Here is a 55,321-nt window from a genome sequence, read left to right as displayed (position 1 = left end):
ACACGAGGGCCCCCACCCCGTACACGAGGGCCCGGCCACGTACACAAGCGTCCCCGGCCCCGTACACGAGCGGCCCCCGCCCCGTACCTGAGCAAGCACCCCGCCTCCGTACGCGAACGGCCCCCGCCCCCTCCGACGCAGCGGAGGGGACAGGGGCCGGATGCACGCGGTGCCCGCGGCGGCCGTCAGGTTCAGACGGCGGCCGGGTCCTCCTCGACGAGGAGGTTGCGGGTGCGGTTCGGGTCCAGCGGGATGCCGGGGCCCATGGTGGTGGTCAGGGTCGCCTTCTTGATGTAGCGGCCCTTCGCGGCGGACGGCTTGAGGCGGTTGATCTCCTCAAGGGCGGCCGCGTAGTTCTCCACCAGCTTGGTCTCGTCGAAGGAGACCTTGCCGATGATGAAGTGGAGGTTGGAGTGCTTGTCCACGCGGAACTCGATCTTGCCGCCCTTGATCTCGGTGACGGCCTTGGCGACGTCCATGGTGACGGTGCCGGTCTTCGGGTTCGGCATGAGACCACGCGGGCCGAGGACGCGGCCGAGGCGGCCGACCTTGCCCATGAGGTCCGGGGTGGCGACGACCGCGTCGAACTCGTTCAGGCGCTGGCCCTTGGAGATCTCGTCGATCAGTTCGTCCGAGCCGACGATGTCGGCGCCGGCGGCCTCCGCGGCCGCAGCACGGTCACCGGTCGCGAAGACCAGGACCCGGGCGGTCTTGCCGGTGCCGTGCGGGAGGTTCACGGTGCCACGGACCATCTGGTCCGCCTTGCGCGGGTCGACACCCAGGCGGAAGGCGACCTCGACGGTGCCGTCGAACTTGGTGGCGGCGGTGTCCTTGGCGATACGGACGGCCTCCAGAGGCGCGTACGTACGCGTCTTGTCGACCTGGGCGTCCGCGCTGCGGAGAGCCTTGCTGCGCTTCACTTCTTCTCCTGCGTTGTTCAGGGGTGGAGTCGTGGTACGGGCCGGCGCTGGCCCTGCCACTGGGGTACGGGGCTGATGCTCAGCCTCCGACCGGGGAACGTCAGCCCTCGACGGTGATGCCCATGGAACGGGCGGTGCCGGCGATGATCTTCTCGGCGGCGTCGAGGTCGTTGGCGTTCAGGTCGGGGAGCTTCGTGGTGGCGATCTCGCGGACCTGGTCGCGCGTCAGCTTGGCGACCTTGGTCTTGTGCGGCTCGCCGGAGCCCTTGTCCACACCCGCGGCCTTGAGGATCAGCTTGGCGGCCGGCGGAGTCTTGGTGATGAAGGTGAAGGAACGGTCCTCGTAGACCGTGATCTCCACCGGCACGACCATGCCACGCTGCGACTCGGTCGCGGCGTTGTAGGCCTTGCAGAACTCCATGATGTTGACGCCGTGCTGACCCAGCGCGGGGCCGACCGGCGGGGCCGGGTTGGCCGCGCCGGCCTGGATCTGGAGCTTGATAAGCCCCGTGACCTTCTTCTTCTTGGGAGGCATAGCTCTCTCCGGGTCCTAGTGAGAGTTTTCCAGCCACCGTCCGGTCATCCGGATGGAGGCATACCGCACAACGATAACGGGTATGGCTGTACGGCCAAAAACCGACAGGTCAGGCACGGCCCGGAGGCCGACCTGACCTGTCGGAAGACTGCTCAGATCCGTCAGTTCTTCTGGATCTGGTCGAAGCTCAGCTCGACCGGGGTCTCGCGACCGAAGATCTCCACCAGGCCCTTGACCTTCTTCGAGTCGGCGTTGATCTCGTTGATGGTGGCCTGGAGGGTGGCGAAGGGGCCGTCGGTGACGGTGACCGAGTCGCCGACCTCGAAGTCCAGCACCTGCACCTCGACCTTGCGGGCGGGCGCGGGCTTGCCCTCGGCCTCGGCGGCCTCGCGGGCGGCCTTCTCCTCGGCCTCCGGGGCGAGCATCTTGACGATCTCGTCCAGGGTCAGCGGGTACGGGTCGTAGGCGTTGCCCACGAAGCCGGTGACGCCCGGGGTGTTGCGGACGACGCCCCAGGACTCGTTGGTGAGGTCCATGCGGACGAGGACGTAACCGGGCAGCTTGTTCTGCCGGACGTTCTTCCGCTCGCCGTTCTTGATCTGGACGATCTCTTCCTCGGGGACCTCGGCCTGGTAGATGAAGTCCTCGACGTTGAGCGAGACGGCGCGCTGCTCCAGGTTGGCCTTCACGCGCTTCTCGTAGCCCGCGTAGGTGTGGATCACGTACCACTCGCCGGGCAGCCCGCGCAGCTCGTCGCGGAGCGCGGCGACCGGGTCGACCGGCGCCTCGGGCGCGGCGTCGGGCTCCGCATCCGCCTCCTCCTCGGCCAGCGCGGCGTCCTCGGCATCGGCGGCGCCCTCGGCGTCCACCGCGACCTCGACGTCCTGCGCGACCGCGACCGGCTGCGCCTCCAGGGCCTCGTCCTCGACCAGGGCCTCGCCCTCGGCCGCGACCAGGGACTCTTCCTCGACCAAGGCCTCTTCCTCGGCCGCGACCAGGGACTCTTCCTCGGTCGGCGCCTCGTCCTCGACGTGCAGCGCCTCTTCCTCGGCGGCCTCGCCGGCGGCGGCGTCCGCAGCTTCCGCCTGGTCCTCGTCGGCCGCCTTGACGATGTCGAGCTCGTCCTGGGCGGACTCGTTCAGGTTCGGGTCAGACACGGTGGCTGCTTCTTCCTGGATACAGATGGGGTGGAACATGCGAAAAGGGGCGCCCGACGGGGCGCCCTCCGCGGGAATCAGCCGAAGACGTACTTGACTGCTTCCTGGAAGCCGAGGTCGATCACGGTCACCAGACCGATCATGACGACGACGAAGATGATCACAACGGTGGTGTAGGTCGACAGCTGGCTGCGGGTGGGCCAGACGACCTTGCGCAGCTCGGCGATGATCTGCCGGTAGAAGAGCGCGAGACGGCCCAGCGGGCCTTTCTTGCCGCGCTTGCCGCCCTTGCGGTTCTTCTTGGGGGCCTCGTCCTCGGCATCAGGCATGTCGATGGAGCCTACGGCGTCCGTCATGTCTCTCACCTGATTCCGGGTCGGCCGTGCCGCGCCCGGGTTGAGCCGCACGGCGGTGCAATGACATACATACCTGCGCACACATCCTGGCGGTGTGTGGAGCAGGGCCGGAGGGACTTGAACCCCCAACCGCCGGTTTTGGAGACCGGTGCTCTACCAATTGAGCTACGACCCTCTGTCGTTCTCCACCAACGTACCGCATCGGGAGCGGTGGTCGGTGCGAGCCAACGAGCAGTGAGTGTACGTGGTCAGCGGCCTCCCGTCGAACAGAAAGCGGCGGCGCCCCCGCCCCGGCCGGCCCCGCCGCACGGCCGTACACATCCCGCCCGTACCGCGAAACCCGTGTACGGGGGTCCCGCGGGGTCTGGGACGATGGGCCGCATGAGCGCTGCTACTCCTCCCTCCGAGCGCCGGGTCTCCGCCCGAGTCGGCGCGATCTCCGAGTCCGCGACCCTCGCCGTGGACGCCAAGGCCAAGGCCCTGAAGGCCGCCGGGCGTCCGGTGATCGGCTTCGGCGCCGGCGAGCCCGACTTCCCGACGCCGGACTACATCGTCGAGGCCGCGATCGAGGCCTGCCGCAACCCGAAGTACCACCGCTACACCCCGGCCGGCGGCCTGCCCGAGCTGAAGAAGGCCATCGCCGAGAAGACGCTGCGGGACTCCGGCTACCAGGTCGACCCGGCCGAGGTGCTGGTGACCAACGGCGGCAAGCAGGCGATCTACGAGGCGTTCGCCGCGATCCTGGACCCGGGTGACGAGGTCATCGTGCCCGCCCCGTACTGGACGACCTACCCGGAGTCCATCCGGCTGGCCGGCGGTGTCCCGGTGGAGGTGGTGGCCGACGAGACCACCGGCTACCGGGTGTCCGTGGAGCAGCTGGAGGCGGCCCGCACCGAGAACACCAAGGTCGTGCTCTTCGTCTCCCCGTCCAACCCCACCGGCGCGGTCTACAGCCGCGAGGACGCCGAGGCGATCGGCCGCTGGGCCGTCGAGCACGGCCTGTGGGTGCTGACCGACGAGATCTACGAGCACCTGGTGTACGGGGACGCGGAGTTCACCTCGCTGCCCGCGCTCCTGCCCGAGCTGCGCGACAAGTGCGTCGTGGTCAACGGCGTGGCGAAGACCTATGCGATGACCGGTTGGCGGGTGGGCTGGATCATCGGCCCGAAGGACGTGGTGAAGGCGGCGACCAACCTCCAGTCGCACGCCACCTCCAACGTCTCCAACGTGGCTCAGGTGGCCGCGCTGGCCGCGGTCTCCGGCAGCCTGGACGCGGTCGCCGAGATGCGGACCGCCTTCGACCGCCGCCGCCAGACCATCGTGCGGATGCTCAACGAGATCGACGGCGTGCTCTGCCCGACGCCCGAGGGCGCCTTCTACGCGTACCCCTCGGTGAAGGCCCTGCTGGGCAAGGAGATCCGCGGCAAGCGCCCGCAGACCACGGTGGAGCTGGCCGAGCTGATCCTCACCGAGGTCGAGGTGGCGGTCGTCCCGGGTGAGGCGTTCGGCACCCCGGGTTATCTGCGGCTGTCCTACGCGCTGGGCGACGAGGACCTGGTCGAGGGCATCTCGCGGGTGCAGAAGCTGCTGGCCGAGGCGCGCGACTGACCTTCGTACGCGGCGGATGAGCGGGCCCGGGGAGCACTTCCCCGGGCCCGCTCTCGCGTTCTGGCAAGCACCCGATCAGGGCCCGGGTGGGGAAAGGGGCTGCCCTCGGCGCGCCGCCTTTGGCAGGATCTTGGGATGGAGCACCCTCACCCCCCGCGCGATCTGCGTCTGCTGCCGAAGGCCCATCTGCATCTGCACTTCACCGGCTCGATGCGCCCCGGCACCCTGCTGGAGCTGGCCGACAAATACGGCATCCATCTGCCCGACGCGCTGAGGGGAGGCGAGCCGCCGAAGCTGCGGGCGACCGACGAGCGGGGCTGGTTCCGCTTCCAGCGGCTGTACGACGCGGCGCGCTCCTGCCTGCGTGAGCCGGAGGACATCGTGCGCCTGGTGCGCGAGGCGGCCGAGGAGGACGTCCGGGACGGCTCGGGGTGGCTGGAGATCCAGGTCGACCCCACCTCGTACGCCCCGCGACTCGGCGGGCTGATCCCGGCGCTGGAGATCATCCTGGACGCGGTGGACTCCGCCTCCCGGGAGACCGGGCTCGGGATGCGGGTGATCGTCGCGGCGAACCGGATGAAGCACCCGCTGGACGCCCGCACCCTGGCCCGGCTCGCGGTGCGGTTCGCGGACCGTGGGGTGATCGGCTTCGGGCTCTCCAACGACGAGCGGCGCGGGATGGCCCGGGACTTCGACCGGGCGTTCGCCATCGCCCGGGAGGGCGGGCTGCTGGCCGCCCCGCACGGCGGAGAGCTGACCGGCCCGGCCTCGGTACGGGACTGCCTGGACGACCTGGGCGCGGCGCGGATCGGGCACGGTGTACGGGCGGCGGAGGACCCGCGGCTGCTGCGCCGGCTGGCCGAGCGGGGCGTGACCTGCGAGGTGTGCCCGGCGTCCAATGTGGCGCTGGGGGTGTACGAGAAGCCGGAGCAGGTGCCGCTGCGGACGCTGTACGAGGCGGGGGTGCCGATGGCGCTCGGGGCGGACGACCCGCTGCTCTTCGGCTCCCGGTTGGCCGCCCAGTACGAGATCGCCCGGGCCCACCACGGCTTCACCGACGAGGAGCTGGCCGAGCTGGCCCGCCAGTCGGTACGCGGCTCGGCGGCGCCGGAGGAGGTCAAGGCCAAGCTGCTGGCCGGCGTGGACGACTGGCTGGGGTCCTAGCCCTCCGGGTCCTCCGCATCCGGGCCGATGCCGGCCAGCAGGGTGCGGGTCAGGGAGGCGGCGAAGTCGTCCAGCTCCTGCGGGGGACGGCCCTCGGGGGTCGCCTCGTAGGCGAACGCCCGGTGCACACAGGCGCCGAGGAGCAGTGCGGCGGCGGCCGAGGGGTCGGCGTCGGGGCGCAGCCGGCCGGCCTCCCGCTCGGCGGTGAGGTAGCGGGTCAGCGCCTCGACGGGCTGGTGGGGGCCGGCGTCCAGCTCCCGCAGGGCGGCGTCGTGCCGCTCCTTGAGCCGGGTCTCGGCGTAGAGCGAGGCGCCGAGGCGCCGAGGCGCCGATCGGGAAGCTCTCCGCGTAAGAAGAGGGCGGCGTGCCGGGCGATGTCGGTGAGGTTCTCCCCGACGGTGCGCCCGCCGGGGTCGGCGGTGAGCCGTTCCAGCAGCGGGCCGAGCCGGGGCAGCCGCTCCCGCAGCACGGCGACGAACAGTTCCTCAAGGGTGAGTGAGCACTCACCCACCCATCCATCTCCGGGCAGTAAGGCGGGATCCGATGCGACTCACGGTGTTCGGGGCGACCGGCGGAATCGGCCGTGAGCTCGTCGGCCAGGCGCTGGCGGCCGGCCATCAGGTGACGGCGGTGGTGCGTGACCCGTCCCGGCTGACCGTCACCGGGGAGCACCTGGAGGTGTTCACGACGCCCCGGGTGGACGACCCGGACGCGCTGCGGCCCGCGGTGGCCGGCCGGGACGCGGTGCTCTCCGCGCTCGGCCCGCGGACCCGCGCCCAGGTGGGGGTGGCCGCGTCCCTGACCGCGGCGGTGCTGCGGGCCATGGAGGCGGAGGGCGTCTCGCGGTTCCCGGCGGTGAGCGCGGCGCCGCTGGGCCCCGTACCGGAGCGGGAGACCCTGGTGCTGCGTCTCCTCACCCCGATCGTCTCCCGGGTGCTGCGGGCGCACTACGACGATCTGCGGGCGATGGAGGAGCAGCTGCGGCGCAGCTCCACGGAGTGGACGGCGGTGCGGCCGCCCCGGCTGCTCGACCGCGCGGGGACCGGCCGCTACCGCACGGCGGTGGGCGCCTCACTGCGGGGCGGGGCCGCCATCGCCCGGGCGGATGCGGCGCACGCGATGCTGGCGATGGTCGCGGACCCCGAGACGGTACGGCAGCCGGTGGCCGTGGCCTACTGAGCCTCAGAGGCTGACGCCGACCGCCACCGGTTCGTTGACCAGGGTCACCCCGAAGGCGTCCCGGACGCCCTCGACCACCTCGCGGGCGAGCGCGAGCAGGTCCTCGGTGGTGGCCTCGCCCCGGTTGGTGAGCGCGAGGGTGTGCTTGGTGGAGATCCGGGCCGGGCCGGAGCCGTACCCCTTGGTGAAGCCGGCCTTGTCGATCAGCCAGGCGGCCGAGGTCTTGGTCAGCCCCTCGCCGGCGGGGTAGGCGGGCGGGGCGGTGTCCTCGCCGAGCCGCTCGCGGGCCCGGTCGAGGAAGGCGCCGTACGCCTCGTCGGTGAGGATCGGGTTGGTGAAGAAGGACCCGGCGGACCAGGTGTCGTGGTCCTCGGCGTCCAGCACCATGCCCTTGCCGGCGCGCAGCGCGAGCACCGTCCTGCGGGCGTCGGCGGCGGGCACCCGGTCGCCCACGCCCACCCCGAGGGCGCGGGCCGTCTCGGCGTACCGGAGCGGGGCGCTCATCCCGCCGGCGTCCTCCAGCTCGAAGCGGACGCGCAGCACCACATAGCGGCTGGGGTCGGCCTTGAAGCGGCTGTGCCGGTAGGAGAACGCGCACTCGGCGTTCGGGACGACCACGGTCTCCCGGGTGCGCCGGTCGTAGGCGACGACCTCGGTGATGGTGGCGGAGACCTCCTGGCCGTACGCCCCGACGTTCTGGATCGGGGTGGCGCCGGCCGAGCCGGGGATACCGGCCAGGCACTCGATCCCGGCGAGTCCCGCCTCGACGGTACGGGCGACGGCCTCCGACCAGTTCTCGCCGGCGGCCAGCTCCAGCCGGGTGCCGTCCAGTGTGAAGCCGCTGGTGGCGATGCGCAGGGCGGTGCCCTCGAAGCCCTTGTCGCCGATGACCAGGTTGGATCCGCCGCCGATGATCAGCAACGGGGTGCCGCTCTGGTCCGCCTCGCGGACGGCGGCGATCACCTCGTCGTCGGTGGTCGCCGTCGCGAGCCGGGTGGCGGGCCCGCCGAGCCGGAAGGTCGTCAGGGGCGCGAGGGGGGCGTCGTGGAGTACGTGCACGGGTGCAAGGTTACGTGGGACGCGGGCGAGGCCAGCCGTCCGGCGGCCCGCACCGCCGGCAGCGCACACGGCCTCCGCCGGACGTGCGTACGGCCTCCGCCGACGTGCGGAGGGCCTGGAGCGCGGCCCGCACCGCGCGGAGCGCGTACGGCACCGCTGGACGTACGGACAGGCCTGAGCGCGGCCCGCACCGCCGGACGTGCGTACGGCCTCCGCCGGACGTACCGACGGCCTCGGAAACGCAGCCCACACCGCCGGGAGCACGTATGGCCACCGCCAGCGCGCCGACGGCCTCGGAAGCGCGGCCCGCACCTCCGGAGCGCGGCCCGCACCGCCCGGGCGCGTACGGCCTCCGCCCGGGTGGAGGCCCGGGCGGTGGCCGTGTGGCGGCTCACGCCAGGCGGACCACCGCGCGGGCCATGCCCAGCACCTTCTGCCCGGCGCTGAGCGCGGTCAGGTCCACCCGGACCCTGTTCTCCTCCAGCTTGGCGGCGACCTTGGCGCTGACCTCGATCAGCGCGCCGGTGTCGTCGTTGGGCACCACGACCGGCCTGGTGAACCGTACGCCGTACTCGACCACCGCGCCCGGGTCGCCGACCCAGTCGGTGACCACCCGGGCGGCCTCGGCCATGGTGAACATGCCGTGCGCGATGACGTCCGGCAGCCCGACCTCCACGGCGAACTTCTCGTTCCAGTGGATCGGGTTGAAGTCGCCGGAGGCGCCCGCGTACCGCACCAGCGTGGCGCGGGTCACCGGGAAGCTCTGCGCCGGCAGCTCGGTGCCGACCTCGACCTCGTCGTACGCGATCTTCGCGGTCATCGGCTCAGGCCTCCTCGTCGGCGGCGCGGGCCACCAGCTTGATCCAGGCCGTCACCACGTGCTCCCCGGCCTCGTCGTGCACCTCACCCCGGATGTCCAGGATGTCGTTGCCCGCCATCGACTTGATCTTCTCGATGGTGGAGGTGACGGCGAGCCGGTCCCCGGCCCGTACCGGGCGGGTGTACGCGAACCGCTGGTCGCCGTGGACGACCCGGTTGTAGTCCAGCCCGAGCTGCGGGTCCCCGATCACCTGCTCGGCGGCGCGGAAGGTGATGGCGAACACGAAGGTCGGCGGGGCGATCACCTCCGGGTGGCCGAGCGCCTTCGCGGCCTCCGCGTCGAGGTAGACGGGATTCGCGTCGCCGATCGCCTCGGCGAATTCGCGGATCTTCTCCCGCCCCACCTCGTAGGGGGCGGTGGGCGGATAGCTCCGCCCCACGAAGGACTGGTCGAGCGCCATGGACGCGTTACCTCCTGAAGCGATCGTGCAGCGATCAATGTCACCGGGAAACGACACGAGGCCGCCCCCGGATGGGGAGCGGCCTCGTGTACGAGCCTGATTCAGCGAGTCTCGCGGTGCGCGGTGTGCGAGTTGCAGCGAGGGCAGTGCTTCTTCATCTCAAGACGGTCCGGGTTGTTGCGCCGGTTCTTCTTGGTGATGTAGTTCCGCTCCTTGCACTCCACGCAGGCCAGCGTGATCTTCGGGCGGACGTCGGTGGCAGCCACGTGAGTGCTCCTTGACGGACGGATGGACGGATGAACGCAAGAAAGAGTAGCCGATCGAAGGACCGACCCTGCAATCGGCTACACTTAGTAAGTAGCGGTGACCGGACTTGAACCGGTGACACAGCGATTATGAGCCGCTTGCTCTACCGACTGAGCTACACCGCTTCGATGCTGGCTCCCCTCACCCGAGGGCGAGGGTCACCGACATCAGAGCCCCAATACGGAATCGAACCGTAGACCTTCTCCTTACCATGGAGACGCTCTACCGACTGAGCTATTGGGGCGAGCGATGAAGACATTACACGGTCGTCCGCCGTTCGCCCAAATCCGTTTCACCGCGCCCACACCGCCCCGGCCCAGCGCCCCACCCGGCCCCTGACCGTCACCTCGCCGGGCCCGTGATCCCCATCCCGTCTGGTCCCTGACCGTCACCCCACCCGGCCATCGACCACCGCCCCCGCCGGGCTCTCGACGGCCGCCCTGCCGGCTCCCCGATCGCCATCGATCACCGGCGGTCGCCGACGATCGTCGGCGGCCCCGGCGTGCGTACAACGTCACGCGGTGTGAGACACCCCGCCCGCCACCGCGCCGGTACGACTAACGCGCCCCTCATGCGCCCCTCCACGCCCCTCCGCCCCGGGCGCCCTAGGCTCATCTCACCCTGTGTGATCATTCACCTACCCAGCGCACCGCCTCCTCTTGTCCCCCCTCCCCTCCCCGCGCCCCCATGCCGCCCGTCCGCGCCCCCTGCCGCCCTCCCTTCCGGGCGCCGGCGCACCCGAGCCACGCCAGGAGCCCGATGTCCTTCGACAGCCAGCAGCCGCGACCGTCCGAGAGCGCCACCACCGATGCCACGGCGCTGCTGCTGAGCGGCGCCCGACTGGCGGACGGCCGGACCGTGGACGTCAGGCTGGCCGGGGGCCGCATCGAGGCGGTCGGCACGGCGGGCAGCCTCCCCGCGCACGGGGCCAGGGTCGACCTCGGGGGGTATCTGCTGCTGCCCGCCCCGGCGGAGCCGCACGCCCATGCCGACACCGCGCTGACCGCCGACGCGCCCGGCCCCGTCCCGTACACCCCGGAGGAGGTCGAGCGCCGGGCCACCGAGGCGGCCCTGCTCCAGCTGGGACACGGTGCGACGGCGCTGCGGGCGCAGGTGCGGATCGGCGATGTACAGGGACTGGGGGCGCTGGAGGCGGTGCTCCAGGCCCGCCGGTCGCTGCACGGGCTGGCCGAGCTGGCGACGGTCGCGGTGCCCCGGCTGCTGACCGGGGTGGCGGGCGCGGACGGGCTGGCGATGCTGCGGGACGCGGTGCGGATGGGCGCCTCGGTGGTCGGTGGGCGGCCCGATCTGGATCCCGATCCGGCGGGGTACGTGGAGGCGGTGCTGGAGGTGGCGGCCGAGCACGGCCGCCCGGTCGATCTGCACCTGGACGGGGACGACCCGGCCCGGCTGGCGCGACTGGCGGCGATGGCCGGCGGGCTGCGCCCCGGAGTGGTCATCGGCCCGTGCGGGGCGCTGGGCCGGCTGCCGGCGGAGGTGGCCGGGCGTGCCGCCGACCAGCTCGCGGCCACCGGGGTGACGGTGGTCTGCCTGCCGCAGGGCGGTTGCGCGGGCACCGACACCCGGGAGGTGGCACCGGTGCGGCTGCTGCGGTCGGCGGGGGTGCGGGTGGCGGCCGGTGGCGGCGCACTGCGCGACCTGGCCAACCCGGTGGGGCGCGGAGACCCCCTGGAGGCCGCGTTCCTGCTGGCCTCGCAGGCGGGACTGCGGCCGGAGGAGGCGTACGCGGCGGTCAGCGGCGAGGCCAGGCAGGCGATGGGGCTGCCGGGCGTACGGGTGGAGGCGGGCTTCCCCGCGGAGCTGCTGGCGGTGCGGGGTGAGCGGCTGTCAGGGGCGCTGTCCCTGGCGTACAGCCGCATCGTGGTGCACCGGGGCCGGGTGGTGGCCCGGACCAGCGCGGTACGGGAGTACTGCGACTCCGCCGGCGCCCTGGACCTCCCCCGCCAGGGCCGCCCCGAGCCCCGCCCGTAGAGCTCCGTACCGCCGAGAAGGTGTCCCGGTCGTCGGGGGATCCCGCGCGCTCACTGCGCGTTTCGGGCGGTCGAGTCGTACGGTCGGGAGCATGCGCATTGTCATCGCTGGAGGACACGGTCAGATCGCCCTGCGGCTGGAGCGGCTGCTCTCGGCAGGCGGGCACCAGGTGGCGGGGCTGATCCGCGACCCGGATCAGGCGGACGACCTGCGGGAGGCGGGCGCGGAGCCCGTGGAGCTGGATCTGGAGTCGGCGGCGATCGAGGCGGTCGAGTCCGTCCTGGCCGGTGCCGATGTGGCGGTCTTCGCGGCGGGCGCGGGCCCGGACAGCGGGGTCGAGCGCAAGCAGACCGTCGACCGGGAGGCGGCGGTGCTCTTCGCCGACGCGGCGGTACGGGCGGGGGTGCCGCGATACGTCCTGGTCTCCTCGATGGGGGCCGACCCCGACCACCAGGGCGACGAGGTCTTCGACATCTATCTGCGGGCCAAGGGCGAGGCGGACGCTCATGTGCGGTCCCTGGCGGGGCTGGGCTGGACGATCCTGAAGCCCGGCATGCTGACCAACGACGCGGGCACCGGCCTGGTCCGGCTGGAGGCGTCGACCGGTCGCGGCCCGGTACCGCGCGACGATGTGGCCGCCGTCCTCGCCGAACTGGTCGAGACCCCGGCGGCCGTGGGCCTCACCCTGGAACTGGTCGGCGGTTCGGTGCCAGTGACGGTCGCCGTCAAGGACATCGCGGGGAACTGATGGCACGTGGGAACGGTGATCTGACGGCCGGTGAGACCCCGGGCGCCGACGGCTCCGTGACGTCCGGTCCGGAGGTACGGTCCCGCCCCGAGCAGCCGTATGTCTTCCTGCGCCGCACCGTGCGCATGGACGGCTTCGCCGCGATCGCGGACCGGCTGCCCGAACTTGCCGCCTGGCTCGCGGCCCGGGACGTCCAGGCGGACGGGGCGCCCTTCTTCCGCTACAACTCCCTCCACCTGGACGGCGAGTCGGAGGTGGAGGCGGGCATCCCGGTCGCCGCCCTCCCGGAGCCGGAGGGCGACGTCGGCGTCGCCCTCCTCCCCGCCGGCCGCTACGCCGTCGTCACCCACACCGGCCCCCCGGACCTGCTCCCCGACACGGAAGCCGCCCTGCGCGACTGGGCGAGGGCCGAGGGCCTCGACTGGGACATGCGCGAGGTGGACGGCGTCGAGCACTGGGGCTGCCGCCTGGAGGTCCTCCGCACCGACCCCCGCGCCCACCCCGACCCCGCCCACTGGCAGACCGACCTCGCCTTCCGCCTCGCCGACACGGGCCTTGCCGACAGGGGCCCTGCCGGCATGGGCCTCACCGATACAGGCTGAAGCGGCGGGCGTCCGGCCCCCGCCCCCTTTACTTCCGGAACAACGAGAAACGGCCCCTGATCGCGTTTCCGCAGTCAGGGGCCGTCTCGTCGCGTGGCGGCGCCAGGATTCGAACCTGGGTAGGCTAAGCCGACGGATTTACAGTCCGCTCCCATTGGCCACTCGGGCACACCGCCATGGGACGTCGCCGTGGATAGGACCGCTTTGGGGCGGTTCTCCGTGGCAACGACGTAAACGATACCTGATGCCAGGGGGTGCTCCGCCACCCGGTTGATCAGCGCTTCCGGTGGGTCCGGGTGGCTAGGCTTTGCGGTGCGGCCGGGGTCCGGTCGCCACTCCCGGCAGACCGTACGCGCAGGTGCGCCCGTACGTGTCCGCACATCCGTACGCACCCGAACCAAGGAGCCACAGGACATGGCCGACTCCAGTTTCGACATCGTCTCGAAGGTCGAGCGGCAGGAGGTCGACAACGCCCTCAACCAGGCGGCGAAGGAGATCTCGCAGCGCTACGACTTCAAGAACGTCGGGGCCTCCATCGCCTGGTCCGGCGAGAAGATCCTGATGCAGGCGAACTCCGAGGAGCGGGTCAACGCGATCCTCGACGTCTTCCAGTCCAAGCTGATCAAGCGCGGCATCTCGCTGAAGGCGCTGGACGCCGGCGAGCCGCAGCTGTCCGGCAAGGAGTACAAGATCTTCGCGTCCATCGAGGAGGGCATCTCCCAGGACAACGCCAAGAAGGTGGCGAAGATCATCCGTGACGAGGGGCCGAAGGGCGTCAAGGCCCAGGTGCAGGGCGACGAGCTGCGGGTCAGCTCCAAGAGCCGGGACGACCTCCAGGCCGTGATCGCGCTGCTGAAGGGCCAGGACTTCGACTTCGCCCTGCAGTTCGTGAACTACCGGTAGGACGGGATGCTCAACCACCGGCAGGAGTCATGGACTGCCGGTGGGAGTGGTGGCGGACGGCCGCTGATCGCGCCGAGGTGGCGCGGTCGGCGGCCGTCGGCGTCGGGGGCCCGGCCAGCTGGGCGTCGCTGTGGCGCATCACTGTCCGAAACCCGCCAGCCCCGGCCCGGGCGCACCGCCAGACTGGATGGTGAAGACGGGGACGGGGACGGGGATGAGGACGAGGACGAGGACGGAAGAAGGGAACGGATCATGACGGTGTACGCGTATACCGAGAGCCCGGTCGGCGACATGCTGCTCGTCGGCAGCGAGGGTGCCGGGCCGCCCGGGCGGACCGCGCTGGTCTCGCTGTCCCTGCCGGGTCAGAAGGGCGGCGCCGTGGTCCAGGAGGGGTGGCGGCACGCGCCGAGGGCCTTCGACGGCATCACGGAGCAGCTGCGGGCCTACTTCGACTCCACGCTGACCCGGTTCGACGTGGAGTACGCGGACGCCGGGACGGACTTCCAGCGGCGGGTGTGGCGGGCGCTGGAGGACATCCCGTACGGCACCACGGTCAGCTACGGCGAGATCGCGGCGCTGGTCGGGTCGAGCGGCGCGGGGGTGCGTGCGGTCGGGACCGCGATCGGCCGCAACCCGCTGCTGGTCGTCCGCCCGTGCCACCGGGTGATCGGCGCGGACGGGGCACTGCGCGGCTACGCGGCCGGGCTGGACCGCAAGCGGCTGCTGCTCGGGCTGGAGGGGACGGGGGCCGGAAGCGGGGCGGGCGGGGCGGTGGTGTCCGGGACGGCCGAGGTGGGCGCGCTGACGTCGTGACGGATGACGCGCTGTTCCCGGTGGAGCGGAGGCGGCAGGAGGTCGCCCCCGGTGCCGTACATCTGCCCGGGTGGTTGCCGGCCGAGCGGCGGCGGGAGCTGGTCGAGGCGTGCCGGAGCTGGGCACGGGGGCCGGTGCCGATGCGCCATACCGTGCTGCCGAACGGCGGTGTGATGTCGGTGCAGACGGTCTGCCTGGGCTGGCACTGGCAGCCGTACCGCTACTCCCGTACGGCCGACGACGTGAACGGGGCGCCGGTCGCGGCCTTCCCGGAGTGGCTGGCCGAGTGGGGCCGGGCGGCGGTGGCCGACGCGTACGGCGACGACGGCGGCTACGCCCCGGACACGGCCCTGGTGAACTTCTACGGCGGCGCCGCCCGGATGGGCATGCACCAGGACAAGGAGGAGCGGTCGAGCGCTCCGGTGGTGTCCCTGAGCATCGGGGACACCTGTGTCTTCCGGTTCGGGAACACCGAGACCCGGGGCCGCCCGTACACGGACGTCGAGCTGCGGTCGGGTGACCTGTTCGTCTTCGGCGGCCCCTCGCGCTTCGCCTACCACGGGGTGCCCAAGGTGCTGACCGGGACCGGCGATCCGGCCGCGGGACTGGACTCCGGCCGATTGAACATCACCCTGCGCGAGACGGGGTTGGGCGGCGGGCGCAGCCGCGCATAGCGCGGGGCGGGCGGGGCGAGCGAGGTGCCTCAGCGCTCGCGCGAGTGGCCGAAGAGTATGCGGTAGGCGATCAGCAGCACGAGGGAGCCGCCTATCGCGGCCAGCCAGGTGGCGCCGTCGTAGAACTCGTTGGTGATCGGGCGGTCGAGGAAGCGCGCCGAGATCCAGCCGCCGACGAAGGCGCCCGCGACCCCGATGAGGGTGGTGCCGATCAGCCCTCCCGGGTCCCGCCCGGGAAGCAGGACCTTGGCGACGACTCCGGCCAGCAGGCCCAGAACGATCCAGCTCACGATGGACATACGGAGGGAACCTGCCTTTCGTGGAACGGTGCGACGGCGGACAACGGTGCCGTGCACAGGGGAGGACGCCCGGTCGGTGGGTGGAGGTTCCGGAAGCCGCGGGGGTGGGGGGTGGGCCGGGGTCAGACGCCGACGAGCAGGGAGGGTTCCCGTACGGAGAACGGGGGCTCCGTACGTGCGGACAGCGGGGACACCGTACGTATGCACGGCTGGGCGGCGGGCTTGGCGAGCGCCGCGTAGGCGGACTCGGCCGTTCCGTGGATGCCGTACTCGTCCGCGTACCAGCCCGTGCCGTCGAGCAGGGGCTCCAGCTGCTCGGCGAGGGTGACGGCGTCCACGCCCCAGGGGTCGTCGGCGGGCGCCGCGGCGAGGGCGCTTCTCGACGGCGTCGGGTACTTGCCGGACTCCCCGTACCTCACGTACTCGGTCATGGCTTCATGCTGCACCATGCCACTGACAACGGGTGGCGGGACGGTTACCAGCCGGAGACCAGGGGGCGGTCCGTGGGGACGATCTCCTTGCCCAGCGGGAACAGCGAGACCGGGATGAGCTTGAAGTTGGCGATGCCCAGCGGGATGCCGATGATCGAGACGCACAGGGCGATGCCGGTGAGGATGTGGCCCAGCGCGAGCCACCAGCCGGCGAGGATCAGCCACAGCACATTGACGAGGAAGGATCCGGCCCCCGCGTCCCGGCGGTCCACCACGGTCTGGCCGAAGGGCCACAGCGCGTAGACGCCGATGCGGAAGGCGGCCACACCGAACGGGATGCCGATGATGGTGATGCACAGCAGCAGTCCGGCGGCGAGATAGCCGAGGAACATCCAGAAGCCGCACAGGACGAGCCAGATGACGTTCAGGATTGTCTTCATCGTCGGGGACCTGCCATCCGTTCGAGTCGGGCGATGCGCTCCGCCATGGGCGGGTGGGTCGAGAACATCTTCGATAGGCCCTGCCCGGGCCGGAACGGGTTCGCGATCATCATATGACTGGCCGTCTCCAGGCGGGGCTCGGGCGGCAGCGGCAGCTGCTTGGTCCCGGCCTCCAGCTTGCGCAGGGCACTGGCCAGCGCCAGCGGGTCCCCGGTGAGCTGGGCGCCCGAGGCGTCCGCCTCGTACTCCCGGGAACGGCTGATGGCCAGCTGGATGACGGACGCGGCGAGCGGCCCCAGCAGCATGATCAGCAGCATCCCGAGCAGCCCGGGGCCCTCGTCGTCGTCCGAGCGGCCGATCGGGATCAGCCAGGCGAAGTTCACCAGGAACATGATCACGGAGGCGAGCGCTCCGGCGACGGACGAGATCAGGATGTCCCGATTGTAGACGTGGCTCAGCTCATGGCCGATGACCCCGCGCAGCTCACGCTCGTCCAGGAGCTGGAGGATGCCCTCGGTGCAGCAGACCGCGGCGTTGCGCGGGTTGCGGCCGGTGGCGAAGGCGTTGGGCGCCTGGGTGGGCGAGATGTACAGCCGGGGCATCGGCTGCCGGGCCTGGGTGGAGAGCTCGCGGACCATCCGGTAAAGCTGCGGCGCCTGGAACTCGCTGACCGGGCGGGCCCGCATGGCGCGCAGGGCCAGCTTGTCGCTGTTCCAGTACGCGTAGGCGTTGGTGCCGAGCGCGACCAGGAGCGCCACGACCAGACCCGTACGCCCGAAGAAACTGCCGATCAGGATGATGAGTGCGGACAGTCCTCCGAGGAGTACAGCGGTCTTCAGCCCGTTGTGCCGGCGGTGCACGGTACGCCCTCCAAGTGGTGCGGCAGGGGAACCCTTTCCGTGGTGCTGGTCCACGTCCTCAGTGGACCCTTCCCTGTGGGTCAACGCCAGGCGGGAAGCACGGGTTCCCAGGTCCGCGGGGCGGCGGGCTCTGCCGTACGGGTAAGGGGCGGTCTCCTCCGGGGCAACGGGGCCCTTACCGCTGGACGGGCAGACCGGCCTTGCGGGCGTTGTCCAGGGCCTCGGGCAGCGGCTCGATCTCGCTGGTGCAGTGGCCGCAGCGGCTGGCGACGGCCGGGATCTCGGTGTAGCAGCGGGGGCAGTCGCGGACGGCGGCCTTGATGTCGAAGGGGGCGTCCCGCTTGAACCGGTTCTGGATCTTCATCATGGGCACGACGACGCAGAAGTAGAGCACGGCGGCGGTGATCACGAAGGCGAGCGCGGCACTGATGAAGAGGCCGTAGGGGAAGTGCGCGCCTTGCGCGGTGAAGGTCTTCTTGCTGAAGTCGCCGACGGTTCCGGTCGCGATGCCGATCAGCGGGGTGATGAAGGCGTTGCTGAACGCCGTGACGACCGCCGTGAAGGCGGCGCCCACCGCGAGGCCGATCGCCATGGTGATGATGTTGCCGCGGAGGATGAAGTCCTTGAAACCGTTGAGCACGGCCTGCTCCTTGTGATGCGTGATGCGTGATGCGTGATGCGTGATGCGGGTGGTGCCCGGCGGCGGGGGTCCGTCCGGTGGGGCCGGGAAGACTCTAGAAGCTCGGACCGGCCGCGGGCACAACCGGTCGGGTCAGAAGAGGGTCCGGGCGGCGAAGCCCAGGACGAGCTGGGGATAGCCGGAGAGGGCCACGGCCGCCACGGTGGTGAGGGCGAGGGCCGCCGCCAGTGGGAGCGGCACGGGCTCCCTGACCTGGGTGGTGGCGGTCGCCGTTCCTGTGGGCACCGCGACCGGTGCGGTTTCCGGAACCGGTGCTTCCGTACGGGCCGGGGAGCGGAAGAGGACGGCCGTCCAGCGGAGGTAGTAGAAGAGGCCGAGCACTACGTTGACGGCCATGATCGCGGCGAGCCAGCCCAGCCCCGCGTCCACGGCCGCGGAGAACACGGTCACCTTGGCGAACAGGCCGATGATGCCGGGCGGCAGTCCGGCCAGGCAGAGCAGGAAGAAGGCCAGGGCGAGGGCGGCGGCGGGGCGGGTGGCGTAGAGGCCGCGGAAGTCCGCGATCCGCTTGGCCGGGTGGGTACGGGCCACCAGGGCGACCACCGCGAAGGCGCCCAGGTTGACCACCGCGTACATCAGGGCGTACGCGATCGTCGCGCCGACCGCGGCGGCGCCGGTGTACGCGGCGGCGGCCACCGGCACCAGCAGATAGCCCGCCTGGGCCACCGAGGACCAGGCGAGCAGCCGTACGGCGCTCAGCGCGCGGGCGGCGGACTGGCGCAGGGCGGCGGCGTTGCCCGCGGTCATGGTCAGCGCGGCGAGCACGGCCAGCGCGGGGCCCCAGACGTCGGCGTACGCGGGGAAGGCGATGACCGCGACCAGGATCAGCCCGGTGAAGCCGACCGCCTTTCCGACCACCGACAGATAGGCGGCGACCGGCAGCGGGGCGCCGGCGTAGGTGTCCGGCACCCAGAAGTGGAACGGCACGGCGGCCGTCTTGAAGGCGAAGCCCACCAGGGTGAGGGCGACGCCCGCGGTGGCCAGGGTGTCGAGCTGCCCCGGCACCCGCGGCAGGGCCTCAGCGATACCGGTCAGATGGAGGGTGCCGGTCGCGGCGTAGACGAAGCTCACGCCGAGCAGGGTGACGGCGGTCGCGGTGACCGAGGAGAGGAAGAACTTCAGCGCGGCCTCGCCGGACAGCCGGTCGCCGCGCCGGAGGCCGACCAGCGCGAAGGCCGGGAGGGAGGCCACCTCCAGGGCGACGACCAGGGTGGCGAGGTCGCGGGAGGCGGGCAGCAGCGCGGCGCCGGCGGTGGAGGAGAGCAGCAGAAACCAGAACTCGCCGGCCGGGAGGCCGGCGCTCCCGTCCCGCTGCCGCTCGGTCTCGGTGAGCGAGAGCAGCGCGGTCAGCAGGGCACCGCCGAGCACCAGGAACTGCACCGCGAGGGTGAAGTGGTCGGCGGTGTAGCCGCAGGTGGCGGGGTCGGTGGTGAGGCAGAAGGTGGACCGGTCGCCTGCCCGCAGCGGCAGCAGCGCGAGCAGCGCGGCGACCAGCCCGGCGATGGCGGTCCAGCCAAGCAGCCGGCGGCGTGCCGGGGGGACGAAGAGGTCGGCGACCAGCGCGACCAGCGCCACCACGGCGGTGATCACCGGGGGTGCGATGGCCGCCCAGTCGACGGACTGGACGAGCTCGGCGGAGGCGCTCGCGGCGGCGGTCGTGGCGGCGGTCACTGGTTGCCTCCTGCGAGGAGCTGCTGCACGGCCGGGTCGGTGAGGCCGAGGAGGAGCGCGGGCCAGAGGCCGGCGACGACGGTCAGGACGGCGAGCGGCGCCCAGGCGGCGGCCTCGTACGGCCGGATGTCGGCGAGGGTGGTTCCTTCGGTACGGGGCGGGGTGCCGGCGCCCCCGTGGGCCTCTGCGGTACGGGTCCCCGTCTCGGCGATGGCGGTGGGGCCCCGGCCCATGCAGAGGCGGCGCACCACCACCAGCAGATACGCGGCGGTGAGCAGGGTGCCGAAGGCGCCGATCGCGGTGAAGGTGAGGAAGGCGGGGCGGCTGAGGCCCTCGGCGGGGCGGAAGGCGCCGAAGAGGGCGAGCATCTCGCCCCAGAAGCCGGCCAGCCCGGGCAGGCCGAGCGAGGCGACGGCCGCGAAGGCGAACAGGCCGCCGAGACGCGGGGCGCGCCCGTAGAGGGCGGCGCCGGTCGCCCCGGCGAGGGTGTCCAGGTCGGCCGTGCCGTACCGCTCCTTGACCGCTCCGACCAGGAAGAACAGCAGTCCGGTGATGAGCCCGTGGGCGATGTTGGCGAACAGCGCGCCGTTGATCCCGGTGGGGGTCATGGACGCGATGCCGAGCAGCACGAAGCCCATATGGCCCACCGAGGAGTAGGCGATGAGCCGCTTCAGGTCGCCCTTGGCGCCGGTCCGGGCGAGGGCGAGGCACGCCAGTGAGCCGTAGATGATGCCGATGACGGCGAGCGCGGCGAGGTACGGGGCGAAGACCCGCATTCCGTCGGGTGCGACGGGCACGACGATCCGGACGAAGCCGTAGGTGCCCATCTTCAGCAGGACCCCGGCGAGCAGTACCGAGCCGACGGTCGGGGCGGCGGTGTGGGCGTCCGGCAGCCAGCTGTGCAGCGGCCACATCGGGGCCTTCACGGCGAGCCCGATCCCGATCGCCAGTACGGCGATGACCTGCACGGTCACGGTGAGTGAGCGGCCGTTGTCAGTGGCGAGTGCCACCATGTCGAATGTGCCCGCCCTCAGGCCTACGAGGAGCAGGCCGAGCAGCATGACGACCGAGCCGAGCAGGGTGTAGAGGATGAAGCGCCAGGCGGCGGCCTGACGCCGGGCACCGCCCCAGCGGGCGATGAGGAAGTACATCGGGATGAGCACCATCTCGAAGGCCAGGAAGAACAGCAGCAGATCGAGGACGGCGAAGCTGGCCAGGGTCCCGGCTTCCAGGACGAGGAGGAGCGCGATGAACGCCTTCGGGGAGGGGCCGGTGGGCGGGGAGAAGTAGCTGTAGAGCGCGCAGAGGAAGGTCAGCAGCGCGGTGAGCACCAGAAGGGGGAGGGAGATGCCGTCGATGCCGAGGTGGATGCGCACGTCCAGCGCGGGGATCCAGCTGATGTCGGTGGTCGCCTGCATCCTGGACGGCTGGTCGTGGTCGAAGCCGAGCGCGAGGACGACGGCGGCGATGAGCACTGCCGCGGTGACCGTGACACCGTGGCGCAGCACCGCCTGGTCGGGCGACGTGCCCTTCAGCCCCGGCGGGGCCGGGAGCAGGGCGGCGGCGGCGCCGAGGAGCGGGCCGACGACGAGGAACGCGAGAAGGAACTGCATCACGGACGGGCTGATATCGATCACGGCGCGGCTCACGATCCGGCGTTGACGTGGGCAAGGACGACGGCGGCGACCGCCAGGACCGTGGAGCCGGCCAGCAGCACGCTGAGGTAGGTCTGCACATTGCCGGTCTGGGCGCGGCGGACGGTCCAGCCGAGCAGCCGTGAGCCGGCGCCCGCACCGCGGACATAGCTCTCCACCACCTCGCGGTCGAGGAAGGCGACCAGGGAGGCGGCGGCCCGGACGGGCCTGACGAAGAGGGCCGAGTAGACGGCGTCCAGATGGAAGCCGGCGGCGGCCGGGCGGTGCAGCGGGCCGAGGAGCAGGCGCCCGGGGTCGGCCGGGTCGGAGGCGGCGGCGATGTCCCCGTAGGCGGGGGTGTGGCTGGCGATGGCCTCCGCCTCGGAGACGGCGGGCTCGGCCTCCGGGTGGGCGGCGACGGCGCCGAGCGGGGTGCGGGCGGCCAGCGCGGTGGTGTGCCGCCAGGTGGCATAGGTGACCAGCGCTCCGACGAGCGCGACGCCGGTGGAGAGTACGGCGGTGGTGAGCGTCGGGGTGAGGCGGTGGCCGTCGAACCAGTCGGGCAGGAAGGGGGCGGCCAGGCCGAAGGCGAGCGAGGGGAGGGCGAGCACCCACAGCACGGCGGTCATGGCGAGCGGCTGGCGGGCCGGGGTCTTCTCCGCTCGGCCGGGATGGGCAGCCTGGTGGGGGTCCGGTGCCTCGGCACCGTCGCCGCGGAAGGCCAGCAGCCAGAGCCGGGTCGCATAGGCGGCGGTGAGCAGGGCGGTGAGCAGACCGGAGACCAGGACGATCCAGCCGGCGCCGACCGGGATCTGCCCACCCGCCGCGGAGGGCTCGCCGAGGGCGGTGTGCTCGGCGGCCACCAGGACGGCCTCCTTGGAGAAGAAGCCGGCGAAGGGAGGGAGCGCGGCGAGCGCCAGCAGGGCGATCGTCATCGTCCAGTAGGCGTCGGGGATACGGCGGCTCAGGCCGCGCATCCGGGACATGGCGGCCAGCGAGTTGGTGCCGGCGGCGTGGATCACCACACCCGCGCCGAGGAACAGCAGCGCCTTGAAGGCGCCGTGCGCGAGGAGGTGGAAGAGGGCGGCGCCGCGGTCCCCGACGGCCAGGGCGCCGGTCATATAGCCGAGCTGGCCGATGGTCGAGTAGGCGAGCACCCGCTTGATGTCGTCCTGGGCGAGTGCCGCGATACCGGAGCCGACCATGGTGATCGCGGCGAGCACGGCCAGTACGAGGAGGGCGGCCGCGGAGGCGGCGAAGACGGGAAGGAGCCGGGCCACGACATAGACGCCGGCCGCGACCATGGTGGCGGCGTGGATCAGCGCGGACACCGGGGTGGGGCCGGCCATGGCGTCGGGCAGCCAGGTGTGCAGCGGGAACTGCGCCGACTTGCCCGCGACCCCGGCGAGCAGCAGCAGCGCCACCACGGTGGGGTGGTCGAGCCGGCCCTGGGCGACCGCGTCCAGCACCCCGGTGATCCGGAAGGTCCCGGCGTCGGCGGCGAGGGCGAAGAGCCCGATGAGGAAGGGGACGTCGCCCAGCTTGGTGACCAGGAAGGCCTTGAGCGAGGCGGCCCGGGCCTCGGGGGTCTCCCAGTAGTGGCCGACCAGGAAGTACGAGCAGATGCCCATGACCTCCCAGCCGACCAGCAGCACCATCAGGTCGCCGGAGTAGACGACGAGCAGCATCGCGGAGGTGAACAGGGAGACCAGCGCGGCGTACGAGGGGTAGCGCGGGTCGTCGCGCAGATAGGCCGTCGAGTAGATCTGCACACAGCAGGCGACCAGGGCGACCAACACGGCGGTGAGCACCGCGAAGCCGTCGAGGTGCAGGGCGAGATCGATCGGTACGGAGCCGGTGGGCGTGAGCCGGGTGGCGGCGTCGATCGCCGGTCCCCCGCCCTGCCGGACGGCCACCAGCACGGTCAGGCCGAGCGTGGCGAGCGTCGGTACGACGGCCAGCGGGCGGACGAACCCGGGCGCGGTGCGGCCGAGCAGCAGTCCGCCGGCGGCGGCGAGGAACGGGAGGAGGGGGACGAGGACGGCGAGGGTCGTGGTGGTCACGCGGTGGCCTCGGCCTTCTCGCCGGCCGCCCGGCCGGGGTCGGTGCGGTCGGAGTCGGGGTCGTCGGCATCGGGGTCGTCACCACCGGAGCCGCCGTCGTCGGCGCCCGGGTCGGTGGGGCCGAGGGCGGCGGACAGGCGGGGGCGCGGCTCGGCGGTGTCCCGGAGGCGGTCGACGTCGGAGGTGTCGCGGTTGCGGTGGACCATCAGCACGATGGCCAGGCCGATGCCGATCTCGGCGGCGGCGATGGCGATGGTGAAGAGGGTCAGCGCCTGTCCCGCGTGCAGGGTGTCGCGGAGCCAGACGTCGAAGGCGACCAGGTTGAGGTTGACCGCGTTGAGCATCAGCTCGACGGACATCAGGACCAGGATCGCGTTCCGCCGGGCGAGTACCCCGTAGAGCCCGGTGCAGAACAGCAGGACGGCGAGGACCGCCGGGTAGGCGAGGTGCATCAGCGGTCCTTCCCGGGGGCGGTGTGGTGGGGGCCCTGTCTCTGGGGGCCCTCTCCCCGGGGTTCCTTCGCGTCGTCGCCGTCTCCGTCGCCATCCCCGTCGCCGCTACGGCGGGAGAGCACGATGGCGCCGACCAGCGCGGCGAGGAGGAGGACCGACAGCGCCTCGAAGGGCAGCACCCAGTGCCGGAAGAGGATCTCGCCGGACACCCGGGTGGAGCCCTGGGCCGGGCCGCCCAGGTCGATCCAGGTGGTACGGAAGGCGTCGACCACCACCCAGAGGAGGGCGGCGGCCGCGGCGGTGGCCACGGCGAGCGCGACCGGCCGGTTGCCCGAGTCGGCGTCCGGGGAGCGCCCGATCGGCGCCCTGGTGAGCATCAGCCCGAAGAGGAGGAGGACGACCACGGAGCCGACGTAGATCAGGACCTGCACCCAGGCGATGAACTCGGCCGTCAGCAACAGGTACTCCACGGCGAGGCCGCCGAGCGCCACGACGAGCCAGAGCGCGGCGTGCACCAGCTGCCGGGTGGTCACCGTGATCACGGCCGCCCCGAGGGTGACGGCACCCACGAGGAGGAAGGCGATCTCGACACCGGTCGGCGACAGGAAGCCGGGGGCGGTGGCGGCCGGGGCGGTGGCGGCGGTGGCGGTGGCGGTGGCGAGCAGGGTCACTCGGTGCCTCCCTGGGCCCCGGGGCCCGGCTGACGGGGGCCCGGCTGTCCGTCGGCACCCTCGGAGGGGGCCTCCTTGGCCCCCGCGGCCCCCGTGGCCTCGGCGGCCTGGGCTGCTTCGGCGGCTTGGGCTGCTTCGGCGGCCTGGGTGGCGGCGAGCTTGTCGGCGGCCTTGCGGGCGGCGGCCAGCTCCTTGGGCTCCTCCGCGCCCGGGTCGAGGGCCGGCGGCTCGGGCACGGTCCACATCCACTCGCGCAGCTTGTCCCGCTCGTGGGTCAGCTCGTGGATGTCCGTCTCCGCGTACTCGAACTCCGGCGACCAGAACAGCGCGTCGAAAGGACAGACCTCGATGCAGATACCGCAGTACATGCACAGGGCGAAGTCGATCGCGAAACGGTCGAGGACATTGCGGCTGCGCTCCCGGCCCCCCGGAGTGGCGGCCGGCACCGTCTCCTTGTGGGAGTCGATGTAGATGCACCAGTCGGGGCACTCGCGGGCGCAGAGCATGCAGACGGTGCAGTTCTCCTCGAACAGCCCGATCACCCCGCGGGTGCGGGGCGGCAGTTCGGGCTGGGCGTCCGGGTACTGAGCGGTGTGGCTCTTGCGCGTCATCGTCCGGAGCGTGACGGCCAGCCCCTTGGCCAGGCCGGAGCCGGGGATCGGAGGCATTACTGGATCACCACCTTGACGACGCCGGTGAGGGCGATCTGGGCGAGGGCGAGCGGGACGAGCGTGGTCCAGGCGAGCTTCTGGAGCTGGTCCTCGCGCAGCCGCGGGTAGCTGACGCGCAGCCAGATGACGACGAAGGCGAGAACGGCCGTCTTCAGCAGGGTCCACAGCCAGCCGAGTCCGTCGGCGCCGAACGGCCCGTGCCAGCCGCCGAGGAAGAGGACGGTGGTCAGACCGCAGAGCACGACGATCCCCGCGTACTCGGCGAGCAGGAACAGCGCGAACCGCAGACCGGTGTACTCGGTGTAGGCGCCGAAGATGATCTCCGAGTCGGCGACCGGCATGTCGAACGGCGGCCGCTGGAGCTCGGCGAGGCCCGCGATGAAGAAGACCAGGGCTCCGGTGATCTGCCAGGGCAGCCACCACCACTCGAAGGCGTCCAGGATGCCCGGCAGCGACACGGTGCCGGCGGCCATCGCCACGGAGGCGGCGGCGAGCAGCATGGGCAGCTCATAGGCGAGCAGCTGCGCGGCCGTACGCAGACCGCCGAGCAGGGAGAACTTGTTGGCGGACGCCCAGCCCGCCATCAGGGAGCCGAGGACGCCGACGCCCATCACGGCGAGCACGAAGAAGATCCCGGCGTCGACCACCTGGCCGACCGCTCCTTCGCCGGGACCGATCGGGATGGCCACGAGCACCAGGAGGTACGGGAGGAGGGCGACGGCGGGGGCGAGCTGGAAGACCCGGCGGTCGGCGTCGGCCGGCACCACGTCCTCCTTCTGCGCGAACTTGACCCCGTCCGCGACCAGCTGGGCCCAGCCGTGGAACCCGCCCGCGTACATCGGTCCCAGCCGCCCCTGCATATGCGCCATGACCTTGTGCTCCGTCTGGCCGACCACCAGCGGCAGCACCAGGAACACGGCGAAGACGACGAGCAGCCGCAGGGCGATGTCGAGTGCGTCGCTCACGCGTCTGTGTCTCCTTCGGTCGGTCGGTCGTCGGCGGGGGTGGAGGGGGTGGACGGGGTATCCGGTGTGCGCGGCTTGTCCGGCATGCGGGGCGCGCTCGACCGGTCCGGCACGCCCGCTCTGCCCGGCGCGGCCGGGGTATCCGGCGCCTCCGGCGTGCTTCGCGTGTTCGGCCGGTGGGATGCGTTCGGCGTGTCAGGCCGGTGAGGCTCGTTCGGCGCGCCCGCGCTGCCCGGCGCGGCCGGGGTGTCCGGCGCGTCCGGCGTGCTCGGCTCGTCCGGCGCCCGGTCCTCGGGCGTCTTCTTCGGCTCGGCGGCTCTCTCGGCCTCGGCGGCTGTTGTCGGCTCGGCGGCTCTCTCGGCCTCGGGGGCTGTTGTCGGCTCGGCGGCTCTCTCGGCCTCGGGGGCTGTTGTCGGCTCGGCGGCCATGTCCGGCTCGGCGGGCCTCTCGGCCTCGGCGGCCGTGTCCGGCTCGGTGGTCTTCTCCGTCTTGGCTGTCTTCTCCGCCTTGGCGGCGTCGCCGGTCTCGTCGATCGCGTCGTCGGCACCGTCGTCTTGGCCGGTCTTCTCGGCGGGCGTGGCGGGGCGAGGGTCCCGGCGGGGCTCGGGCTCGTCGTCGAAGGCCGGGCGCGGGTTGTTCCAGGGGGCGTCCGCGCTACGGGTGCGCGGCGGCCGCGATGCGCCCCTGGGCGTACCGGCGGAGGTGTCTTCGGCGGACGGCGAGGGCTCCGAGGCGCGGGGGGACTGCGTCCGCTCCGAGGATGCGGCGCCGGTGGCTTCGGGGCCGGTGGTGCGCTGGCTGGCCGAGCCGGCGCTTGCGCTGCGGTTGCGGCGGGGGGCGGCCGGGGTCGGCGGCTGCGCGGAGGGTTCGTCCGCGGCGGCGCCCGAGCCCGTACCCGAGGAAGAGGCCGTGTCCGGGGCCTGGCCGGCCGAGCCCTCGGAGGCTCGCCGGTTGCGGCGGGGCGGGCGGGCGGCGCCCTGCGCCGGGGCGGCCCCCTCGTCCGGACCGTCCGTGTCCGGACTGGTGGCCGGGGATGTCTGGCTGGCCGAACCGTCCGAGGCACGCCGGGCGCGGCGGGGGCGGGGGGCCTCGGACGGTTCCGCAGCGGCGGGGGCGGCGGCGCCGGAAGCTTCCGCCGTCGGGTCGGTGGGGGCGGTCTGGCCGGTCGGGCCCTCGCCGGCCGTGCGGGTACGCCGTACCGGCCGGTCGCCCGCGGCACGGGCCGGGCGCTCGCGGGTCGGGCGGGCCGGGGCGGGCGGGAGCTGGCCCTTGAGCGGTCCCCACTCGTTGGGGTCGGGCACGCCGGGCGGCAGCATCTGGCGCCGCTTCGGGCCGCCGTGCTCCGACTCGCCCGGCTCCTTGGCCCCCGGCCAGGCCTTCGCCACCCGGGCGGCCAGCACGAAGTCCTTGCGCAGTGGGTGGCCCTCGAAGTTCTCCGGCAGCAGCAGCGGGACGAGGTGCGGATGGCCGGTGAAGACCACGCCGAACATCTCATGCGTCTCCCGCTCGTGCCAGGCGGCGCCCGCGTAGACGCCGACGGCGCTCGGCAGTTCGGGCGCGGTGTGCGGCACCGTGGTGCGCAGCATCAGCCGCCGCACCCGGCCGCCGTCGAGGGCGACCAGGTGGGCGCAGACGCGAAAGCCCGTGGCGGGCTCGTCGACGGCGCTCAGCCAGTCGAAGTAGGTGCAGGCCAGCGCGGAGCGGGCGGTCTCCAGGGCGGCGATCCAGTCGGCGGCCGGGACGTCCACGGTGAGCAGGTCGTATGCCTGCTCGGCGGTGGCCTCCGGGCCGAAGACCTCGGTGACGGCGTCCGGCAGGGAATCGTGGGCGGCGTTCACGAGGGGCCTCCCGCGGGCGGCGGGGTCAGGCCGCTGCGGAGCCGCTCGACCGGGGACGGCGGGCGGCCGCCGTGGCCGTAGCGCTCGCCGAGCGACTCGTGGGCGATCTTCTCCTGGAGTTTGAGGATGCCCTGGAGCAGCGCCTCGGGCCGGGGCGGGCAGCCCGGTACGTACACATCGACCGGGATGATCTGGTCGACGCCCTTGGTGACGGAGTACGAGTCCCAGTACGGTCCGCCGCAGTTGGAGCAGGCGCCGAAGGAGATGACGTACTTCGGCTCCGGCATCTGCTCGTACAGCCGCTTGACCGCGGGCGCCATCTTGTCGGTGACCGTCCCGGACACCACCATCAGGTCGGCCTGGCGCGGTCCGGGCGCGAACGGGATCACCCCGAGCCGGATGAAGTCGTGGCGGGCCATGGAGGCGGCGATGAACTCGATCGCGCAGCAGGCCAGCCCGAAGTTGAACACCCACAGGCTGTAGCGGCGGCCCCAGTTGAGGACCACCTTCATCGGCTCGGGGGCGAGCCGGGCGAGGGCGCCGAGGCGCCCACTGCCGCCGGTGGCCGGGGTCGCGCCGGTTCCGGCGGCGGAGGGGAGCTGGGGATCGGGGAGGTCGACCGACGTCCCGCGGGTCACGTCCATGTCAGGACGCCCTTCTTATACGCGTAGAGCAGCCCCACGGCGAGGAAGCCGAGGAAGACGAACATCTCGACCAGCGTGGTGCCGCCGTAGCCGGGTGCGGCGAAGACGGTCGCCCAGGGGAAGAGGAAGATCGAGTCCACCGCGAAGATGACGTACAGAAAAGCGTAGACGTAGTAGCGGACCTGAGTGTGGGCCCAGCCCTCGCCGACCGGGTCGACACCGCACTCGTACGTCAGCAGCTTCTCGGGGGTGGGGACGACGGGCCGCAGCAGCCGGCCGGCCCCGAAGGCGGCGGCGACGAACAGGACGCCGAGGACGGCGAGCAGGCCGACGACCGAGTAACTCTGGAAGTAGTCCGCCGCGAGAGGGCCGGCGGCGCCCGGCACGGTCGCCGTGGTCGGTGCGCTCGCCGCGATCGGCACCGCCGCCGCGGTCGGTTCCGGCACGTCCGTCTCCCTCGTTCCCTGCCCGTGTGCTTCGGTGTCCGCTACCGCCTGCGAGGTGCGCGCGGTCACCGGCGGTCCTTATGCGATCTGTACGCACGGGAGTCTAGGCCCTGGGCTCGCGCCGGCGGCCAGCCGTGCCACCCGCCGGGACGGCAGACGGACGGGCGCGGGCGGGCGCGGGGGTGGGGTTAACCCCCGGATGGATCCACCGACATACCCCATGGCGGCGGCGGGTGCGGCACCGGCAACCTGTTCACATGACCGCACGTACCGCACGATTCAGCTTCGACCGGCAGGTCTGGCTGGAGGTCGTGTACCTCCTGACCAGCCTCCCGGCCGCCGTGATCGGCTTCGTCTACGCGATCACCATGGTGTCCGTCGGCGCCGGGATGCTGGTGACCGTCGTCGGTGCCCCGCTGCTCGCCCTCGGGCTGGCCGGGGCGCGGCTGCTGGGGCGCGCGGAGCGTGCACGGGCCCGGGCGCTGCTCGGGATACGGATCGAGGAGCCCAGCGCGCTGCCGGGGCCGTCGCAGGGCGGTGTCCTGCCCTGGCTCTGGGAGCGGTTGAAGGACCCGGTGGCCTGGCGGGCGGTGCTGTACGAGGTGGTGCGCTTCCCGTGGGGGGTGCTGACGTTCAGCGTCACCCTGGTCGCGCTGGTGGTGCTGTGGCCGGTGCTGCCCCTGCTGGTCCGCGGGCTGAGCACTGTGGACCGGATCCTGGTGCGGGGGCTGCTCTCCCCCTCCGACGACCTGGAGCGGCGGATCGCGCAGCTGGAGTCGGATCGGGGGTTGGTGGTGGACACCGCCGCCGCCGACCTGCGCCGCATCGAACGCGACCTCCACGACGGCGCACAAGCCCGACTCGTCGCCCTCGCCATGGACCTCGGCCTCGCCAAGGAAAAACTCACCGAAGACCCCCAAGCAGCCGCCCGCATGGTCGACGAAGCACACGGCGAAGTAAAAATCGCCCTCCAAGAACTCCGCGACCTCGCCCGCGGCATCCACCCCGCCGTCCTCACCGACCGCGGACTCGACGCCGCCCTCTCCGCCATAGCCACCCGCTGCACCGTCCCCGTCACCGTCGACGTCGACCTCCCCCAACGCCCCGCACCCGCCATCGAAGGCATCGCCTACTTCACCGTCTCCGAACTCCTCCAGAACATCTCCAAACACGCCCACGCCCACACCGCCACCATCGACGTCTGGCAGGCGGACGACCGGCTGCTGATACGCGTGGGCGACGACGGGCGCGGCGGCGCCCGGCTCGACGGCGCGGGCGGTACCGGCAGCGGTGGCGGTACCGACGGCACCGGCAGCGGAGGCGGAGGTACCGGGATGGCGGGCCTGGCCGAGCGGATCGGCGCGGTGGACGGGGTGCTGTTGGTGGACTCGCCGGTGGGCGGGCCGACCGTCGTCACCGCGGAACTGCCCTGGCGGCCGGCCACCGTGAACGCCCGCCCGGTCTGCTGACCGCGACTCCACAAGCAACGTCCGCCGACCACCACTCCACAAGCGACGTCAGCCGACCGCCATACCCCCGATGGCGTCCGCTGACCGCGACTCCCACCCACTACACAGACGAAACGGACGGAGCCCTGCGATGGCCCTGGCCTACGGACCGGATACCCGACGCCACCGCCTTCCCGCGGTGCTGCGTGCCCCGTTCGAGGCGCGCACCTGGCGCGAGTTCGGCTACCTTCTGCTCGGCTTCCCGCTGAGCCTGGCCTACTTCATCCTGACCATCACCGCGATGGCGGTGGGCGCCGGCCTGCTCGTCACCTTCGTGGGGATACCGCTGCTCGCCGCCGGCCTGGCCATGTGCCGCGGCTTCGGGGTGGTGGAGCGGGCCCGGGCGCGGACGTTGCTCGGGCTCAGGGTCCCTTCGCCCGCCCCGGTGCTCGCCGGGTCCGGCAAGGGGGTGATGAAGCGGACGGCCGCGCTCTTCAAGAGCGGTGAGTCATGGCGACACCTGCTCTACGCGCTGCTGCACATGCCATGGGCCGTCTTCGCCTTCAGTGTGGCGCTCAGCTTCTGGGCGTACGGCTGGTGCTTCGCGACCTATCCGCTCTGGCGCTGGGTCTTCCCGGTCTACGCGGGCACGGGCGGCCTCCAGCTCTACGGCGACCGGGACCACGCGATCTACCTGGACGCCCCGGGTGAGATCGCCGCCACCAGCCTGGTGGGGTTGGCCCTGGTCCTGATCACGCCCTGGGTGATCCGGGCGCTGGCGATGGTGGACCGGGGACTGGTCATCGGTCTGCTCAGCCCCTCCCGGCTGGCCAGCCGGGTGACTGAGCTGGAGTCGGATCGGGGGTTGGTGGTGGACACCGCCGCCGCCGACCTGCGCCGCATCGAACGCGACCTCCACGACGGCGCACAAGCCCGACTCGTCGCCCTCGCCATGGACCTCGGCCTCGCCAAGGAAAAACTCACCGAAGACCCCCAAGCAGCCGCCCGCATGGTCGACGAAGCACACGGCGAAGTAAAAATCGCCCTCCAAGAACTCCGCGACCTCGCCCGCGGCATCCACCCCGCCGTCCTCACCGACCGCGGACTCGACGCCGCCCTCTCCGCCATAGCCACCCGCTGCACCGTCCCCGTCACCGTCGACGTCGACCTCCCCCAACGCCCCGCACCCGCCATCGAAGGCATCGCCTACTTCACCGTCTCCGAACTCCTCCAGAACATCTCCAAACACGCCCACGCCCACACCGCCACCATCGACGTCTGGCAGGTCGAGAACCGGTTGATGCTCCAGGTCACGGATGACGGGCGGGGAGAGGCGGCGATCACCGCCGGCGGCGGGCTCGCGGGGCTGGCCGAGCGGCTGGACGCGGTGGACGGGATCCTGGCCGTGCACTCACCGCCGGGTGAAGGGACCACCGTCACCGCGGAGCTGCCCTGGCGGGTACGGAGCTGAAGCGCCACCGCCCGGGTGGGCACCCCGGCGGCCACCCGGGCCCCCCGGCGGCCACCCGGGCCCCCCGGGCGGGACCCCGGGCGGCCGGGACCCCGAGCCGGGACCCCCGGCGGCCGAGACCTCAGGCGGCCGAGCCCCCGGACAAGCGGGACCTCTGCGGCCGAGACCTCCGGCGGCCGGGACCTCCGGCGGCCGGGACCCCGGACAAGCGGGGCCCCTGCGGCCGAGACCCCCGGCGGCCGAGCCCCCGCGGTCGGGACCGGGCGGCCCCCACCCGGACCGCCCCCCACCCAGGCGCGGCCACCACCCGGACCGCCACCACCCAGGCACGGCCACCACCCGGACCGCCACGCACCCGGACCGCCACCACCCGGGCAGGCCGGGACCCCGGGCGCGGCCACTATCCGGACGGGCCGCCACCCGGGCGTCCACCACCTGGACAACCGGCGCCCCTGAGTCGGCGTATTCACGCCACATCCCCGTTGTCCACAGACCCGCACCCGGCGGTGGGAGGACTGGGATGCTGTACCGGACGCGCGGTGGACGCGTGTGCGGATCGACCTCAGGGGGATGCACGTTCATGGCGGAGGACAGGGTGCGGGTGGTCATCGCGGAGGACTCGGTGCTGCTCCGGGAGGGGCTGACCCGGTTGCTGACCGACCGGGGGCACGAGGTGGTCGCCGGGGTGGGTGACGGTGAGGCGCTGATCAAGACGGTGGCGGAGCTGGCGGCCGAGGCGGCGCTGCCCGATGTGGTGGTGGCGGACGTACGGATGCCGCCCACCCATACGGACGAGGGCATCCGGGCGGCGGTGCGGTTGCGTCGAGATCACCCGGGGATCGGGGTGCTGGTGCTCTCGCAGTATGTGGAGGAGCGGTACGCCACCGAGCTGATGGCGGGCAACGGCGGCGGGGTGGGCTATCTGCTGAAAGACCGGGTCGCGGAGGTGCGGGAGTTCGTCGACGCGGTGGTGCGGGTCGCCGGCGGGGGCACGGCCCTCGACCCCGAGGTGGTGGCGCAGTTGCTGGGCCGCAGCCGGAAGCAGGACGTGCTCGCCGCCCTGACCCCGCGGGAGCGCGAGGTGCTGGCCCTGATGGCGGAGGGCCGGACGAACTCGGCGATCGCCAAGGCGCTGACGGTCAGCGAGGGCGCGGTGGAGAAGCACGTGAGCAACATCTTCCAGAAGCTGGGGCTGTCGCAGAGCGACGGCGACCACCGCCGGGTGCTGGCCGTACTGACCTATCTCAACGGCTGACGGGGGGCGGCGGCCGAGCCGGAGCATCGGACGGCAGGGGAGGGCGGCCGAGGTCGCCGGGGACGCGGACGAGGTGCTCACCCGTACGGCGGAAAGGACGGTGCCGGGCCGAGGGGCGGTCCCGGGCGGCGCGGGCGGGGGCGGGGCCGGGAGCGCCAGGGGTGGGGCGGCGCTTCGGGAACCGTCCGAAAGTGGTCCGACCTTTTCCACGCTCCAGAGAAGGCCGAGCCTGCCGACGTAGGGTTGATTGCGGGATGGCCGGTGGGCCGGTCATCCCCCGAACGCTCGCCCGCCGACGGCGGGGAGGCCCCTTGTCTCGAAGGAGGTCCAGTTCAGTGACCAGTCAGGTCAGTAGCCCGTCCGACCAAGCCGACGAGGCCGATGAGGCCGGGGACCGGCGCGGTATCCCGGGACAGCACGGTGTGGAGAAGGAAGTCCGCCGCCTGGATCGTGTGATCATCCGCTTCGCGGGTGACTCGGGTGACGGTATGCAGCTGACGGGTGACCGGTTCACCTCGGAGACGGCGTCGTTCGGGAACGACCTGTCCACGCTGCCGAACTTCCCCGCCGAGATCCGGGCCCCGGCCGGCACCCTGCCGGGTGTCTCCTCCTTCCAGCTGCACTTCGCCGACCACGACATCCTGACCCCGGGTGACGCGCCGAACGTGCTGGTCGCGATGAACCCGGCCGCGCTGAAGGCCAATATCGCCGATGTGCCGCTCGGCGGGGAGATCATCGTCAACACCGACGAGTTCGCCAAGCGCGCCATGGCCAAGGTCGGCTACGCCACCTCGCCGCTGGAGGACGGGTCCCTCGACGGCTACCGCCTCCACCCGGTGCCGCTGACCACCCTGACGATCGAGGCGCTGAAGGACTTCGGCCTGTCCCGCAAGGAGGCCGAGCGGTCGAAGAACATGTTCGCCCTGGGCCTGCTGAGCTGGATGTACCACCGCCCCACCGAGGGCACCGAGAACTTCCTGCGGGCCAAGTTCGCCAAGAAGCCGCAGATCGCCGAGGCCAATGTGGCCGCCTTCCGGGCGGGGTGGAACTTCGGGGAGACCACGGAGGACTTCGCCGTCTCCTATGAGGTCTCCCCCGCGGTGACGGCGTTCCCGGCCGGCACCTACCGCAATATCTCGGGCAACCTGGCCCTCTCCTACGGGCTGGTCGCCGCCTCCCGGCAGGCTGATCTGCCCCTCTATCTCGGGTCCTATCCGATCACCCCGGCCTCCGACATCCTGCACGAGCTGAGCAAGCACAAGAACTTCGGCGTACGGACCTTCCAGGCCGAGGACGAGATCGCCGGCATCGGCGCCGCCCTGGGCGCGGCCTTCGGCGGTGCGCTGGCGGTGACCACCACCTCCGGGCCGGGGGTGGCGCTCAAGAGCGAGACCATCGGGCTGGCCGTCTCCCTGGAGCTGCCGCTGCTGGTGGTGGACATCCAGCGCGGCGGGCCCTCGACCGGGCTGCCGACCAAGACCGAGCAGGCCGATCTACTCCAGGCGATGTACGGGCGCAACGGCGAGGCCCCGGTGCCGATCGTGGCCCCGCGCACCCCGGCGGACTGCTTCGACGCCGCGCTGGAGGCCGCCCGGATCGCCCTGACCTACCGCACCCCGGTCTTCCTCCTCTCGGACGGCTATCTGGCCAACGGCTCGGAACCGTGGCGGATCCCGGACACCTCGGAGCTGCCGGACCTCACGGTGGCCTTCGCGACCGGGCCGAACCACACCCTCGCCGACGGCACCGAGGTCTTCTGGCCGTACAAGCGCGACCCGCTCACCCTGGCCCGCCCCTGGGCGGTGCCCGGCACCCCCGGGCTGGAGCACCGGATCGGCGGCATCGAAAAGCAGGACGGCACCGGGAACATCTCGTACGACCCGGCCAACCACGACCTGATGGTCCGCACCCGCCAGGCCAAGATCGACGGCATCGCGGTCCCCGAGCTGGAGGTGGACGACCCGGGCGCCACCGCCCGCACCCTGGTGCTGGGCTGGGGGTCGACCTACGGGCCGATCACCGCCGCGGTCCGCCGGCTGCGGGCAGCCGGTGAGTCGATCGCCCAGGCCCACCTCCGCCATCTCAACCCGTTCCCGGAGAACCTGGGCGCGGTGCTCGGCCGCTACGACCGGGTCGTGGTGCCGGAGATGAACCTCGGCCAGCTCGCCACCCTGATCAGAGCCCGCTATCTCGTGGACGCCCGCAGCCACACCCAGGTGAACGGGATGCCGTTCAAGGCCGAACAGCTCGCCGCCGCGCTCAAGGAGTCCATCGATGACTGAGGTGTCCGAGATGACGGAGAGGGCGGCCGGAACCTCCGGGCCGACCGGGGACGCGGGGGCGGTCGAGGGAGCCGGACCGGCGGCCGAGGCGGCCGGGGCGGCGGAGAGAGCCGAAGGGGCCGGGCCGGAAAGAGCCGGGGCGACGGCGGAGAAGGCCGAGGGGGCCAGGGCGACCAGGGCGGCCGGCGGGGCCGTGAAGGTGAGGGAGTCGCTGACGCTGGTCCCCAAGGCGCAGGGCACGCAGTCCATGAAGGACTTCAAGTCCGACCAGGAGGTGCGCTGGTGCCCGGGCTGCGGTGACTACGCCATCCTCGCCGCCGTCCAGGGGTTCATGCCGGAGCTGGGTCTGGCCAAGGAGAACATCGTCTTCGTCTCCGGGATCGGCTGCTCCTCCCGCTTCCCGTACTACATGAACACCTACGGGATGCACTCCATCCACGGCCGCGCTCCGGCCATCGCCACCGGGCTCGCCTCCTCCCGGCCCGATCTGTCGGTCTGGGTGGTGACCGGTGACGGCGACGCGCTGTCCATCGGCGGCAACCACCTCATCCACGCCCTGCGCCGGAACGTCAACCTCAAGATCCTGCTGTTCAACAACCGCATCTACGGACTGACCAAGGGGCAGTACTCCCCCACCTCCGAGCTGGGCAAGGTCACCAAGTCGACGCCGATGGGTTCGCTGGACGCGCCGTTCAACCCGGTGTCGCTGGCGATCGGCGCGGAGGCCACCTTCGTCGCCCGGACCGTGGACTCGGACCGCAAGCACCTCACCGAGGTGCTGCGCGCGGCCGCCGACCACCCCGGCACCGCCCTGGTGGAGATCTACCAGAACTGCAACATCTTCAACGACGGCGCCTTCGAGGTCCTGAAGGACAAGCAGCAGGCGGAGGAGGCGGTGATCCGGCTGGAGCACGGCCGGCCGATCCGGTTCGGCGCTGACGGCGCCAAGGGCGTGGTGCGCGACCCGGCCACCGGTGATCTGCGGGTGGTCCCGGTCACCCCCGCCAACAAGGCGGACATCCTGGTCCATGACGCGCACCACACCAGCCCCACCACCGCCTTCGCGCTCTCCCGGCTCGCCGACCCCGACACCCTGCACCACACCCCGATCGGCGTCTTCCGCAGCGTCGATCGACCGGTCTACGACACCCTGATGGCCGACCAGCTCGACGCGGCCGTGGAGCGCGGCGGCAAGGGCGACCTGGCCGCGCTGCTCACCGGCGGCGACACCTGGACGGTCATCGGCTGACCAGCCGTCCCCACGACCGATGATCGGCCCCCGCGACCGATCGGCAGCGGCCCGCACCTCTCAGGTGCGGGCCCTGTCGTCGTAGGCGGCGCGGGCCGCGCGGACGGTCTCGACCTGGCGCTCGGTCCACCGGGCCAGCGCCGCCACCTGCTCGGCCGCCTCCCGGCCCAGCGGGGTGAGCGAGTAGTCGACCCTCGGCGGGATCACCGGCTTGGCGTCCCGGTGGACGAAGCCGTCGCGCTCCAGGGTCTGCAGGGTCTGGGCCAGCATCTTCTCGCTGACCCCGCCCACATGGCGCCGCAGCTCGCTGAACCGGTAGGAGCGGTCCAGCAGCGCGGCCAGCACCAGCACACCCCAGCGGCTGGTGACATGCTCCAGGATCGCCCGCGAGGGGCACATGGCGTCATTGACGTCCGGAACGAGGGCCGCGGACGCGACGGGGGCCGCCGGGCCGTCGCCGCCGCGCTGGGCTCCGGAGAGTGCACTTACCTGCATACCAGTACCTTACTTCAAAGTGGGTACTTTCCCAGAGTTAGTGTGCGCCGTACGTTGGATCGCGTCCCCCTCCCACGGAAACGGAACGGAAGTACGCACCCCCATGAGCATCGTCGTCACCGGAGCCACCGGACACCTCGGCCGACTGACCATCGACGCCCTGCTGGCCGGCGGCACCCCCGCCTCCGGCATCACGGCCGTCGTCCGGAACAAGGAGAAGGCCGCCGGTCTGGCGGAGCTCGGCGTGCAGCTGCGCATCGCCGACTACGACCGCCCACAGACCCTGGACGGGGTCTTCGCTGCCGGCGACCGGGTGGTGCTGGTCTCCGGCAGCGAGGTCGGCAAGCGGGTGCCGCAGCACACCGCCGTCATCGAGGCGGCGAAGGCCGCGGGCGTGGCCCAGCTCGCCTACACCTCCATCCTCGGCGGCCCGGAGGCCGACTTCGAGCTGGCCGCCGAGCACCAGGTCACCGAGCGGCTGATCCTCGACTCCGGACTGCCGTACACGCTGCTGCGCAACGGCTGGTACACCGAGAACTACACGGCCAACCTCGCCCCGGTGCTGGAGCACGGGGCGGTGGTGGCCAACGCGGGCGAGGGCCGGGTGGCCTCCGCGGCCCGTGCCGACTACGCGGCCGCGGCCGCCGCGGTGGTGACCGGCGAGGGCCACCTCGGCCGGGTCTACGAGCTGAGCGGCGACACCGCCTGGTCGTTCGCCGAGTACGCGGCCGAGGTCGCCCGGCAGTCCGGCCGGGAGGTGGCGTACCGGAACGTCTCGCCCGAGGAGCACCAGGCGGTGCTGACCGGCGCCGGGGTGCCCGAGCCGTTCGCCGCGATCCTGGTCGACGTGGACCAGGCGGTCGAGCGCGGCCGGCTGGCCGGCACCAGCGGCGACCTGGCCCGGCTGATCGGCCGACCCACCACCCCGCTCGCCGACACCGTCGCCGACGCCCTGCGGCAGCACTGACCCACTCGACGGACCCGGCCGCCTCGGCGCGCTGTCATGACCGTATGGCGATACGGCCATGACAGCGCGCCGTGCGCGGCGCTACCGTCGTCCCCGACGGACACCCGGGCGGACAGGCGACCGGGCGGACGGGCACGGAGAGGGGACGGCCAGTGGCGGCGAACGGCGGCGGAGGCCGACCGGGCCTTCAGGGAGCGCTCGGCACCGGTGGCCAGGGCAGCATCGGCAGCCAGAGCGGCACCGGCAGCCAGAGCGGCACCGCCGGCCAGGGCAGCACCGGCGATCAGGGCGACGGCGGCCGGGACCAGCGGGCCGGGCTGCTGTACGGGCTGGGCGCCTACGGGATGTGGGGCCTGGTCCCGCTCTTCTGGCCGCTGCTCAAGCCGGCCGGCGCCGTGGAGATCCTCGCCCACCGCATGGTCTGGTCGCTGGTCGTGGTGGGCCTCGCGCTCCTCGCCGTACGCCGCTGGGGCTGGATACCCGAGCTGCTGCGGCAGCCCCGCAAGCTCGGCCTGATCACCGTCGCCGCCACGGTGATCACCGTCAACTGGGGCATCTACATCTGGTCGGTGAACTCCGGCCATGTGGTGGAGGCCTCGCTCGGCTACTTCATCAACCCGCTGGTCACCATCGCGCTCGGGGTGCTGCTGCTCAAGGAGCGGCTGCGCCGCGCCCAGTGGGTCGCGGTCGGCACCGGCTTCGCCGCCGTGGTGGTGCTGGCGATCGGCTACGGGCGCCCGCCGTGGATCTCGCTCTGCCTCGCCGTCTCCTTCGCGGTGTACGGCCTGGTCAAGAAGAAGGTGAACATCGGCGGCCTGGAGTCGCTGGCGGCCGAGACCACCGTGCAGTTCCTGCCGGCGCTGGGCTATCTGCTCTGGCTGGGCGCCCAGGGCTCGTCCACGTTCGGGACCTCGGGCGCCGGCCACGCGGCCCTGCTGGCCGCGACGGGCGTGGTCACCGCCATCCCGCTGGTCTTCTTCGGCGCGGCCGCGATCCGGGTGCCGCTGTCCACCCTCGGACTGCTCCAGTACCTGGCGCCGGTCTTCCAGTTCCTGCTCGGGGTGGCCTACTTCCATGAGGCGATGCCGCCGGAGCGCTGGGCCGGGTTCGCCCTGGTGTGGCTGGCCCTGTCCATCCTGACCTGGGACGCCCTGCGCACCGCGCGGCGCACCCGGGCGGAGATGGCGGCGCTCCGGGCCCAGGCGGCGAAGGAGACGGACCCGGCGGCCCCCGGCGGAGCCGGAGCGACGGGGGCGAGCGGGTTCCTTGCGGCGGGCACTCACGCCCCCTAGTAATGATCCATGACCGCACTGCACTGGAAACTCGTCATCGACGCCGCCGACCCGCACGCCCAGGCCGCCTTCTGGGCCGAGGCCCTGGGCTACCGGGTGGAGGACAACAGCGCCCTGGTGGAACGGGTGCTGAGCGCCGGGCAGGCCCCGGAGTCGGCGACCGTCGTGGTGGACGGCCGCCGTGCGTGGCGTGATCTGATCGCCGTCCGGCATCCGGATGACCCGGTGGACGAGCCGACCGGGATGGGAATGGGCCGACGGCTGCTCTTCCAGCGGGTCCCCGAGCCGAAGACCGTGAAGAACCGTCTGCACATCGACGTCCATGCCGCGCCCGGCGAGCGCGCGGTCGAGACCGCCCGGCTGGAGAGGCTGGGTGCCCGGGTGATTCGCCAGGTCAGCGCCGCGGGAGGGGAGTGGACGGTGATGTCCGACCCTGAGGGCAACGAATTCTGCGTGCAGTGAGGGCCGCCGGGGGACGGTGAGCCGGAAGTGGCCCGGCGGTGAACGGGTGGCGGCCGGGGCCCGAGCGGCGGAAGACACCGCCTGCGGGCCCCCGTACCCGTAGCCAGGCGTTCGATCCCCGAACACCCGTGTCCGGAACCCGCCCTTGACGCTTGTTCACGCTCTCGCTCACCATTCAGCACGCACACCGCACCAGCCGCTCCAACGCCCCGTGTCGACGAGACGCGGGGCGCTCGCACGTTCCGTTCCCATCCCCCGTACGGAATCCCGGAGCCCCCACATGAACCTCTCCGACCGTTCCATATCCGCGATATCCGCCGGCCGCAGACGCGGGACCACCGCCGCCGCGGTCGCCGCTCTCGCCGCCGCCGGCCTGCTGGCCACCGCGGTCGCCCCCGCCGCCGAAGCGGCCCCGGCCCTGCCGAGCTCCGCCACCGCCGCGGCCGCCGCGCCCGACATCCCGCTGGCCAACGTCAAGGCGCACCTCAACCAGCTCTCCACCATCGCCGCCAACAACGGCGGCAACCGCGCCCACGGCCGCCCCGGCTACAAGGCGTCCATCGACTACGTCAAGGGCAAGCTGGACGCGGCCGGGTTCACCACCAGCATCCAGCAGTTCACCAGCAGCGGTGCCACCGGCTACAACCTGATCGCCGACTGGCCCGGCGGCGACCCGAACCAGATCGTGTTCGCCGGGGCCCATCTGGACTCGGTGACCTCGGGCGCCGGGATCAACGACAACGGCTCCGGCTCGGCCGGCATCCTGGAGACCGCGCTCGCCGTCTCCCGCGCCCAGTACAAGCCGACCAAGCACCTGCGCTTCGCCTGGTGGGGCGCCGAGGAGCTGGGCCTCATCGGCTCCAAGTACTACGTCAGCAACCTGCCGACGGCCGAGCGGTCCAAGATCTCCGGCTATCTGAACTTCGACATGATCGGCTCGCCGAACCCCGGCTACTTCGTCTACGACGACGACCCGACCATCGAGAAGACGTTCAAGGACTACTTCGCCGGCCTCGGGGTGCCCACCGAGATCGAGACGGAGGGCGACGGCCGCTCCGACCACGCCGCGTTCAAGAACGTGGGCATCCCGGTCGGCGGTCTGTTCACCGGCGCCAGCCGTACGAAGACGGCGGCCCAGGCGCAGAAGTGGGGCGGCACCTCCGGGCAGGCCTTCGACCGCTGCTACCACTCGTCCTGCGACTCCACGGCGAACATCAGCGACACCGCGCTGGACCGCAACAGCGACGCGGCCGCCCACGCGATCTGGACGCTGTCGGCGGGCTCGACCCAGCCCCCCGGCGGTGACACCTACGAGAACACCGCCGATGTGTCCATCCCGGACAACGGCGCGGCCGTCACCTCGACGGTCAACGTCTCCGGCCGCACCGGCAACGCCCCGGCCGCCCTCCAGGTCGGCGTGGACATCGTGCACACCTACCGCGGGGACCTGGTGATCGACCTGGTCGCGCCGGACGGCACGGCGTACCGGCTGAAGAACTCCAGCAGCTCGGACTCGGCCGACAACGTCCAGACCACCTACACCGTCAACGCCTCCAGCGAGGCGGCCAACGGGGCCTGGAAGCTGAAGGTGCAGGACATCGCCGCGCAGGACACCGGCTACATCAACGCCTTCCGGCTGACCTTCTGACCCACCCGGGCCGGTCGCAGGCGACGGACAGACCACTGCCGGGGGCGCGTGACACTCACACCGCGCCCCCGGCAGGAGTATGTCTCCTCAGGCTCAGCCGGAGTAATTACTTCCGGCCGTCGGCGGCGGCGACCAGGGCGTCCTTGGTGACGGCCCCGACGTAGACCTTGCCGTCGTCCGTCATCAGGGCGTTGACCAGGCGGGTCTCGAAGACCGTGCCCGAGCCGAACTTCCCGGTCACCTTGTCCCCGAGCGAGTCCAGGAACTGCCCGACCTCGGCCGGGACCTCGTCCTCGGCGCCCGGGCGGCCGCCCTTCTCGGCCCCCTTGGGCGCCTCGGCGGCGGACGGGCCACCGGACAGCTCGGCGATCGCGGTCCAGCCCTCGCCGATCACGTTCACGCCGTCGCCGAACGCCTCGCCGCCGGCCAGCCCCGGCAGCCCCTCCGGGCCCTTGAAGTCCTTCTCGCCGCCCTTCGGGGCCTTGGAGTCCTTCGGCGCCTCGGTCACCTTGGCGCCCTGGGGCACGGCGAACTCCGAGGCGGCCGGCCGGTCGAAGCCGACCTTGGTGAAGCCCGCGTCCACCACCGGCTTGCCGCCGGACTTGGGGGTGAGCGTGAACTTGAGCGGGACGCCCTTCTCGGCGTCCACCGCGATCTTGATGGAGCCGATCGTGGAACCGCTCTGCTTCGGCTGGATGACGAGCTGGTAGGCGTCCCGGCCGGCGATCTTGGCCGTACCGTCCACCGACACCCGGGTGGTGGGGTCCACCGCCTTGAGCGCCTGCTCGGCCAGCTGCTTGGGGCTGAGGTCGGGGGCCGCGCCGCGCTCGGCGTCCTTCTCGCCCTTCCCGCCCTTCTCCCCGGCCGGCTGCGTCTCCGTGGAGTGCAGGGCCTCCTTGGTGGAGCCGTCGTACGCCCAGACGTCGTCCCCGTTGCGGATCAGGCTGTACTCCGCGCCGTCCACGAAGGTCAGCCGCTGGCGCTCGGGCCCGTCGGCCGCGATCCGCAGGGTGTGGGTGCCGGAGGTGAGCTCCATCAGCTTGGCGGAGGCCGCGTCACCGGCCTCCTTGCCCTCCGCGCCGCCGCCGGCCAGGGAGCCCAGGTCCCCGAGCCCGCCCAGCGAGGGCAGCCCGAGGTCGGTCGTCACCTTCACGGTGCCGGAGACGGTGTCGGCGTCCGCCGAGGCGATCCGCTCCACCAGTTGCTGGGCGGTGATGTCGGGGAGGTCCGAGTCTCCGGAGGCCGCGAGCGCCGGGACCAGCCCGATCGTCGCCGCCGCCACCCCCGCCACCGCGACCGGAACCGCGTAACGGGTCGCCTTGCGCGGACCGCCGCTGTCGTTCGGTGCCATCTGTGCCTACCTCCGTGGGTCAGCGAGCCTTCTGCTCTCCATATGACCGCACCGGAAGCCGCCAGTCGTCAGCCCCCGGACCCAACCCGTCTACCCCTGGAGGATGACGGACCCTGAGACGCTCCAGGGTCGGCCCTCGCACGAGGGGCGAGATGCCGTCACCCGGCCCGGTGCACCACCAGGTCGCACAGCTCCTCCAGCGCCGTCCGGGCGATGCACTCCGGCAGCGGGGCCAGGATGGCGCGGGCCTCCTGGGCGTAGCGCACGGTGTCCCGGCGGGCCTGCTCCAGCGCGGGGTGGTCGCGCAGCCGGCGCAGCACCTCGGCGAGCCGCTCGTCGTCCGAGAGGTCCCCGTCGAGGAGGGCGACCAGCTCGGCGTCGTCCGGTCGGCCCTCGGCGGCGGCGCGGGCCCGCAGCCGCAGTACGGGCAGGGTCGGGATGCCCTCGCGCAGATCGGTGCCCGGCGTCTTGCCGGACTCGTGCGAGTCGGAGGCGATGTCCAGTACGTCGTCGGCGAGCTGGAAGGCGACACCGAGCCGCTCACCGTACTGGGTGAGGATGTCCATCACCCGCTCGTCGGCGCCCGCGGTCAGCGCGCCGAAGCGGCAGGAGACGGCGACCAGCGAGCCGGTCTTGCCGCCCAGCACATCGAGGTAGTGCTCGACCGGGTCGCGGTCGTCGCGCGGGCCGACGGTCTCCAGGATCTGCCCGGTGACCAGCCGCTCGAACGCCTCGGCCTGGATCCGGACGGCCTCCGGGCCCAGGTCGGCCAGCACGTGCGAGGCGCGGGCGAAGAGGAAGTCGCCGGTCAGCACGGCCAGCGAGTTGCCGTAGCGCTGGTTGGCGGACTCCACCCCGCGGCGCACCTCGGCCTCGTCCATGACGTCGTCGTGGTACAGCGTCGCCAGATGGGTGAGCTCGACCACGACCGCCGAAGGCACCACACCCGGGGCGTGCGGGTCGCCGAACTGCGCGGCGAGCATCACCAGGAGCGGGCGGAACCGCTTGCCCCCGGCGCGCACCAGGTGCTGGGCCGCTTCGGTGATGAACGGCACGTCGCTCTTGGTGGCGTCGAGGAGCCCGGCCTCGACGGCTGCCAATCCGGTCTGGACATCGGCCTCAAGAGCCTGGTCCCGCACGCTCAGCCCGAACGGCCCGACTGCGGTCACGAGGAGATCTCCTGTCTGCTGACGATCACACGGATTGTCGATGTGTCGCTGGATTCACTCCCGTCAGCGTATCCGGTCGCGTTTGGATCACCGTGGGCGCCTTCCCCACATCGGAGCACCGCCGGAGTACCGCCGAAGCACCACGGGAGCAGCGCCGAAGCCACCACCGGGGCCAGGCCTACCGCCGAGTACGGCTCCGCTCCCGTACACCCCCGGGGCACCGCCCCCGCGCCCCCGGCCCGGATACGGCCGGCGGCCGAACCCGTACGGCCGGTCCGGTTCGGTTTCACGCTATACGGTCTGTATTCAGGGCATACGATCATCCCGCACCCATACAACCGGGAGTAAGGCTTTTGTCCGGCACCGAAACGGAACCCGACGCGACCGGCGACGACGACGGCCACGGCGACCACAGCAGTGGCGGCAGCCGTGGGAGCGGCTCTCCGCCGCCGGACGGACCGCCCCCGGGGGACGACCACGCCTTCCTCGGCCAGCCGCGCGGACTGCTCACCCTCTCCGGCCTGGAGGTCTGGGAGCGGTTCTCCTTCCTCGGGATGCAGGCGATCCTCGTCCTGTACTTCGCCGACAGCGTCACGAACGACGGCCTCGGTATGGACCCGGCCACCGCCGCCTCGGTCTCGGCCGCCTACGGCACCCTGGTCTACCTGGTCAGCGTGGCCGGCGGCTGGCTGGCCGACCGGATCCTCGGCTCGTACCGGGCGGTGCTCTGGGGCGGGATCCTGATCGCCTGCGGGCACTACGCCATGGCGGTGCCGACCGCCGGGATGACCTGGACCGGGCTCGGGCTGATCAGCGCCGGCACCGGGCTGCTCAAGCCGAACGTCGCCACCATGGTCGGCAAGCTCTACCGCACCGACGACGACCGCCGGGACGCCGGCTTCGCCCTCTACTACATGGGCATCAACATCGGCGCCTTCCTCGGCCCGCTGATCACCGGCTGGCTGGGCGAGAACGAGGGCTGGCACTGGGGCTTCTCGGCCGCCGCCTTCGGGATGACGCTGGGGCTGATCCAGTACGTGGCGGGCCGCCGCCATCTGGCCGGGAGCAAGCACTCCGCCGAGTACGCCCTGGCCCCCGACGCCATGCGCCGCGCGGTGCTGCTGATCACCGTCGGCCTCCTCGCCCTGGCCGCGCTCGCCGGGCTGCTGGCCGGGACCGGCTGGCTGACCATGGACCGCTTCGTGGACGCGCTCACCCTGATCTCGGTGATCGCCCCGGTCGTCTACTTCGCGGTGATGTTCAAGAGCCCCCGGGTCAGCGCCGCCGAACGCGGCCGGCTGCGCCCGTATGTGGTCCTCTTCCTGGCCTCGGTGGTCTTCAACTTCATCCTGTTCCAGGCGTACTCCACGATGATGCTGCTGGCCTCCACCAACGCCGAGACCACCATCCTCGGCTTCGACTTCCCGGCCAGTTGGTACGCCTCCGCGCTCGGCGCCTTCGAGGTGGCGCTGGCGCCCGTGGTCGCCGCCGTCTGGGCCCGGATGGGCCACCGCCAACCGCACGCCTCCCAGAAGATCGCCCTCGGGGTGGTCCTCGGCGGGCTCTCCTTCCTGCTGATGGTCCTGCCGACCTCCGGGCACGCCGACGACACCTACCGGATGGCCGCCTGGTGGATCGTCGGCTCGTATCTGCTGCTCGGCCTCGGCGACATCCTGGTGGAGACCTCGGGGATGTCCGCCACCACCAAGCTCGCCCCGGCCGCGTTCTCCAGCCAGACCATGGCGCTGTGGTTCCTCTCCCTCGCCCTCGCCAACGGCATCCAGGCGCAGATCGTGAAGCTCTACGGGGTGCTCTCCCAGCCCGTCTACTTCGGCATCAACGGGGCGATCGCGGTCGCCGCCGGCCTCGCCGTGATGGCCGCCGCGCCCTGGCTCCGCCGCACCATGCACCCCGTCCACTGAAGCCCGCCCCCGCCTCCCCCCACGGTCCCGAGGTACCCCATGCACATCCGCCCCGCCGACTCCTTCCCCTACGAGACCACCCACGAGGACGTCCGCATCCCGCTCGCGGACGGCCAACGGCTCTTCGCCCGGGTCTGGCGCCCGCTCACCGACGAGCCGGTCCCCGCCCTCCTCGAATACCTCCCCTACCGCCTCAGCGACTGGACCGCGCCCCGCGACTGGCAGCGCCACCCCTGGTACGCGGGCCACGGCTACGCCTCGGTACGGGTGGATGTGCGCGGGCACGGCAACAGCGAGGGGCTGCCCGGCGACGAGTACGACGCCACCGAGCTGGCCGACGGGGTGGCCGTCATCGAGTGGCTGGCCGCGCAGCCCTGGTGCGACGGGCGGGTCGGGATGTTCGGCATCTCCTGGGGCGGCTTCAACAGCCTCCAGATCGCCGCCCTGCGCCCCGAACCGCTCAAGGCGGTCATCACCGTCTGCTCCGCCGACGACCGCTACGACAACGACGTCCACTACATGGGCGGCTCCGTGCTCGCCGTGGACATGCACGCCTGGGCGGCCACCATGCTGGCCTTCACCTCCCGGCCGCCGGACCCGGTGTACGCGGGCGAGGGCTGGCGCGAGCAGTGGCTGACCCGGCTGGAGGCGGTCGAGCCGTTCATCCACACCTGGCTGACCCACCAGACCCGGGACGACTACTGGAAGCACGGCAGCGTCTGCGAGGACTACGAGGCGATCGACGCGGCCGTGCTCGCCGTCGGCGGCTGGCACGACCCGTACCGGGACACCGTCCTCCGCCTGGTCGAACACCTGCCCCATGACCGGGTACGCGGGATCATCGGCCCCTGGTCGCACCAGTACCCCGACCGGGGGCTGCCGCCCGGCCCGGCGATCGGCTTCCTCCAGGAGACCCTGCGCTGGTGGGACCACCACCTCAAGGGCGAGGACACCGGGATCATGGCCGAGCCGCTGCTCCGCTCGTACATCAGCGAGTCCCACCCCCCGGCCACCGTCTACCGCGAGCTGCCCGGCCGCTGGGTCGGTGACGACGCCTGGCCCTCGCCGAACGTCACCCCACTCGCCTACGCCCTCCAGGGCGAGCCGGTGCTCGTCCGCTCCCCGCAGCGCACCGGGCTGGACGCGGGCCGCTTCTTCCCGTTCGGCAACGAGGCCGACCTGCCGCCCGACCAGCGCGACGAGGACGCCCACTCGGCCTGCTTCGACTTCCCGGTCCCCGAGGACGGCGAGCCGATCGAGGTCCTGGGCCGGGCGGCGGTCAGCCTCAACCTCCGCCCGGACGCCCCGCGCGGGCAGGTCATCGCCCGGCTCTGCGATGTGGCGCCGGACGGCTCCTCCACCCTGGTCACCCGGGGCGTGCTGAACTTCTCCGCCCGCCGGGGCCGCGACCAGGTCGTGCCTTGCGAGCCCGGCGTCAACGACACCTTCGCCTTCGCGCTGAACGGCATCGGCCACACCTTCCCGCCCGGCCACCGGGTGCGGCTCGCGGTCTCCTCCGCGTACTGGCCGTGGATCTGGCCCCAGCCGGACGCGGCCGGCTTCACCCTGGACCCGGTCGGCAGCAGCCTGGAACTACCGGTCCGCGCCCGTACCGCCGCCGACGACGACGCCACCGCGTCCGCCGCCCGCCGGATCACCTTCCCCGCCCCCGAGCAGGCCGAGCCACTGGGCGTCAGCTACCCGGTCACCCTGGACGAGCAGCGGCCCGAGCGGCTGGTCGTCCGGGATGTGGCCAAGGGCGAGTGGCGGCTGGAGGTGGACCCGCGCTACGGCGGGACGCGGGTCTACCCGGACGGTCTCGAATTCACCGAGGACGCCCTGGAGACGTACACCATCCAGGAGAACGACCCGCTGACCGCCCATACCCGCTCCGACTGGAAGATCCGCCTCCACCGCCCGGAGCTCGGCTGGGACGTCACCGTGGACACCCGCTCGGAGATCTCCTGCGACGCCACCCACTTCATCACCGCCGACGAGGTGATCTGCGCCGAGGGCACCGAGGTGCTGTTCCACCGCACCTGGGAGAAGCGCATCCCGCGCACGGCGGGCTGAGCCACCTCGGCTCACTCGCCGACGGCCGCCCCGGGCCGCCGGGGCGGCCGTCCCCGGCCATCCCAGACCCCCCACACCGACAGCAGTCTCCGAATATCGGACATCCCAATCCGCACACCGGACGAACTCCTCCCCCGCACCGCCGCTGGATCGCCACTCCGCCGTCGTAACGTGTCCCCCACGACCCGTGGAAAGCGAGGCAAGCACCGATGCCCGAGCAGAGCCCGCTCGACCTGGCCGAGAGCGACCCCTTCGGCCCGCACAACCTCCCCTACGGAGTGTTCTCCACCGCTTCCGAGCCCGAGCGCCGGCGGCTCGGCGTCCGCATCGGCGACCACGTCCTGGACGCGGGCGCAGCCGCGCACGCGCTCGGCTCCCCGTACGCCGCGCTGCTCGCCCAGCCCAGCCTCAACCCGCTGCTCGCCGCCGGCCGCACCGCCTGGCGCGATGTCCGCCGGGCGCTCACCGCCTGGGTGACCGTCCCCGCCCACCGCCCCGACATAGAGCCCCTGCTCCACCCGCTCGCCGAGGTCACCCTGCACCTCCCCTACGAGGTCGCGGACTACGTCGACTTCTACGCCTCCGAGCACCACGCCACCAACGTGGGCCGCATCTTCCGCCCGGACGGCGAGCCGCTCACCCCCAACTGGAAGCATCTGCCGATCGGTTACCACGGCCGCTCCGGCACCGTCGTGATCTCCGGCACCGAGGTCGCCCGCCCCTCCGGCCAGCGCAAGCCCCCCGCCGAGCCCACCCCCGTCTTCGGGCCGTCCATCAAGCTGGACATCGAGGCGGAGGTCGGCTTCCTGGTCGGCACCCCCTCCGCCCTCGGGGCCCCCGTCCCCCTCGCCGACTTCCGCGAGCACGTCTTCGGCCTCTTCCTCCTCAACGACTGGTCGGCCCGGGACATCCAGGCCTGGGAGTACGTGCCGCTGGGCCCGTTCCTCGGCAAGTCCTTCGCCACCTCGGTGTCGGCCTGGGTGACCCCGCTGGAGGCCCTGGACGCCGCCCGCACCGCCCCGCCCGCCCGGGACTTCCCGCTCCTCCCCTACCTGGACGACTCCGCCGAGGAGGAGCCCGGCGGCTTCGACCTCCACATCACCGTCGCCATCAACGGCGAGACCGTGGCCGAGCCGCCCTTCTCCTCCATGTACTGGACGGCGGCCCAGCAGCTCGCCCATATGACCGTCAACGGCGCCTCCTTGCGTACCGGCGACCTCTTCGGCTCCGGCACGGTCAGCGGCCCCGAGACCCACCAGCGCGGCTCGCTGCTCGAACTGACCTGGAACGGCCAGGAGCCCATCGAACTCACCACCGGCAAGCGCGCCTTCCTCGAAGACGGCGACGAGGTCACCCTCACCGCCTGGGCCCCCGGCCCGGACGGGACCAAGGTCGCCCTCGGTGAGGTCACCGGCCGCATCTCCCCTTCCCACTGAGCAGGCCGAAGGGGGCGCCCCGGGATCATCCACCGATCCCGGAGCGCCCCCCCTTTTCTCTTGGGTCACACTGCCCGCCACAGCGCCGGAGTGGTCGACGGCTCCCAACCCCGTATCGCCGTATGGCTGATCAGGCAGGCGTACGTCCGCCCGCCGTAGGTGACCCGGTCACCGGCCCGGTACGCCGTCCCCACCGCCCACGCCTTGGCGGTCGGCGTCGGGGTGGGGGTCGGATCGGGCCCCGGGCCGGGCGTCTGCGGCACATCCAGTACGAAGTCGAACGACGCCTCCTTCCCGCCCCCGCCTCCCACGTCCCGGACCGCCATCAGCAGCCGCGCGTCGAAGATCGGGTCGGTGTTGTTGCGCGGCTCGCCCGGGAAGTACAGCTGCGTGGTCAACACCGGGCGGCCCGGCGCCTGCAACTTCACATGGATGTGCCGGGTCCGCCCCGGATAGAGCCCCGGCACGATCGTGCTCAGCGTGAACTTCCCTCCCCCATCCGTGAACTGGTGCCCCCGGAACCGGAAACCGGTGTTGTCGTACGCCCCGTTGTTGTCCGCCTGCCAGAAGTCCAGCAGTACGCCGCCCAGCGGCAGGCAGGCCCGCCCGAACACATACCCGCTCACGGTCAGCCGGGTGCCGACCGTGCCCGGCTCCACCAGCGAGGTCCGCAGCGGGGAGTTCGGCTTGAAGTACGGCCCCTCCGTCTGCGGCGGCGTCGGGTCGTCCCCGTCGTCGCACTCCGGCGTCAGCTCCGGCTCCACCCCGCTGCTCCGGGCGGTCCGCGCCAGCGCCGGAACCCCCATCAGCAGCACCGGCGCCGCCACCGAGGCGGCCACCGCCGCCCGCAGCACCGCCTTCCGGCTGGGCCGCGCGCTCGCGTTCGGGGTCGGGTCCATGGGGGCCCTGGGGTCCCTGGGGTCCATCTCGCCATCCATGCCTGCTCCTTGTTCAGGGGGCGTCGGGATCGCTGACGAACCTAGGCGCGCACCCCCGTGCGGGCGATGGACTCACTCCGCCCTTCATGGTGAATCCCCCGGCCCTCACCCCCCTCTCACACCCCCTCACGCAGACCGCCGACATCCACCCCCCGCCGGAAATCCCCCGGACTGACCCCCGTCTCCCGCCGGAAGAACCGGCAGAAGTACGCCGGGTCGCTCATCCCCGTCCGCGACGCCACCTGCCGCACCGTCAGGTCTGTACACGCCAGCAGCCGCTTCGCCTCCCCCACCCGGGCCTCCCGGATCAGCTCCCCCGGCGTCCGCCCGGTGGCCGCCTTCACCGCCTCGGCCAGATACCCGGCGCTCACCCCCAGCGCGTCCGCGCAACCCGCCACCGACCACCCCGCCGGATCACCTCCCGCGAGCAACCGCCCGAACCCCGTCGCGACCCCCACCGACCGGGCCCCCGAGCCCCCTTCCGGCACGAAGGGACCGGCCAGTCTCGCCGCCCGCACCACCAAAATATGGAGCAGCGCCCGCAGCACCGTCGCGAACCCCTCCGCGCCCCGCCGGAACTCCTCCTGCAACTCCCCCACCAGCCGAGCCGCCCACACCTCCGCCGCCCCGTCCAACGCCAACCACGGCCGCTCCGCCGCCAACCGCCCCAACACCTCCCGGTCATCCCCATGTTCGACCAGGAAATGCTCCGTGAACAGGATGACCGTCCCCTCCAACCCGCTCACCCCCTCCCAGTGGTGCACCTGGCCCGGCGCCACCACCCCCAGATGCGGGGGCTCCAGCGGATGCCGCTCCAGCTCCACCACATGCGTCCCGCTCCCGGCCGTGACATGCACGATCTCCCAGAACGTATGCCGATGCGGAAAGTTCGCGTACGCCTCCGGCCCGTACCCCTGAAACGTCCCGATCTTGAACGGCAGCACATTCGGCATCGGCACCTCCAGCCGATGCATCGGCATCTCCCCACCCACCGGTAACGGCGTCACAGTCCCCGGCGCCACCGTCGCTCCCCGCATCCCACCCACACCTCTCCCAGCACCCGTCTTGTCAGGTCCATACCAGGATGACGCACCAGCAGCCCCCGAGTCACCGCCAATCCGGCCACCCGGGCGCCATGTCCTCCCTCGACCGCACCAGCGCCAGCCGTTCCGCATCCGTGGTGGACCAGGTCACCATCGGCCCGAACAGCGGCCGAAGGACGTACACCCGCTCGCGCCTCCGCTCTCGTACGTCGGTCACCATGGCCGCACTCCCAGTGGCCTCGTCATACACCTCGTCTCCAACCCACACCTTGCCGTCCTTCATGACTTCCTCCCTAGACGTTCTCTCTGGTTGACGATGAGTGGCGGCTCGCTGATCGCCCCACCGAGGGCGGCCCACTCCCGGATCTCCGCGAGATGGCCTTCTTGAAGCCCGACGTAGGGGTCTGGCTGCACGAGGAGTGTGGGATGGCCACGGGCGGTTCGTTCGGCGGCCCATTCGAGGTCGAGACCGGTGAAGTCGTCATCGACCCAGACGACCGCCGACTCTCCGAGCCACGACTCGACGTAGTCGCGCTTCCACAGGTAGCCGTTGGGATGACTGGTGGTGATGTGCGGGCGGGGAAGTTCCAGATGGGGGAACGTCGGCAGCCCGAGGAGTGGCCCGACGACGGTGACGGCATCTCGTCGCCAACTGGTGCACCAAGCAGGGGCGACGAGACCACCGGACAGGAAATGGGTGAGCATGGGCCCGTGGGCGGGGTCGAGCCAGATGGAAACCGGGTCGTCGGGGGCGCGGCCCATCGGATGGACAGCATGGCGGACATGCGTGGACGGAGTGCTTCCGTCGGCCGCCGGGAACGGTATGAGCACCCCGTCGATGTCGAGCAGCAGGTAGGGCAGGGACGAGAAGGACATCGCGCCTCCGTCGGTCAGGGTTTGCGGGCGGTGACCAGCAAGGTGGTGGGCCACGGGTCGAGGTGCGGGTGCCGCAGCTCGACGGCTGAAGAGATCCGCAGACCGGCCCGGGAGAGGTGGACGGCCCACCGATCGCGGTCGAACTCCCAGCGGGCGAGCGGCAACCTGCTGCGGTCGGGCATGGTGACGTAGTCCTCGCGGGGACGGTCGTCCCGTGAAGGATGTCTTCCGGCCCGAGCCGGGTGGGGAACGGCGAAGGCCAGCACGCCGCCGGTTACCAGGCGCCGGGAGATCGCGGGTATCAGGAGCTCCGGGGCGACGAGGCCGACGGCACCGAAGACCGAGTAGATCGCGTCGAAGGGCTGAGCGCCGACCCGAAGGTGGTGCAGTGCATGACCGACGGCGAAGGTCGCCCCGTCGATGTGGCCGTAGTGCGCTCGCGCCCTCCGCACTTGCAGGCCCACCAGATCGACACCGGTGACGCGGGCCTGATGGTGCTGGGCCAGGTGGGCGGCATTGTGACCGGAGCCGCAGCCGAGCTCCAGCAGCCGCTTGCCACACAGTTCCCGGCCGAGCATCTCCGCACCGGGGCCCCACTCGCGGTGAGTGCTCCACTCCATCCGCTGCGGAGGGACAAGGGCATGGGCCGGTGCGGCGGCAAGGCGCTGAGCGGCGTGGACGTACCAGGGGGATGCCTGGGCAGGCACCCTAGACCTCCAGCAGCCGGACCGCATCGCTCAGGTGGCGACGGACAACCGAGATGTACGCGGGGTCCTGGGCCGGGTCGTTGATCCAGCGAACCGCCTGCTCCATGAACCACTCGACGGCCCACACGCGGTGCCAGCCCAGCGCCCACCTCTCGGCCGCCATGCCTCCACGGGCGGCAAGGGCGTCCTCATGGCCCCCGGCGGCGACGTACTGCTCGATGAACACCCGCAGCCGGTCGGGGCTCGGCGTGCCGATGGTCCCGTGGTACGAGGCGAGGTCGATCAGCCCAGGACCGGTGAAGGCACGAGCGAAGTCAAGAACATGCCAGCCGTTCTCCCCGACATGGACGCTGGTGGGGTGGAACTCGGAGTGAACCCAGCCGAACGGGTCGAGCGCCGCACCCCTCGCGCGGATTTCGGCCGCTGCGGAGATCTCCCTCAGAGCGGCGTGGATGTCCTCGCAGTCCGTCGTCCACCGGTCGGCCTGCCGCAACCGGTCAAGGTGGTCGAGGGCTCGGCCGGGCAGAGTGGCCAACCCCTCTCCGTCGAGGAGAGGCAGGCCGCTGGCCGGGCGGGCGGCGTGGAGCATCACGGCAGCGGCGACGCCGTCGAGGTCGTCGGCCTCCCGTACCGGTGAACCGAGGTCGTCCATGAGCATCCCGAGCCACGCGCCCCGCATGGCGGTGGCATGGAGCGCGGGAACCGGCAGTCCGCGCTGGTGGGCGATCCGAAGGGCCTGCGCCTCGCGGTCGAAGGGCTCCTTGGCGTACTTGAAGACGGCCGTGGTGCCGTCGGAGAAGGTGACACGCTCGACGCCGGACATGCTCCAGACGCGGACCTCCGCGCGCACGGGAAGGGGCTTGCGCACGAGGGTGCACAGGTCGTTCAGCAGGGTGGCGATCATGCTCTGATCCATGGCGGTCTCTCCAGTGGCTGCTGAGGCCCCGGGGCAGGCGAACAGGTCAGCCCGCCCCGGAGCCGTACCGGGGTGGGGCTACTCGGCCGAAGTCACGCGGTGGGCGTAGATCTGCTCGATCCAGCCCGCCTTGAAGGCGGCGAGGTCGTCGCGGAACGCGGCCATCGAGGCCCCATAGGGCGCGACCACACCGCCGGACTGGTCCGGCACCGACTGGCAACCGTGGACAAGGCGGCCGCCGAGAGCCGCATGGGCCTTGATGGACTCGATCCGGCGGTGCTCGTTGAACCAGCCACCGTGGTAGACCTCGTCGAGCATCCCGCCTGTCTTGTCGTCCAGGTCGAAGACGACGGAAGTGGCGGCGGGGAAGAACCAGCACGGGCCGACATTGGAGATGTGCCCGTTCAGCTCGACCTTGTTGAGCGCCATCAGCGTGGCGGCCTCGCGAAGCATCCGCAGGTGGTCGGCGGTGATCCGTGGCAGACCGAGGCCGGTCAGGTGCTCGTCACGGAAGAGGAAGGCGTACACCTCGTACGCGGTGGCCAGGACTCGGACCGCGTCTGAGGTGGACTCGCCGTGGTTCTTGATGAAGTCGAGCGCGAGCTGCTCGACCGCGCTCTCGGTCGTCTCCTCCACGCCGAGGAGCTGGGACTCGACCAGCTCCCAGTCGGCGACGAGCCAGGTGTCGGACTCGAAGCGGAAGAAGTACTCGGCCGGGTCGATGGTGAGGCGCGAGCCGTCCACCTGGATGCCGGGCAGGCGGCTCCAGCGCGGATCGAAGGCGTCGGGCAGCTCGACCGTGATGGTCGCGGTGTCGGTGATGGTCACCGGTGTCTCCGTCTCTGATCGTCCAGGGATGGGCATAGGAATGCCCGAGCCCGTTGGGGCGTACGGAAGTTGAGGCTGCCCGTTCCCGAAGGTGGGGCAGCTGTCGATAAGTGAACCGCCCGTCACGCACAGTGGGTACGGTGTGATCGAGGCCAAGCGGTATACGCGGTTTACAGCTCCGGAACGGAGGCACGTGCCCACGCCGACTGACCCCAGTTCTCGGCTGAGCGAGACGATTCACGCTGCCGGGTGCACGTACGAGGCACTGGCCAAGGACGTACGTCGAATCGCAGCCGAGAACGGTGACCTGCTTCAGACCAACAAGTCAGCCATCTCCCACTGGGCGAACGGCACCCGCACTCCGTCCGGTCGGGCCGGGCAGTATCTCGCCGAAGCCCTCTCGCGCCGCCTC

The 55,321-nt window shown here is 72.1% G+C and carries 54 protein-coding genes, 4 tRNA genes and 2 pseudogenes; 22 read left to right on the top strand and 38 right to left on the bottom strand.

From position 1 onward, the window contains the following. Positions 1-191: 191 nt before the first annotated feature. The 5 genes from rplA to ABZ945_RS13495 form a co-directional block, all read right to left on the bottom strand. The gene (gene rplA / locus ABZ945_RS13515) at positions 192-920 is read right to left on the bottom strand and encodes a 50S ribosomal protein L1 (RefSeq protein ID WP_361267863.1); all 729 of its coding nucleotides are present in this window, start codon (positions 918-920) and stop codon (positions 192-194) included. Positions 921-1,020: 100 nt separating this feature from the next. Then, positions 1,021-1,455: a 50S ribosomal protein L11 gene (gene rplK / locus ABZ945_RS13510; protein ID WP_105867024.1), complete on the bottom strand. Its 435-nt coding sequence runs from the start codon at positions 1,453-1,455 to the stop codon at positions 1,021-1,023. A gap of 161 nt (positions 1,456-1,616) precedes the next feature. Then, the gene (gene nusG, locus ABZ945_RS13505; protein WP_361267860.1) at positions 1,617-2,612 is read right to left on the bottom strand and encodes a transcription termination/antitermination protein NusG; all 996 of its coding nucleotides are present in this window, start codon (positions 2,610-2,612) and stop codon (positions 1,617-1,619) included. Between the two features lie 77 nt (positions 2,613-2,689). Continuing rightward, the gene (gene secE / locus ABZ945_RS13500) at positions 2,690-2,968 is read right to left on the bottom strand and encodes a preprotein translocase subunit SecE (protein ID WP_248636111.1); all 279 of its coding nucleotides are present in this window, start codon (positions 2,966-2,968) and stop codon (positions 2,690-2,692) included. 102 nt (positions 2,969-3,070) lie between these two features. Further along, positions 3,071-3,143 (bottom strand) — tRNA-Trp (locus ABZ945_RS13495). 206 nt (positions 3,144-3,349) lie between these two features. Here ABZ945_RS13495 and ABZ945_RS13490 point away from each other — a divergent pair. Together ABZ945_RS13490 and ABZ945_RS13485 are read left to right on the top strand one after the other, a co-directional pair. Continuing rightward, positions 3,350-4,576: a pyridoxal phosphate-dependent aminotransferase gene (locus ABZ945_RS13490; RefSeq protein ID WP_361267858.1), complete on the top strand. Its 1,227-nt coding sequence runs from the start codon at positions 3,350-3,352 to the stop codon at positions 4,574-4,576. 135 nt (positions 4,577-4,711) lie between these two features. Continuing rightward, positions 4,712-5,740, top strand: a complete 1,029-nt coding sequence (locus ABZ945_RS13485) for an adenosine deaminase (protein ID WP_361267856.1) — start codon at positions 4,712-4,714, stop codon at positions 5,738-5,740. On the opposite strand, the pseudogene ABZ945_RS13480 reads toward ABZ945_RS13485, so the two are convergent. Continuing rightward, positions 5,737-6,233 (bottom strand): annotated as a pseudogene (locus tag ABZ945_RS13480) (TetR/AcrR family transcriptional regulator C-terminal domain-containing protein); the annotation flags it as partial. The gene ABZ945_RS13485 and the pseudogene ABZ945_RS13480 sit on opposite strands and share 4 nt — an antisense overlap. A 50-nt stretch (positions 6,234-6,283) precedes the next feature. On the opposite strand from ABZ945_RS13480, the gene ABZ945_RS13475 reads away from it, so the two are divergent. Further along, the gene (locus ABZ945_RS13475) at positions 6,284-6,919 is read left to right on the top strand and encodes an NAD(P)H-binding protein (RefSeq protein WP_361267854.1); all 636 of its coding nucleotides are present in this window, start codon (positions 6,284-6,286) and stop codon (positions 6,917-6,919) included. A gap of 3 nt (positions 6,920-6,922) precedes the next feature. Here the strand turns inward: ABZ945_RS13475 and ABZ945_RS13470 are convergent, their stop codons facing one another. The 6 genes from ABZ945_RS13470 to ABZ945_RS13445 all read right to left on the bottom strand — a co-directional run bounded on the left by ABZ945_RS13470 (position 6,923) and on the right by ABZ945_RS13445 (position 9,808). Further along, on the bottom strand, positions 6,923-7,978 hold the full coding sequence (locus ABZ945_RS13470; RefSeq protein WP_361267852.1) for a UDP-N-acetylmuramate dehydrogenase: 1,056 nt from the start codon (positions 7,976-7,978) through the stop codon (positions 6,923-6,925). Between the two features lie 391 nt (positions 7,979-8,369). Beyond that, on the bottom strand, positions 8,370-8,798 hold the full coding sequence (locus ABZ945_RS13465; RefSeq protein ID WP_361267850.1) for a MaoC family dehydratase: 429 nt from the start codon (positions 8,796-8,798) through the stop codon (positions 8,370-8,372). Positions 8,799-8,802: 4 nt separating this feature from the next. After that, a complete protein-coding gene (locus ABZ945_RS13460; protein WP_248636105.1) occupies positions 8,803-9,258 on the bottom strand; it encodes a MaoC family dehydratase N-terminal domain-containing protein in 456 nt (151 codons plus the stop codon). Positions 9,259-9,359: 101 nt separating this feature from the next. Then, positions 9,360-9,524 (bottom strand): 50S ribosomal protein L33, encoded by a 165-nt coding sequence (rpmG, locus tag ABZ945_RS13455; RefSeq protein WP_003956487.1) that lies wholly within the window; start codon positions 9,522-9,524, stop codon positions 9,360-9,362. A 92-nt stretch (positions 9,525-9,616) separates the two neighbouring features. After that, positions 9,617-9,689: transfer RNA gene (locus ABZ945_RS13450), tRNA-Met, on the bottom strand. A gap of 46 nt (positions 9,690-9,735) precedes the next feature. Continuing rightward, positions 9,736-9,808: transfer RNA gene (locus tag ABZ945_RS13445), tRNA-Thr, on the bottom strand. Positions 9,809-10,323: 515 nt separating this feature from the next. On the opposite strand from ABZ945_RS13445, the gene ABZ945_RS13440 reads away from it, so the two are divergent. The 3 genes from ABZ945_RS13440 to ABZ945_RS13430 all read left to right on the top strand — a co-directional run bounded on the left by ABZ945_RS13440 (position 10,324) and on the right by ABZ945_RS13430 (position 12,906). Then, complete coding sequence (locus tag ABZ945_RS13440; protein WP_248636104.1) at positions 10,324-11,556, top strand: amidohydrolase family protein; 1,233 nt, start codon at positions 10,324-10,326, stop codon at positions 11,554-11,556. Positions 11,557-11,647: 91 nt separating this feature from the next. Beyond that, complete coding sequence (locus tag ABZ945_RS13435) at positions 11,648-12,304, top strand: SDR family oxidoreductase (RefSeq protein WP_361267847.1); 657 nt, start codon at positions 11,648-11,650, stop codon at positions 12,302-12,304. Beyond that, complete coding sequence (locus ABZ945_RS13430) at positions 12,304-12,906, top strand: GyrI-like domain-containing protein (protein ID WP_361267845.1); 603 nt, start codon at positions 12,304-12,306, stop codon at positions 12,904-12,906. Before ABZ945_RS13435 ends, ABZ945_RS13430 begins: the two co-directional genes overlap by 1 nt. Before the next feature lie 94 nt (positions 12,907-13,000). Here ABZ945_RS13430 and ABZ945_RS13425 read toward each other — a convergent pair. Further along, positions 13,001-13,082, bottom strand: a tRNA-Tyr gene (locus tag ABZ945_RS13425). A 238-nt stretch (positions 13,083-13,320) separates the two neighbouring features. Between ABZ945_RS13425 and ABZ945_RS13420 the strand changes: the two genes are divergently transcribed. The 3 genes from ABZ945_RS13420 (at position 13,321) to ABZ945_RS13410 (ending at position 15,296) form a co-directional block, all read left to right on the top strand. Further along, positions 13,321-13,809, top strand: coding sequence for a YajQ family cyclic di-GMP-binding protein (locus ABZ945_RS13420; RefSeq protein WP_361267843.1), 489 nt, complete (start codon positions 13,321-13,323; stop codon positions 13,807-13,809). Positions 13,810-14,061: 252 nt separating this feature from the next. Then, positions 14,062-14,622 carry a methylated-DNA--[protein]-cysteine S-methyltransferase gene (locus ABZ945_RS13415; protein WP_361267841.1) on the top strand — a complete coding sequence of 187 codons (561 nt, stop codon included), beginning with the start codon at positions 14,062-14,064 and terminating at the stop codon, positions 14,620-14,622. Continuing rightward, on the top strand, positions 14,619-15,296 hold the full coding sequence (locus tag ABZ945_RS13410) for an alpha-ketoglutarate-dependent dioxygenase AlkB (RefSeq protein WP_361267839.1): 678 nt from the start codon (positions 14,619-14,621) through the stop codon (positions 15,294-15,296). The genes ABZ945_RS13415 and ABZ945_RS13410 overlap by 4 nt, the downstream gene beginning before the upstream one ends. 29 nt (positions 15,297-15,325) lie before the next feature. On the opposite strand, the gene ABZ945_RS13405 is transcribed toward ABZ945_RS13410, so the two are convergent. From ABZ945_RS13405 to ABZ945_RS13335, 15 genes are all read right to left on the bottom strand, one after another. After that, a complete protein-coding gene (locus tag ABZ945_RS13405; RefSeq protein ID WP_361267837.1) occupies positions 15,326-15,595 on the bottom strand; it encodes a GlsB/YeaQ/YmgE family stress response membrane protein in 270 nt (89 codons plus the stop codon). A gap of 122 nt (positions 15,596-15,717) precedes the next feature. Continuing rightward, positions 15,718-16,026 (bottom strand): hypothetical protein, encoded by a 309-nt coding sequence (locus ABZ945_RS13400; protein WP_361267835.1) that lies wholly within the window; start codon positions 16,024-16,026, stop codon positions 15,718-15,720. 44 nt (positions 16,027-16,070) lie between these two features. Beyond that, the gene (locus ABZ945_RS13395; protein ID WP_361267833.1) at positions 16,071-16,466 is read right to left on the bottom strand and encodes a YccF domain-containing protein; all 396 of its coding nucleotides are present in this window, start codon (positions 16,464-16,466) and stop codon (positions 16,071-16,073) included. Continuing rightward, a complete protein-coding gene (gene htpX, locus ABZ945_RS13390; RefSeq protein ID WP_361267831.1) occupies positions 16,463-17,326 on the bottom strand; it encodes a zinc metalloprotease HtpX in 864 nt (287 codons plus the stop codon). The genes ABZ945_RS13395 and htpX overlap by 4 nt, the downstream gene beginning before the upstream one ends. Positions 17,327-17,501: 175 nt before the next feature. After that, the gene (locus tag ABZ945_RS13385; protein WP_361267829.1) at positions 17,502-17,966 is read right to left on the bottom strand and encodes an MscL family protein; all 465 of its coding nucleotides are present in this window, start codon (positions 17,964-17,966) and stop codon (positions 17,502-17,504) included. 132 nt (positions 17,967-18,098) lie between these two features. Then, on the bottom strand, positions 18,099-19,697 hold the full coding sequence (locus ABZ945_RS13380; RefSeq protein WP_361267827.1) for an NADH-quinone oxidoreductase subunit N: 1,599 nt from the start codon (positions 19,695-19,697) through the stop codon (positions 18,099-18,101). Beyond that, on the bottom strand, positions 19,694-21,310 hold the full coding sequence (locus tag ABZ945_RS13375) for an NADH-quinone oxidoreductase subunit M (protein WP_361267825.1): 1,617 nt from the start codon (positions 21,308-21,310) through the stop codon (positions 19,694-19,696). The genes ABZ945_RS13380 and ABZ945_RS13375 overlap by 4 nt, the downstream gene beginning before the upstream one ends. A 32-nt stretch (positions 21,311-21,342) precedes the next feature. After that, positions 21,343-23,394 carry an NADH-quinone oxidoreductase subunit L gene (locus tag ABZ945_RS13370; protein WP_361267823.1) on the bottom strand — a complete coding sequence of 684 codons (2,052 nt, stop codon included), beginning with the start codon at positions 23,392-23,394 and terminating at the stop codon, positions 21,343-21,345. After that, a complete protein-coding gene (gene nuoK / locus ABZ945_RS13365) occupies positions 23,391-23,846 on the bottom strand; it encodes an NADH-quinone oxidoreductase subunit NuoK (RefSeq protein ID WP_361267821.1) in 456 nt (151 codons plus the stop codon). The genes ABZ945_RS13370 and nuoK overlap by 4 nt, the downstream gene beginning before the upstream one ends. Then, positions 23,846-24,517 (bottom strand): NADH-quinone oxidoreductase subunit J, encoded by a 672-nt coding sequence (locus tag ABZ945_RS13360; RefSeq protein WP_361267819.1) that lies wholly within the window; start codon positions 24,515-24,517, stop codon positions 23,846-23,848. Before ABZ945_RS13360 ends, nuoK begins: the two co-directional genes overlap by 1 nt. Beyond that, positions 24,514-25,185, bottom strand: a complete 672-nt coding sequence (locus tag ABZ945_RS13355) for an NADH-quinone oxidoreductase subunit I (protein WP_361267817.1) — start codon at positions 25,183-25,185, stop codon at positions 24,514-24,516. The genes ABZ945_RS13360 and ABZ945_RS13355 overlap by 4 nt, the downstream gene beginning before the upstream one ends. Then, positions 25,185-26,153 carry a complex I subunit 1 family protein gene (locus tag ABZ945_RS13350; RefSeq protein ID WP_361267815.1) on the bottom strand — a complete coding sequence of 323 codons (969 nt, stop codon included), beginning with the start codon at positions 26,151-26,153 and terminating at the stop codon, positions 25,185-25,187. The genes ABZ945_RS13355 and ABZ945_RS13350 overlap by 1 nt, the downstream gene beginning before the upstream one ends. Continuing rightward, positions 26,150-27,991 carry an NADH-quinone oxidoreductase subunit C gene (locus tag ABZ945_RS13345; RefSeq protein ID WP_361267813.1) on the bottom strand — a complete coding sequence of 614 codons (1,842 nt, stop codon included), beginning with the start codon at positions 27,989-27,991 and terminating at the stop codon, positions 26,150-26,152. Before ABZ945_RS13345 ends, ABZ945_RS13350 begins: the two co-directional genes overlap by 4 nt. After that, a complete protein-coding gene (locus ABZ945_RS13340) occupies positions 27,988-28,635 on the bottom strand; it encodes an NADH-quinone oxidoreductase subunit B family protein (protein WP_361267811.1) in 648 nt (215 codons plus the stop codon). The genes ABZ945_RS13345 and ABZ945_RS13340 overlap by 4 nt, the downstream gene beginning before the upstream one ends. Further along, complete coding sequence (locus ABZ945_RS13335; RefSeq protein WP_361268140.1) at positions 28,626-29,057, bottom strand: NADH-quinone oxidoreductase subunit A; 432 nt, start codon at positions 29,055-29,057, stop codon at positions 28,626-28,628. Before ABZ945_RS13335 ends, ABZ945_RS13340 begins: the two co-directional genes overlap by 10 nt. 281 nt (positions 29,058-29,338) lie before the next feature. Here ABZ945_RS13335 and ABZ945_RS13330 point away from each other — a divergent pair, with 281 nt between their 5' ends. From ABZ945_RS13330 to ABZ945_RS13310, 5 genes are all read left to right on the top strand, one after another. Next, positions 29,339-30,550: a sensor domain-containing protein gene (locus ABZ945_RS13330; protein WP_361267809.1), complete on the top strand. Its 1,212-nt coding sequence runs from the start codon at positions 29,339-29,341 to the stop codon at positions 30,548-30,550. A 130-nt stretch (positions 30,551-30,680) separates the two neighbouring features. Then, positions 30,681-32,000 carry a sensor domain-containing protein gene (locus ABZ945_RS13325; protein WP_361267807.1) on the top strand — a complete coding sequence of 440 codons (1,320 nt, stop codon included), beginning with the start codon at positions 30,681-30,683 and terminating at the stop codon, positions 31,998-32,000. 580 nt (positions 32,001-32,580) lie between these two features. After that, on the top strand, positions 32,581-33,255 hold the full coding sequence (locus ABZ945_RS13320; protein ID WP_361267805.1) for a response regulator transcription factor: 675 nt from the start codon (positions 32,581-32,583) through the stop codon (positions 33,253-33,255). 335 nt (positions 33,256-33,590) lie between these two features. Further along, positions 33,591-35,537, top strand: coding sequence for a 2-oxoacid:acceptor oxidoreductase subunit alpha (locus ABZ945_RS13315; RefSeq protein ID WP_361267803.1), 1,947 nt, complete (start codon positions 33,591-33,593; stop codon positions 35,535-35,537). A gap of 247 nt (positions 35,538-35,784) precedes the next feature. Next, positions 35,785-36,786 (top strand): 2-oxoacid:ferredoxin oxidoreductase subunit beta, encoded by a 1,002-nt coding sequence (locus ABZ945_RS13310; RefSeq protein ID WP_361268138.1) that lies wholly within the window; start codon positions 35,785-35,787, stop codon positions 36,784-36,786. Positions 36,787-36,846: 60 nt separating this feature from the next. On the opposite strand, the gene ABZ945_RS13305 is transcribed toward ABZ945_RS13310, so the two are convergent. After that, entirely contained in the window at positions 36,847-37,185 is a 339-nt protein-coding gene (locus ABZ945_RS13305; RefSeq protein WP_361268135.1) for a helix-turn-helix domain-containing protein, read from the bottom strand. 199 nt (positions 37,186-37,384) lie between these two features. On the opposite strand from ABZ945_RS13305, the gene ABZ945_RS13300 reads away from it, so the two are divergent. The 4 genes from ABZ945_RS13300 (at position 37,385) to ABZ945_RS13285 (ending at position 41,650) form a co-directional block, all read left to right on the top strand. Beyond that, positions 37,385-38,248, top strand: a complete 864-nt coding sequence (locus ABZ945_RS13300) for an SDR family oxidoreductase (protein ID WP_361267801.1) — start codon at positions 37,385-37,387, stop codon at positions 38,246-38,248. Between the two features lie 317 nt (positions 38,249-38,565). Continuing rightward, positions 38,566-39,540 carry an EamA family transporter RarD gene (rarD, locus tag ABZ945_RS13295; RefSeq protein ID WP_361268133.1) on the top strand — a complete coding sequence of 325 codons (975 nt, stop codon included), beginning with the start codon at positions 38,566-38,568 and terminating at the stop codon, positions 39,538-39,540. Between the two features lie 9 nt (positions 39,541-39,549). Further along, a complete protein-coding gene (locus ABZ945_RS13290) occupies positions 39,550-40,002 on the top strand; it encodes a VOC family protein (RefSeq protein ID WP_361267799.1) in 453 nt (150 codons plus the stop codon). 280 nt (positions 40,003-40,282) lie between these two features. Continuing rightward, positions 40,283-41,650, top strand: a complete 1,368-nt coding sequence (locus ABZ945_RS13285) for a M28 family metallopeptidase (protein WP_361267797.1) — start codon at positions 40,283-40,285, stop codon at positions 41,648-41,650. Between the two features lie 106 nt (positions 41,651-41,756). On the opposite strand, the gene ABZ945_RS13280 is transcribed toward ABZ945_RS13285, so the two are convergent. Both ABZ945_RS13280 and ABZ945_RS13275 read right to left on the bottom strand, forming a co-directional pair. Then, positions 41,757-43,001, bottom strand: coding sequence for a sigma-E factor regulatory protein RseB domain-containing protein (locus ABZ945_RS13280; protein WP_361267795.1), 1,245 nt, complete (start codon positions 42,999-43,001; stop codon positions 41,757-41,759). Between the two features lie 158 nt (positions 43,002-43,159). Further along, the gene (locus tag ABZ945_RS13275; RefSeq protein WP_361267793.1) at positions 43,160-44,170 is read right to left on the bottom strand and encodes a polyprenyl synthetase family protein; all 1,011 of its coding nucleotides are present in this window, start codon (positions 44,168-44,170) and stop codon (positions 43,160-43,162) included. A gap of 353 nt (positions 44,171-44,523) precedes the next feature. Here ABZ945_RS13275 and ABZ945_RS13270 point away from each other — a divergent pair, with 353 nt between their 5' ends. The 3 genes from ABZ945_RS13270 (at position 44,524) to fahA (ending at position 49,601) form a co-directional block, all read left to right on the top strand. Continuing rightward, complete coding sequence (locus ABZ945_RS13270) at positions 44,524-46,092, top strand: peptide MFS transporter (protein WP_361267791.1); 1,569 nt, start codon at positions 44,524-44,526, stop codon at positions 46,090-46,092. A gap of 39 nt (positions 46,093-46,131) precedes the next feature. Then, positions 46,132-48,165, top strand: a complete 2,034-nt coding sequence (locus ABZ945_RS13265; RefSeq protein ID WP_361267789.1) for a CocE/NonD family hydrolase — start codon at positions 46,132-46,134, stop codon at positions 48,163-48,165. Positions 48,166-48,374: 209 nt separating this feature from the next. After that, positions 48,375-49,601 carry a fumarylacetoacetase gene (fahA, locus tag ABZ945_RS13260; protein ID WP_361267787.1) on the top strand — a complete coding sequence of 409 codons (1,227 nt, stop codon included), beginning with the start codon at positions 48,375-48,377 and terminating at the stop codon, positions 49,599-49,601. Between the two features lie 65 nt (positions 49,602-49,666). On the opposite strand, the gene ABZ945_RS13255 is transcribed toward fahA, so the two are convergent. The 7 genes from ABZ945_RS13255 to ABZ945_RS13225 form a co-directional block, all read right to left on the bottom strand. Further along, positions 49,667-50,527 (bottom strand): carbohydrate-binding protein, encoded by an 861-nt coding sequence (locus ABZ945_RS13255; protein WP_361268130.1) that lies wholly within the window; start codon positions 50,525-50,527, stop codon positions 49,667-49,669. Positions 50,528-50,655: 128 nt separating this feature from the next. After that, entirely contained in the window at positions 50,656-51,513 is an 858-nt protein-coding gene (locus tag ABZ945_RS13250; protein ID WP_361267785.1) for an AraC family transcriptional regulator, read from the bottom strand. Positions 51,514-51,646: 133 nt separating this feature from the next. Then, complete coding sequence (locus ABZ945_RS13245; protein WP_361267783.1) at positions 51,647-51,865, bottom strand: hypothetical protein; 219 nt, start codon at positions 51,863-51,865, stop codon at positions 51,647-51,649. Further along, positions 51,862-52,458 (bottom strand): HAD domain-containing protein, encoded by a 597-nt coding sequence (locus ABZ945_RS13240; protein WP_361267781.1) that lies wholly within the window; start codon positions 52,456-52,458, stop codon positions 51,862-51,864. The genes ABZ945_RS13245 and ABZ945_RS13240 overlap by 4 nt, the downstream gene beginning before the upstream one ends. A gap of 14 nt (positions 52,459-52,472) precedes the next feature. Next, positions 52,473-53,165, bottom strand: coding sequence for a class I SAM-dependent methyltransferase (locus ABZ945_RS13235; RefSeq protein ID WP_361267779.1), 693 nt, complete (start codon positions 53,163-53,165; stop codon positions 52,473-52,475). A gap of 1 nt (position 53,166) precedes the next feature. After that, positions 53,167-54,081: a phosphotransferase gene (locus tag ABZ945_RS13230; RefSeq protein WP_361267777.1), complete on the bottom strand. Its 915-nt coding sequence runs from the start codon at positions 54,079-54,081 to the stop codon at positions 53,167-53,169. 78 nt (positions 54,082-54,159) lie between these two features. Then, positions 54,160-54,909, bottom strand: coding sequence for a hypothetical protein (locus ABZ945_RS13225; protein WP_361267775.1), 750 nt, complete (start codon positions 54,907-54,909; stop codon positions 54,160-54,162). Positions 54,910-55,102: 193 nt separating this feature from the next. On the opposite strand from ABZ945_RS13225, the pseudogene ABZ945_RS13220 reads away from it, so the two are divergent. After that, positions 55,103-55,321: pseudogene (locus tag ABZ945_RS13220) on the top strand (tetratricopeptide repeat protein); the annotation flags it as partial.

This window comes from Streptomyces sp. NPDC046887 (genome assembly GCF_040644755.1).
Taxonomy (GTDB): Bacteria; Actinomycetota; Actinomycetes; order Streptomycetales; family Streptomycetaceae; genus Streptomyces; species Streptomyces lichenis.
Note: the sequence above shows the minus strand (reverse complement) of the source record. Positions and strands in the feature narration are given on the sequence as shown.

What these genes read in the sequence shown, in the direction of transcription:
- rplK (WP_105867024.1), bottom strand. Translation starts at nt 1,455, where the DNA reads ATGCCTCCCAAGAAGAAGAAGGTCACGGGGCTTATCAAGCTCCAGATC.
- secE (WP_248636111.1), bottom strand. Translation starts at nt 2,968, where the DNA reads ATGACGGACGCCGTAGGCTCCATCGACATGCCTGATGCCGAGGACGAG.
- ABZ945_RS13490 (WP_361267858.1), top strand. Translation starts at nt 3,350, where the DNA reads ATGAGCGCTGCTACTCCTCCCTCCGAGCGCCGGGTCTCCGCCCGAGTC.
- ABZ945_RS13485 (WP_361267856.1), top strand. Translation starts at nt 4,712, where the DNA reads ATGGAGCACCCTCACCCCCCGCGCGATCTGCGTCTGCTGCCGAAGGCC.
- ABZ945_RS13475 (WP_361267854.1), top strand. Translation starts at nt 6,284, where the DNA reads ATGCGACTCACGGTGTTCGGGGCGACCGGCGGAATCGGCCGTGAGCTC.
- ABZ945_RS13465 (WP_361267850.1), bottom strand. Translation starts at nt 8,798, where the DNA reads ATGACCGCGAAGATCGCGTACGACGAGGTCGAGGTCGGCACCGAGCTG.
- ABZ945_RS13460 (WP_248636105.1), bottom strand. Translation starts at nt 9,258, where the DNA reads ATGGCGCTCGACCAGTCCTTCGTGGGGCGGAGCTATCCGCCCACCGCC.
- ABZ945_RS13440 (WP_248636104.1), top strand. Translation starts at nt 10,324, where the DNA reads ATGTCCTTCGACAGCCAGCAGCCGCGACCGTCCGAGAGCGCCACCACC.
- ABZ945_RS13435 (WP_361267847.1), top strand. Translation starts at nt 11,648, where the DNA reads ATGCGCATTGTCATCGCTGGAGGACACGGTCAGATCGCCCTGCGGCTG.
- ABZ945_RS13430 (WP_361267845.1), top strand. Translation starts at nt 12,304, where the DNA reads ATGGCACGTGGGAACGGTGATCTGACGGCCGGTGAGACCCCGGGCGCC.
- ABZ945_RS13420 (WP_361267843.1), top strand. Translation starts at nt 13,321, where the DNA reads ATGGCCGACTCCAGTTTCGACATCGTCTCGAAGGTCGAGCGGCAGGAG.
- ABZ945_RS13415 (WP_361267841.1), top strand. Translation starts at nt 14,062, where the DNA reads ATGACGGTGTACGCGTATACCGAGAGCCCGGTCGGCGACATGCTGCTC.
- ABZ945_RS13405 (WP_361267837.1), bottom strand. Translation starts at nt 15,595, where the DNA reads ATGTCCATCGTGAGCTGGATCGTTCTGGGCCTGCTGGCCGGAGTCGTC.
- ABZ945_RS13400 (WP_361267835.1), bottom strand. Translation starts at nt 16,026, where the DNA reads ATGACCGAGTACGTGAGGTACGGGGAGTCCGGCAAGTACCCGACGCCG.
- ABZ945_RS13395 (WP_361267833.1), bottom strand. Translation starts at nt 16,466, where the DNA reads ATGAAGACAATCCTGAACGTCATCTGGCTCGTCCTGTGCGGCTTCTGG.
- ABZ945_RS13375 (WP_361267825.1), bottom strand. Translation starts at nt 21,310, where the DNA reads ATGCAGTTCCTTCTCGCGTTCCTCGTCGTCGGCCCGCTCCTCGGCGCC.
- nuoK (WP_361267821.1), bottom strand. Translation starts at nt 23,846, where the DNA reads ATGCACCTCGCCTACCCGGCGGTCCTCGCCGTCCTGCTGTTCTGCACC.
- ABZ945_RS13355 (WP_361267817.1), bottom strand. Translation starts at nt 25,185, where the DNA reads ATGCCTCCGATCCCCGGCTCCGGCCTGGCCAAGGGGCTGGCCGTCACG.
- ABZ945_RS13340 (WP_361267811.1), bottom strand. Translation starts at nt 28,635, where the DNA reads ATGGACGTGACCCGCGGGACGTCGGTCGACCTCCCCGATCCCCAGCTC.
- ABZ945_RS13330 (WP_361267809.1), top strand. Translation starts at nt 29,339, where the DNA reads ATGACCGCACGTACCGCACGATTCAGCTTCGACCGGCAGGTCTGGCTG.
- ABZ945_RS13325 (WP_361267807.1), top strand. Translation starts at nt 30,681, where the DNA reads ATGGCCCTGGCCTACGGACCGGATACCCGACGCCACCGCCTTCCCGCG.
- ABZ945_RS13320 (WP_361267805.1), top strand. Translation starts at nt 32,581, where the DNA reads ATGGCGGAGGACAGGGTGCGGGTGGTCATCGCGGAGGACTCGGTGCTG.
- ABZ945_RS13310 (WP_361268138.1), top strand. Translation starts at nt 35,785, where the DNA reads ATGAAGGACTTCAAGTCCGACCAGGAGGTGCGCTGGTGCCCGGGCTGC.
- ABZ945_RS13305 (WP_361268135.1), bottom strand. Translation starts at nt 37,185, where the DNA reads ATGTGCCCCTCGCGGGCGATCCTGGAGCATGTCACCAGCCGCTGGGGT.
- ABZ945_RS13300 (WP_361267801.1), top strand. Translation starts at nt 37,385, where the DNA reads ATGAGCATCGTCGTCACCGGAGCCACCGGACACCTCGGCCGACTGACC.
- ABZ945_RS13290 (WP_361267799.1), top strand. Translation starts at nt 39,550, where the DNA reads ATGACCGCACTGCACTGGAAACTCGTCATCGACGCCGCCGACCCGCAC.
- ABZ945_RS13285 (WP_361267797.1), top strand. Translation starts at nt 40,283, where the DNA reads ATGAACCTCTCCGACCGTTCCATATCCGCGATATCCGCCGGCCGCAGA.
- ABZ945_RS13280 (WP_361267795.1), bottom strand. Translation starts at nt 43,001, where the DNA reads ATGGCACCGAACGACAGCGGCGGTCCGCGCAAGGCGACCCGTTACGCG.
- ABZ945_RS13265 (WP_361267789.1), top strand. Translation starts at nt 46,132, where the DNA reads ATGCACATCCGCCCCGCCGACTCCTTCCCCTACGAGACCACCCACGAG.
- fahA (WP_361267787.1), top strand. Translation starts at nt 48,375, where the DNA reads ATGCCCGAGCAGAGCCCGCTCGACCTGGCCGAGAGCGACCCCTTCGGC.
- ABZ945_RS13255 (WP_361268130.1), bottom strand. Translation starts at nt 50,527, where the DNA reads ATGGACCCCAGGGACCCCAGGGCCCCCATGGACCCGACCCCGAACGCG.
- ABZ945_RS13250 (WP_361267785.1), bottom strand. Translation starts at nt 51,513, where the DNA reads ATGCATCGGCTGGAGGTGCCGATGCCGAATGTGCTGCCGTTCAAGATC.
- ABZ945_RS13245 (WP_361267783.1), bottom strand. Translation starts at nt 51,865, where the DNA reads ATGAAGGACGGCAAGGTGTGGGTTGGAGACGAGGTGTATGACGAGGCC.
- ABZ945_RS13240 (WP_361267781.1), bottom strand. Translation starts at nt 52,458, where the DNA reads ATGTCCTTCTCGTCCCTGCCCTACCTGCTGCTCGACATCGACGGGGTG.
- ABZ945_RS13230 (WP_361267777.1), bottom strand. Translation starts at nt 54,081, where the DNA reads ATGGATCAGAGCATGATCGCCACCCTGCTGAACGACCTGTGCACCCTC.